Source organism: Providencia sp. SP181 (assembly GCF_050446505.1).
Classification (GTDB): Bacteria; Pseudomonadota; Gammaproteobacteria; order Enterobacterales; family Enterobacteriaceae; genus Providencia; species Providencia vermicola.
In genome coordinates, this window is the sequence record NZ_JBBPXM010000001.1 from 173,014 (window position 1) to 230,684 (window position 57,671).

A 57,671-nucleotide genomic window follows, 5' to 3' on the forward strand; every position below is an offset into this window, starting at 1 on the left:
ATCTAAATTAGCATAAAGAATAGCGCAATAATTCTATAGCGGTCACTATAAAATTATACATTTACACTTTATTCAATTTTCCATGGAAAGCACATGACAACAATTAATCTTTCTTCGCACAATGGTAACTGGCTTTCACTCTTATCTGCAACTTTTGCCTGCTTCATTATTGTGACTGGTGAATTTTTAGCCATTAGTGTGCTAAATGACATCGCTCACGATTTTCAAATTTCAACAGGAACAGCGGGCCTTACAGTCACCGTAACGTCAATTGCAGGGATGGTTTCCGCACTATTCGTCCCAATTTATGCAAAAAATATTGATAGACGCCAAGTATTACTCTTTTTAGTTGCACTGATGATATTCGCCAATGCAATTACTGCGTTTGCATCCAGTTTTGGGTTAGTTCTACTAGGCCGATTTGCACTAGGAATCGCATTAGGTGGTTTCTGGGGGGTTGCTGCTGGCCTTGTGATCCGTTTGGCTCCTAAAAATATGGCGATTACCACTTCTGTAACTATCTTCTTTTCTGCGGTGACATTAGTGACCGTCATTGGAGTTCCTTTAGGGGCGTTGTTATCTGACAACTACGGTTGGAGAATGCCATACATCGCGCTAGTTATTGCGGGTATTGCAGCGCTATTGATGCAATATTTTTCGTTACCTTCATTGAAGCCTTCTTCATCCATGCAGTGGAATGAATTATTACTCATGCCATCACACCCTATTGCACGTAAAGGGTTGATCATATTCACGTTGATTTTCTTAGCGCATTTTTCGGCTTATAACTATTTTACCGTATTTTTCAAACAAACCGCGGGATTTGCTGAAGGGCAAATCTCTGCATTATTGCTATTTTTTGGCCTTGCCAGTGTCGTAGGCAACATTTTAGCGGGTTACGTGGGGAAATATAACGTTCGCTATAATTTTGCCATCAGCGCATTACTGTTAGCTTTAGCATTTTTAGCATTATCTGCCTTAGATTTTAATTGGGCAACGAGCGTAATATTCGTATTTTCATGGGGTGTAGCGGCGGGTATGGTTCCTGCCACGATTAATATGTGGATGCATGTCCATGTGCCTGAGCTAACAGAAAAAGGTTCCGCCTTAATTACTTTTATGTTTTTAATTTTAATTACGATCGGTAGTTTAGTTGGGGGCTATGTGATGGATCACTTCAATGGTGGCGTTCTCATGGCCAGTATGTTAACGATTGCGACGCTTGCTTTCTTATTGGTCTTTACCTTTGCACGCGGTTTAACCAATTGCGCTCGCTTTTGCACCAATAAATGATTAAAAAATGGGGTTACTGGCATAGGCCAATAACCCCACAATATTTATTTAATTATTCAGTGATTACAACGCACGTAAGATAGCATCAACGCTGTCTTTCGCATCACCAAACAACATTTGCGTATTTTCTTTAAAGAATAATGGATTCTGCACACCTGCATATCCCGTATTCATAGAACGTTTAAATACAATCACATTATTCGCTTTCCAAACTTCCAAAACTGGCATTCCAGCGATTGGACTATTTGGATCCTCTTGCGCCGCAGGGTTAACCGTATCATTCGCCCCAATAACTAATACCGTATCAGTGTCAGAGAAATCATCATTAATTTCATCCATTTCTAATACAATATCATAAGGGACTTTTGCTTCAGCCAATAACACGTTCATATGGCCTGGTAAACGCCCAGCAACTGGGTGAATACCAAAACGGACATTGATACCGCGTTCGCGCAGTTTGGTTGTAATATCTGCTACAGGATACTGTGCTTGAGCTACTGCCATACCGTAGCCTGGTGTGATGATCACTGAAGTTGAGTTTTTCAACATTTCAGCGACTTCTTCGGCGGTACTTTCACGGTACTCACCCATTTCTTCTTCAGTACCTGTTGAAGAGCCATCTGTACCAAAGCCCCCCGCTATCACACTGAAAAATGAACGGTTCATCGCCTTACACATAATGTAAGACAGGATAGCACCCGATGAGCCCACTAATGCCCCTGTCACAATCAGCAAGTCATTACTTAACATGAAGCCTGCCGCTGCCGCTGCCCAACCTGAATAGGAGTTCAGCATTGAAACGACTACTGGCATGTCTGCACCACCAATAGAGGCCACTAAGTGCCAACCAAAGGCTAATGCAATCACCGTCATGATTAACATTAAGAACACTTGCAAGCCAACGCTTTGCGTCTTAACGAAAATCACTAATAAAATAAATGAAACCACCAGCGCAGCTAAGTTGAGTTTATGACGGTTTGGCAACATCATTGGTTTAGATGACATTTTGCCTGATAACTTACCGTAAGCCACCACTGAACCCGTAAAGGTCACCGCACCAATGAAGATACCGAGGAAAACTTCAGTTAAATGAATATTTTCCATCACAGCATCAGCATGGCCTTCACTTGCGATAAAGCTGTTAAAACCAACGAGCACTGCCGCTAAACCGACGAAGCTATGCAAAATAGCAACCAGCTCTGGCATTTCGGTCATTTCAACTTTTTTTGCTAAACGGATACCAATAACGGCCCCAATAACCATCGCAATGATCATCCAGCCTACATTGGCACTGTGTGGCCCCAAAATGGTCGCGATAAGTGCAATCGCCATACCAATCACGCCATAAGTATTCCCTCGTTGAGAACTTTCATGGCGTGATAGCCCCGCTAGACTAAAAATAAATAGGATAGCAGCAACAATGTACGCCGCTGTCACAATTCCACTCGACAACATAAGTTACCCCTTACCCTTTACGAAACATTTTTAACATACGCTGAGTTACAGTGAACCCACCGAAAATATTGATACTTGCGATCAATATGGCAATAAAGGATAAGAAGCTTACCCAGCCGCCACTGCCAATTTGCAGTAACGCACCAACAACAATGATCCCTGAAATTGCATTGGTCACTGACATCAGTGGTGTATGCAACGCATGTGTCACGTTCCACACCACGTAATAACCTACGACACACGCAAGCGCGAATACGGTAAAGTGTGATAAAAATTCTTTTGGTGCAGAATTTGCAAACCAACCAAAAAGAATAATCGCTAACGCCATCAAACCATATTTCAGCGTTGGCGACATTTTCTTCTCAGGTGCTTTAACTTTCTCCACTGCTTTCGGTTTCGCCTGCGGCTGTGCAGATACCTGAATTGGTGGTGCAGGCCACGTAATTTCACCTTGTTTGATGACAGTCACACCGCGAATAACCAGATCGTCGAAATCAATATTAATTTCGCCGTCTTTCTCTTTACACAACAATTTCATCAGGTTAACAAGATTAGTACCGTATAACTGTGAAGATTGTGTTGGTAAGCGACTTGGTAAATCGGTATAGCCAATAATTTTGACGCCGTTGTCAGTAACAACCAGCTTATCCGCTTGTGTTAATTCACAGTTGCCACCAGTTTGAGCAGCTAAATCCACGATAACACTGCCTGGCTTCATCGACTCGACCATTTCTTTGGTGATCAATTTTGGTGCTGGTTTACCTGGAATCAATGCGGTGGTCACAATGATATCAACATCTTTTGCTTGAGCAGCAAACAGTTTCATCTCCGCCTTAATAAAGGCTTCAGACATGACTTTTGCATAACCGTCGCCGCTACCCGCTTCTTCCTTGAAATCGAGTTCAAGGAATTCAGCGCCCATGCTTTGAACTTGCTCTTTCACTTCTGGACGAGTGTCGAATGCACGCACTATTGCACCAAGACTACCCGCAGCACCAATGGCCGCAAGCCCTGCAACCCCTGCACCGATGATCATGACTTTCGCTGGCGGTACTTTACCTGCGGCAGTAATTTGCCCTGTAAAGAAACGACCAAATTCATGAGCCGCTTCTACAATGGCACGATACCCTGCGATATTGGCCATTGAACTTAATGCATCTAATGATTGGGCACGAGATATACGAGGTACAGCATCCATTGCCATCACGTTGATATTACGTGCTTTTAAAGCATCCATTAGCTCAGCATTCTGTGCTGGCCAGATGAAACTCACCAGTGTCACCCCTTCTTTTAACAACGGGATTTCATCTTCAAATGGTGCGTTGACTTTAAAAACAATATCCGCGGCAAAAGCGGTGTCACGATCGACAATCTCAGCCCCAGCTTGCTCATAGGCGGTATCATCAAAACTCGCTAAATGACCAGCGTTGTGTTCTACACAAACAGAAAAGCCCAACTTAAGAAGTTGAGTGACTGTTGACGGTGTAGCAGCAACACGCGCTTCATTGGCAAGTCGTTCACTTGGTATACCAATACGCATAATGTTCCCTTTTTAAAGCCTAATGTAATGTTGTTTATAGGTGTTTGCTAAAATAATGACCATTAGCACAGAGAAAAGTCTTATTTTGTGCATAAACAGATTTTAAATGTCCTAATAACCTACTGAAAATATGCTTCTTGATCCATAATTGATCGCGATTCTTAGACAGTAAATGGAATTCACAGTGAAAATCTTAGTTTTAGGTCAATAAAATACTGGATACTTTAAAAAATCTGGTAAATTTGACTAGTCAATAATTATTTATTTCTTATAAAAAGAAAATCATGAGACAACAGGTTCAGTTACGTGTAATAATCACGTACATGTGATACAACTAAGATTCAGCACGTTTATAATAAATTGCGCAAGGCGGAAGGATTTTGTATGAAGCTGAAAACTACGGTCATCGCAGCCGCGGTGCTATCATTAACTAGTATAACTGCTACTCAGGCGGCTGTTGAGTTGACGCCAAAACAGGCTACTGAATTAAAACCTTATGAGCGTATAACAGTCACCGGGCGCTTTAATGCTATCTATGAAGCATCCGATGCCGTCTCCCGTAGGGCTGATAAAATGGGGGCGTATGCCTTTTACATTCAAAGCCTTGACGATATAGGCGATAGCGGCAACATGCGTGTTGTTGCTGATGTCTATGCCAAAGATGCACCAAGTGTCGATGAACCAAAACGCCGAGTATTCGGTGGTGTTGAAGAAATGTCGAAAACCGATGCAGCACAGTACGAACCATTCGATACTGTCACTGTAAGTGGTTTTTACCCTTCTCAACCCGATTTATATGAAGCCATCGCGAAACAAGCTCTCAAAAAGAATGCGGCTTCATTTTATGTCGTTCGTAATATCGCAATGAATGATGGTGGTAATACATTAGCAACAGCTTATATCTATAAGAAAGACGCGCCAAAACGCCAAGTTCTTAATGAGGAAGCTGTTGTTCCAGCCGATTCAGATGCAGGGCGAGCTCTGTTAGCTGAAGGTGGAGAAGCTGCGAAAAAAGTGCGTATCCCAGGGGTTGCTTCATCAGAAGAACCAACAACTGCTGTTGGTCGTTTCTTTGAAACATCAAGTAGCCAACCAGGGCGTACTAGCGTAACGTTACCAAGTGGTTATGTAATTGAAGAAGTTAATAAAACAGCTGCTGCGCAGATGGTTCCATTTGACTCAATTACATTCTCTGGTTACTACACCAATACTCCTGAAGTACGTTATCAAATTGCGAAACGTGCTGAAGCTAAAGGTGCTAAATATTTCCATATTACAAGAGAATGGCAATCTAATGGCGGAAGCGTAACCATTAGCGCCGACCTATTTAAATAATAAATAGTGTACTCTTCTAAAAACCAGCCTAAATCACTAGGCTGGTTTTTTTTCGCCCATAATTACAGCTCAGCCCCTCTCTTTATCTCATTTCTTACCGTGCTTTTTCAGAATTAACGAAAAAGTGAATAAATCACCTGATAAAATGCATATTTTCCCATTGCATATCGGCCATTTCATTCGTAGAATCCACCACTCAAATTATGGCAGTCAATCTCTCTAGATTATTGTACGCTGTTAGTTAAACTCATTACTGTAATGGCGTTTTAACGTCATTTTAACTTTTGATTGTTGAACATTCAGGATTTACTTTGAAAAATACATTAAGCCTTACTGCATTAACCGCCCTTGTTCTTAGCTCAATGGTTGGTGCGGGTGTATTTAGTCTTCCTCAGAATATGGCTGAAGTGGCGAGCCCACTGGCATTAATCATTGGTTGGTCTATTACAGGCGTTGGTATCTTATTTCTCGCATTTGCCCTTTTATTACTATCGCGCATTCGTCCTGATCTTGATGGTGGCATTTTTACCTATGCAAAAGTCGGCTTTGGTGAACTTGTTGGGTTCTGTTCCGCGTGGGGATATTGGCTTTGTGCCGTTGTGGCCAATGTCTCTTACTTGGTTATCGTTTTTGCTGCGATCAGCTTTTTCACCGACACCCCTGATAACATCATTTTTGGTGATGGGAATACATGGCAGGCATTGATTGGTGAATCTATCTTGCTGTGGTTTGTTCATTATTTAGTCCTACGAGGCGTACAAACCGCTGCAGGTATTAATAAATTAGCCACCATGGCAAAACTCGTTCCCCTCGGGCTATTTATCGTTTTAGCATTTTTTGCGTTTAAACTCGACATTTTTAGTGCCGATTTTAGTGGGATTGAGCTAAAAATGCCTGTTTGGGAACAAGTTAAAGACACCATGTTAATTACCCTTTGGGTGTTTATTGGTATCGAAGGCGCTGTTGTGGTTTCCGCTCGAGCGAGAAACCGCCGTGATGTTGGTTTAGCAACGATATTCGCCGTTAGCTCTGCACTCATCATTTATATACTTGTTACATTATTATCACTCGGTATAATGCCTCGCGCTGAACTGGCAGAGATTAAAAACCCATCAATGGCCACTTTAATGGTTAATTTGATTGGTTCAAGTGGCGATATCATTATCGCTGCAGGTCTCATCATTTCAGTTTGTGGCGCTTACCTTAGCTGGACTATTATGGCTGCTGAGGTACCTTATATTGCAGCACAATATCAATCTTTCCCTAAAGTCTTCAATCGGCTAAATAAAAATGATGCCCCTTCTTCATCTTTATGGCTAACGAATGGCGCGGTACAGCTTTCTTTGGTCTTAATTTGGCTCAGTGGCAGTAATTACAATACATTACTGACAATTGCCTCAGAAATGATTTTAGTACCGTATTTTCTAGTCGGTGCATTCTTAATGAAAGTCGCATTTGAAAGGCACAGCAAAGCATTATTAATGGTTGGGTTCGTTGCAAGTGTTTACGGCCTATGGTTATTATATGCCTCTGGGTTAATCAATCTTATGCTATCCGTTGTGTTATATGCTCCAGGAATCTTGGTGTTTTTCTATGCACGTCAACAACAGTCTTGTAAGGCTCCATTAAAAGCCATTGAAACCACTATGGCGTTCGCTATCATGGGTGCATCCCTTCCTGCCCTTTATTACTTAGTGGCTTGATGGCTATCAAGGAGGGTCTCTGCCCTCCTTTCCTTCATTCAATACAACTCCCCGTATTATATCGAGTTTTCTATTCGCTCAGCCTATCCTTACTTTATTATGCACTGTTTCCTATTTTACGATTAGTGACCTAAAACTGTTGTACTTACGCAATTGTATATAAATTTTATCAAAAAATAGTATGTTGTAACTAAAATATCAGTAATATGCGATTAGACATAAAAAACCGCTTTAGACTATAAGCCCAAAGCGGTTTTATTCATCCAAGTTAAAAAATACGTTAGAGTTTTTGTGACAAACTTTCCATCGTTTGAATGATACGTTTGTCTGAAATTGGATATGGCGTTCCTAATTGTTGAGCAAATAGGCTTATACGTAATTCTTCAATCATCCAGCGAATTTCCTGCACCTCTGGTATATTTTTTTGAATAGGTGAAAGTTTCGTTAGCCATTGTTGCCACATATTTTGCACATGCTCAATTTTGCTCATTTGTGCGCGATCACGATTCGGGTCAATAGCCAGTTTTTCAAGGCGACGTTCAATGCCATTTAAATAACGTAGCACATCAGGTAAACGCTTCCAGCCATGTGCGGTCACAAACCCTTTAAAGACTAGGTTCCCCATTTGCGCTTTTAAATCAGAAAGTGCTAGTGCCATAGAAAAATCTACCCGCCCTTTCAAACGTTTATTAATGGCAAACACCGCGCTTAGAATTTGTTCAACTTGCTTCGCAATATTGACCACAACGTCATTGAGTTCTGCACGAGCAAACTCTTTAAGCTTCTCAAATTGCGCTTCATCCCATACAGCACCACCAAAGTTGGAGATCAGTTGATCAACCCCACAAGCAATACAATCGTCAATAAGGTCTAATACCTTACCATAAGGGTTAAAATACAAACCTAATTTAGATTTATTGGGTAATTTTTCATGGAGATATTTAATTGGAGAAGGAATATTAAGCAATAATAATCGACGAACACCACTCCACATGGCTTGTTGCTGCTCAAATTCCGTTTCAAACACCCGAATACCGACACTGTTTTTTTCATCAACCAACGCTGGGTAGGCTTTCACTGAATAACCGCCCCTCTTTTGCTCATAGCGTTGTGGTAGTTCGCCAAAACTCCAGATATGTAATCCTGACTGCTCAATACCATCATCAACAACTTCAGAAAGCGTTTCTTGTACTTTTTCTTTTAAACTGCTTTTTAGAACATCAAGGTCTTGCCCCTCTGCGATGGTTTTATTTTTTTCACCAATCACGCGGTAAGTCATTTTTAAGTGCGCAGGAAGTTGGTCAAGCTGCCAAGCATCACGATCAACCGTAACGCCAGTCATCCGTCGTAGCTCTTTTTCTAGCTTATCTAATACATTTCCTTCTGGCTCTGCTACTCGCTCAAGAAACGCTGATGCATAATTAGGAGCAGGAACAAAATTTCGTCTGATAGGCTTAGGCAATGATTTGATTAATGCGACAATCAGTTCGTGACGCAATCCTGGCACCTGCCAGTCAAACCCACTATTTTGCACCTGATTTAAAATTGCTAACGGAATATATACCGTCACGCCATCCGCATCTGTTCCAGGTTCAAACTGATAACTTAAGCGGAATTTTAAATCACCTTGATGCCAATAATTGGGGTAATCAAGCGCGGAGACATTGCCTGCATCTTCCTTGATTAACATGCTCTTTTCAAAATTCAGCAAATCAGCTTGCTGTTTTGACGCTGTTTTCCACCAATTATCAAAATGACGAGATGAAATCACATCGTTTGGAATACGTTGGTCATAAAAGGCAAATAGGGTTTCATCATCAACAAGGATGTCGCGGCGGCGAGATTTATGTTCTAAATCTTCAACTTCTGACAGCAATTTCAGGTTTTCTTTAAAGAACGCATGACGTGTTAACCAATCCCCTTCAACCAAGGCATGACGGATAAACAATTCACGACAAAGCAGCGGGTCAATATTGCCATAATTCACTTGCCGTGATGCCACAATTGGCAAACCATATAATGTCACTTTTTCAGATGCCATCACTGCGCCTTCTGATTTTGACCAATGTGGTTCACTATAGTTATGCTTAGTCAGGTGCACCGCTAGAGGCTCAACCCACTCAACATCAATAGCGGCGGCAATACGCCCCCATAATTTTGATGTTTCAACCAACTCTGCAACCATGGCCCACTTAGGCGGTTTTTTGAACAAACCAGAGCCTGGGAAAATAGTAAAGCGCGCATTCCTTGCTCCAGTAAACTCATGTTTATCTGCATCTTTTTGCCCAATATGAGAAAGCAGGCCCGATAATAATGAAACATGGATCCCTCGAAAATCCGCTTCAACACTATTAATTGCAAAGCCTTGCTCTTTCACTACTTGACGTAACTGGGTATAAAGATCTTGCCATTCACGAATGCGTAAATAATTTAGAAAATCTTGGCGGCACATTTTGCGAAATTGCGCATTCGAAAGCTGGGTTTGTTGCTCTTTGAGGTAATCCCAAAGGTTTAAAAACGCCATAAAATCCGATTGCTTATCATGGAAGCGACGGTGTTTTTCATCAGAAGCTTGCTGCTTATCTAATGGGCGTTCTCTTGGGTCTTGAATCGATAGCGCCGATACAATAACCATCGTCTCACGTACTGCACCGTGTTTTCGCGCCTCAATCACCATCCGCGCCAATCGAGGATCAACGGGCAATTGCGCGAGTTGTCGGCCTATATCCGTAAGTTGATAGCCTTTATCCACTTGTTTATGCGGTTTAATACCACCGAGCTCTTCGAGTAACTTCACACCATCTTGAATATTGCGCTTATCTGGTGCTTCAACAAATGGAAATGCAGCAATATCCCCTAGCCCAATAGAGGTCATTTGCAAAATAACGGAAGCTAAATTAGTTCTTAGAATTTCAGGATCGGTAAATTCAGGGCGAGAAAGAAAGTCTTCCTCTGAATATAATCGAATACAAATACCATCGGAAACCCGTCCACAACGCCCTTTACGCTGGTTGGCTGATGCTTGTGAAATGGCTTCAACGGGTAAGCGTTGGACTTTAGTTCGATAGCTATAACGGCTAATTCGAGCATAACCCGTATCAATAACATACTTGATACCTGGAACTGTGAGTGATGTTTCCGCAACGTTAGTCGCTAAAATTATGCGTCTGCCACCATGAGGATGAAAAATTCGGTTCTGCTCGCTATTAGATAACCTTGCAAATAAAGGTAAAATTTCCGTATGACGCAATGACAATTTGGATAGTGCATCTGCGGTATCACGAATTTCCCGCTCTCCACTCATAAAAATTAAAATGTCGCCATTACCTTCAACAGATAATTCATTTACTGCATCAATGATCCCATCAATCTGGTCACGTTCGTTATCGTTATCATCCCCAATTATAGGGCGATAACGCACCTCAACCGGATAAGTACGCCCTGAAACCTCGACAATTGGAGCATGGTTAAAGTGTTTAGAAAAACGTTCAGGATCAATGGTTGCGGAAGTAATGATAACTTTTAAATCAGGCCGCTTTGGTAATAATTGGCGTAAATAGCCTAGAATAAAATCAATATTTAAACTTCTTTCATGGGCCTCATCAATGATGATGGTATCGTATTGCAGGAGCAATTTATCATTTTGTAATTCCGCCAGCAAAATACCGTCTGTCATTAATTTGACCTGAGTTGTTTCACTCACTTGGTCACTAAAACGTACCTTATAACCCACATTAGTACCAAGCTCGCACTCTAATTCATGAGCAAGACGGGTCGCAACCGAACGGGCCGCCAACCGTCTTGGTTGAGTATGACCAATAAAACCTTGGAGACCGCGGCCAAGCTCGAGGCAAATTTTCGGGATCTGTGTTGTTTTCCCTGATCCTGTTTCACCTGCAATAATCACCACTTGGTGCTTCTTAATTGCATCCAAGATAACGTCTTTCTTTTGACTAACAGGAAGATTATCTGGATAGACAATTTTAGGTGGGTTCAGTTTTTTTATCGCAACTTTTTGTTTTGCTAATTCAATATCTGCTTTAATCACATCGAGTACCGCATTACGTGATTTTTCATCACGGATTTTTGCAATACCTTGAATTCTTTTTTTCAGTAACCACTGATCACGCAGTGAAGTTTGTCCTATTTCAGCATTTAATGCCATCAGTATGGATTTCACGCTTTAAACCCTTATTTTTAATCAAGTACAATGCACGACGGCCTTTTACTTCGTCGTATAGCAGCAATATTTCGTTTTATTTTTTAGTTCTTGTTATTACATAAATAATACCATCAGTTTTTTTGAAGAAGGTAGTCTAATTTTCTTTCTATCAATCAGTTAGCTATCACGTATGATTATACGTAAAGCAACATCAATAAATTTAAGGACCATAATGAGTAACGTATTACTATTAAAATCAAGTATTCTGGCAGACAATTCTCAAAGCAATAAAATAGCCGATTACTTTATTCAACAATGGCAAGAAAAGAACCCTGAGGACACTGTGACTGTTCGAGATCTCGTCAATGAGCCAATCCCTGCCATTGATGGTGAAATTTTAGCAGCTTTTGGCCCTAGTGACACGAAAACAGAGCAACAACAAGCACATTTAGACCTGTCTAATTCCTTAATTGAAGAAATAAAAGCACATGATGTCATTGTTATTGCTGCGCCAATGTATAATTTTACGATCCCCTCACACTTAAAGCATTACTTTGATTTTATTGCGAGATCAGGCCATACATTTAAATATACCGAACAAGGCTCTGTCGGTTTACTGGAAAATAAACGGGCATTTGTCTTAACCAGCCGTGGTGGAATATATAAAGATACCCCAGCAGATACCATGGTGCCTTATATGACTTTATTTTTAAATTTTCTGGGTATTAAAGATATTGAATTTGTTTTTGCCGAAGGCACAGCTTTAGGTAATGGTTCAGTCGAAAAAGCCCACCAGCAAGCTCAACAACACATTAATGGCCTTATTGTCTAAATCAATCATCAAAACAACCTAAACTACCTTTGTTATTTTGTTATACTTTGCGCACTTTCTGAGTGCGCATTTTTATTTTTTCTTTAGCCATTGACCATTAATACCTCGCACATATTCCCCAGCGTTCGCCCTTTCGACTAGTTTTTGCCCTGCTATTCGAGCGACTTCATTGGTTTTAAGGTTATTTTTGGACGCAATTTCGCTGTACTTTTTTTCCCGTTCACGATTAATTTGTTCTGCTAATTTAACGGCTTCAACATTCTCAGTTTTTACTACCGCTAAGTAGCCTGATAGCGTTTCACCCAAAACCCCTTTTTCTTTTGCTTCATCCACCGTAAGTGAAAATGCTGAAAATACACTTAATAGTGAACACAGAGTTAATACTTTTATTATTCGGCTCATTTATCGCTGACCTCCCCGAATAAGTCGCTGTTTTCTTTGAGTAACTCTTCAACTTGTCTGTCAGCTTTTATCTGTATTTCGTGCTCTATTTTCACATTCATATTAATATTAATTGGCTTATCTGGTGTCGCAACTTCTACTCGCAAACATGCCACTAAGAAAAAAGCCATAATAATCACTGTACTTACTTTTAATGTACTCACGTTATTCCTTAAACCTTCATAGGTTCTTTTCAAGCCATTCTTCTAAAGAGCTACCAAATCGTAAACTACGCCACAGCTGAAAAATATTTTCTTCATGTTGGTAGTTTAAATGCACCTCCCGTTTTTTCTTTTCTTGAGCGTTAAAGCCTTCAAGGATTGTTTTCATCGTTAGCTGCCCTAGATTAGTGATATTCACATCGGTACGGCTACGTTTTATTTCTAAATACTGTAACCAGCCAATGGCAGACCCCGCAGAAATATTATCTTTTTGAATAGATTCTACAAACTGTGTATCTAACCGTAAGGTTAAAGGACCATTGTTTTCTACCCATCCTTGCTTGACTATCCACTCAGGATTATTCAAATAAAACGGAAGTTCACCATTTACTTTGCCTGAAACGGCAAATTGAGATACTTTTAGTATGGTAAATAATTGACTCAGTTCAATTTGATGTAATCGTATCGTCGATGCATCCGTTTGCGGCCAACGTAATAAGTCCATAGAGACATCACCGCCCAACATTTTAAACCCAACATTTGTGAGTTTCAGTGGTGCTGAATCTGTTGGCGGATAAGTTCCAACTAAGTCGGCTTTAATATCCGTCAGTTCAAAAAGGTTGTTGAGCTTTTTAATTCGCAATTCTACGGGAGATTTTTCCCCAAAAGTCCATGTGCTTTGCTTTAAACGCCATGGTAATACAAAATTTAAGCCAGATAACTCACCATCTTTTAACCAAAGACTTGTATTTTCCACACGCCAATGTCCACCAGCAATAAACCCATCCTCTGGGGTAATTGAAAATGCCGCTTGTGAGAATAACTTACCTTGCTTAAGTTCGAGTCCAAGATCGGCAGGTATTAATGTTTGAAATGCGGTGACAGACTGTTCTGGCCAGCGTGCCTCCCCTCTTAAACGCTCACCATCCCAACGCCCAAAAATAACAATGGGCCCCACATCTTGCGTGCTTAAATCACCTTTTAATTGAAATTCAGCAGGTGACTTTCCTTTAATATCCGCGTTCACTGTTATTTTTGGTAAATAACTTTCGACACCAAACTGCATTCGATTACTGGTTAATTGTAATGCACCATTAAAGCTAGCTTTTGTCCCATCTCTTTGCCACTGCAATGGCTTTGTGAGTTTTAAGCGTGGGGCACTCATCGATAACAAACCATATTTAATTTGATCGAAGCCTGTTGTCAGATTATTTAAGGTAATTAATGAGTCTTGCCAACTACCATTGCCCTTAATATCCCAACGTGCTGCTAATGAAGGTAATTTGGCATTTCCCCAGTAATTCCAAAACCACTTACCATTATCAAGGGTAAATTTATTGGCTTTACCATCAAGGTGAATATCAAAGTCCCCCCAATATTGCTCTTGCACTTTTAATATTGCCTGTAGCCTTCCCGATATTCCTTCTTCGCTTAAAGATGTTCCAGCCAAAGGTAAACGGATCTCTTTTAACATGATCGTTGGCGATGCTCGCCCATAAGCTCTTAATAATGAGCCTGATAGTAAAGAGATTTTAGGTGAGGTTAATTGTCCTGAAATTTTCGCAGGCAGATTAATATCAAGAACCATATCATCATATTTAACTTGCCCATTTAGCTTAAAATCAACATCCGTATTTAATAAATCAAGATGCGTTTCTGGTAGCGTTAATACAATATTCCCCTTACCTTTCTTCGCCTGCGTCAACATATTCAAACGCCCAGAAAAAATCATATCGCCTAATGGTTTTTCCCAATTTTCAATTTGAAAGCTGACACCACCTTCTATGGGTATCCCTGCCTCTTCCCATTGCCATTTTCCTTGTGAAACGGTAACTATTGATGGTGATAATGCCCATGGAAGATTCAGTACCGTTTTTTGCATATCCGTGTCAGTGACAATTAACACTCCATTTTCATCTAGCCATGCTAATTTTGCTTGTAAATGTTTTTCAGGGCTTAATAATTTAAAATTGGCCTCCAACATTCCTTTTTGTGGAAGTTGGCTTGCAATGAGTGGTAATTGAACATCACCTGTTAATGTTATTGTTTGCTGTTGTTCTGGTAAAAATGCCGAGAACTCACTGATCACCAACTGTTTATCTTTAGTAATCAGCGAGGATAATCTTAAATTATCTCCTCTAAAATCAAACTGCAAAGGGATGTTTTTATCTGAACGGCGTAACCAAATACTCCCCTGGTAGTCATCCCATGGTTGGATATTGATATTATTTATGACCATAGAAAAAAGAGGAATTTTGTCAATCAGCTCAGCAATATTTAGCGGTTCTCCAGATGCCATTTCATCCGATTCAAGTGCGCTAATACACTCTGTAGAAACGTTAACATTATCTATATTTAAATGAAGTGGGAAAAAAGAAAGACGAGCATTTTGCAAATCAACAAGTTTGCAATTCTTTGCTGTTAAACTGAGCTCAGCGATCTGTAATTGCCCCTGAGACATTCTTGGATCTAAAAATGATAATTGAAGTGGCTTTGGTAAGTAATGAGAAGCAACAACAGGAAGCCAGCGTGCGACTGTTATCCATAATATAGCTAAGAGAACAGCACTTCCTCCGAAAAACCAGAGTAAAATTTTGCCTGCTCTTTTAAATACCTGCATCAACTTCGTCCTTGTGAGATTAGCTCAGTACCATGATTGTTGAATTTTAATTCAATCTTTACATTAACTCGTTGTCTAAAAAGCATAAACCATATTCATATGTAAACAGATACCTATTTTCTTAATTTCTAGGTGATTTACAAACTTAATTGTCTTATTCTGAGTTTATCTTTTGTAGGTACACTATTTTATCTACTATTTTTATTGGTTCCTAAAAATTGGAGTCTCTTCGATGAAAATTGTTTCTTATAGTACCAAACAGTATGATCGCAAGCACATGGAGCAAGTTAATCAAGGCTCAGAATTTAATTTTAGTATTGAATACTTTGATTTTCCATTAACTGTTCAAACCGCCAAAAATGCTGTGGGGGCTGACGCAGTGTGTATTTTTGTTAATGATGAAGCCAATCGTGCTGTTTTAGAAGAGCTTGCAGCTTTAAATATTCACATTTTAGCTTTACGCTGCGCTGGGTTTAATAATGTTGATCTTGAAGCTGCAAAAGAGCTTGGAATTCACGTTGTTCGTGTTCCAGCTTATTCGCCAGAAGCGGTTGCAGAACATGCGGTTGGAATGATGCTGTGCCTAAACCGCCGGATCCACCGTGCTTACCAACGAACCCGTGATGCGAACTTTTCGCTTGAGGGTTTAACTGGCTTTAACATGCATAATCGTACCGCAGGGATCATCGGAACGGGCAAAATTGGGCAAGCGACTTTACGTATTTTAAAAGGTTTTGGCATGCGCTTACTTGCACACGATCCCTACCCTAACCAAGCAGTTTTAGACTTAGGTGCAGAGTATGTTGATTTAGATACTTTATATAAACAATCAGACGTTATCTCTCTTCATTGCCCTTTAACACCTGAAAACCATCATTTACTCGATGAAAGCGCTTTCAGTAAGATGAAAAAAGGGGTCATGATCATCAACACAAGTCGAGGAGCCTTAGTTGACTCTGTCGCCGCAATTAATGCATTGAAATCACAAAAAATCGGTTCACTTGGCATGGATGTCTATGAAAATGAACGTGATTTGTTTTTTGAAGATAAATCTAATGATGTGATTCAAGATGACGTTTTCCGCCGCCTTTCATCTTGTCACAATGTATTATTTACAGGCCATCAAGCATTTTTAACTGAAGAGGCTTTAACCAGTATTAGTCAAACAACTCTTAGCAATATTGATCAGGTTAGCCATGGCAAAGCCTGCCCGAATATTGTTAATGCTTAATTGGACGTTGGATTGATGAAACGTTTAATTCCACTGACCTTATTGGGTTTATTATTAGCGGCTTGCCAAACACATCAAGTCGATGCGAAGAACGACGATAAATCGATTCGAGATGCTTTAGTTCACCATCGCTATGTTTTAACTGAAGTTGACGGTAAACCCATTAAAGCAAAACAAACTGTTCCTTACATCGCTTTTGGAGAAAAGATGTTTGTTTCTGCCTCAATGTGTAATGATTTTAATGGATTAGGCTATATTAATAACGCTAATATCACCGTTAAAAACCTGGCCAAGACGGAACTTGAATGTGTTGATGAAGATTTGTCTAAATGGGATACCATGTTAAAACGCATGCTTATAGAAGGTGCGACTATTAATTTAAAAAATAATCAACTCGTCTTAATTCAAGGACATTACAAATTAGTGTATTCCTTGCGTGATTACGTCAATTAGTCTCATATTCTAAATACAAAACCGTACTCATTAATGTGATTTCAAATGGGTACGGCTTTTATAGACCTATATCTATTCAAAACTACTTAGCCTTATCGAACAACAAGTCCACTTTCGTGATATGTGACATTTTATCCATATAATTACGGATATTGCTACTGAAGGCTAAGCCAGCAACAATACTTAGGCTACGTAACGTAGGAAAGATATAAAAATCGTTTATATCAATAGTCTCGCCGCGGTTTTCTAGCCAGACATCTAATAATGACATTTGAGGTGCGAGTTCGACGAGTAAAGTATGTGTTTCTTTTCGAAATTCAGCCAAGTCACCATAGGATTTTGACGTTCTCTCTTTATATGCAGCTCTAGCTTCATTTGTGCTTATTTCTGGGAAATCCGTTTCGACAAAACGGGGAGTCACTAATTTAGAGACGACACCAGATACGGCTTTAGACCAAGTTTCAATTTGTGGTGATAAAACCCCCGTAGCGTATTTTTTTTCACTTAGCTGGTCAATATAATGCACAATGTCTAGGCTTTCTGGTAAATAGCTCCCGTCATCTTTTTCTAAGATCGGTAGCATTTTTTTACCGATCATTCGGATGGGTGTCTCATGATCGTTATCCAACAGAACGATTTGCTCTACTGCAATATTTTTTAAGCCCAAAATCATTCTTGCTCTAACGCAAAATGGGCAGTGGTCATAGATATACAGTTTCATTTTTCACCTCACGGATAGTGATAAGCGCCAGTAGAACCTTAGTAATAGTATATGTTAGTGCACATATTTTGGGATTAATTTTTGTTTTTAGACACTTTAGTGTTTGGTGCACAAAATCCCAATCTAAAAAATAGCATTATGGCAGAATACCTATTTTGAAAATAAGAAATCAATCCCCTATGCCTATAAACAATATTGCTATTATCCTGTTTGATCGATTTGAAACCCTTGATGTGATGGGGCCTGTTGAAGTATTTGGTCGGCTCGACCATTGCCAAATTGATTTTATTTCACCAACAGGAATGCCAATGACAAGCTCTCAAGGTGTAACTGTTAATACGCACATGATTTCAACTCCATCCTATCGGCACATATTGATCCCTGGAGGGCAAGGCTCCCGCCCTCTTTCTATGGATGAAGATTATATCCAGTGGGTAAAAACACAGTTTGAATTTGCAGATACTGCCATTTCGGTTTGTACAGGTTCTGCCATACTGGCAAAAACCTCACTGTTAAATGGAGTAAAAGCAACAACGAACAAACTTGCTTATGAATGGGTAACCAGTCTAAATCATCTTGTTAAATGGCAACCGCTTGCACGTTGGGTTCATGATGGTAAGTTTTATACATCTTCTGGTATCAGTGCAGGTATTGATATGTCTCTACAAATCGTCAGTGATTTTTATGGTGTTGAAATAGCTAAAAGCATTGCATTAAGAATGGAATATATATGGAATCAAGATCCGAGTAACGACCCTTTTGCAAAAAACATCATATAAGATGTTTTTTAGTTTTTATACTCTACCTTATCGAACATTTATTACATTATGTTATTTATCAATGAGTATAATCAATATTTAATTATCTAGATTAGATATTAAGGATCAGAATATTAACAATGAATTATCCATACATTAACTCATTTAAAAAATTGAATACTTAATTTTAATAAAACCTTAATACATTGATTTTAATCAATGATTTAAAATTCACGCTGAATTAGATTGTTGAAATAATATTATAATGATAACTTGATAACACCAGTGCCATTAATTTTATTGGTTATATTAACAATTAAAAGTGAACTTTTTCTTTTAATATCGTAAATATCCCACACTAAAAACAATGACTTTAATTATTTTATTATAAACAGAGATTTTTATCATAATTATGAGCATTAAAACTTTCAAATCGCTTTAATTTTTAATATACTATTCCCGTAATAGTTGACTAAAAATATCAAATAATAACCCTTCACAAAAATCGAGGATGTCATATGGACATTCATAGTATTATCGGTATAAAAATAAAAAACCGGAGAAAAGAACTTGGTCTTTCTGGCGCTGATTTAGCTAATAAATTAAATTTAAGTCAGCAACAAATATCTCGATATGAGAATGGTATAAATAAAATACCTATTAACCATTTAGTTGATATCGCTGAGGTTTTGGATTGCCCAATCGAATGGTTTTTTCATGGTTATACAACTAGTTCAAAATCAAATAAAAACAAGCTCTCTAATGAAACTAGCCAAGAATTAAAATATACAGCAGAAAGTGTCATTGCTCCAATCAAAAACCGTCCCTAAAAAATTTTTATTAAGATGGTCATTAATTATAAAAATAACATGGATGCATCAGCACCATGTTATTTTTATAGTTTGAGTTAAATAAAATGCCAGTCGTTATAATAACAACTGGCATTTTATAATAATTTAAACTCAATACATATTAATTAGTTTCTTGAATATTCCTCAAAAAACCTATTCAATTAATCATAAGTGATATTAAATACCATTTTTGAATTTACTTCACCAGCTGAAGTTGAACTGCCATATTGGTAATATCGAGCCTTGTAATTTAAATCAAGATACTTTGTTTGTCGATCTGCTAAGACTCCAACTCTATACTTGTCATTAAATATAAGTGGTTTATTTGTATTACGTTCTAAAACCTGTACCCCGACGCCAGCAGCTCCATTTGATGACTTAATTTGATTAATCAAAACACCTTGTCGGTTATTCATCTTGTCTGGTACATCACCATTAAAAGTCATATTCACATTTGCAAAGCCAGAATAGCTAACACCACCACTACAGATCAATCTAATATCAAAGTTTTTCTCACCTGCAGTTGTACCTACACCATTGAGCTGAGAACGTTTAATTGGATCCAAATAAACATTTTTTTCATTCCCCCCCTCTACTTGGCAAGAAGGAGAAACTATTGTAATTGCTTCAGCATCTAACTTCGTTACTAAAAATGGATTGTTATTTGGAATATACCCATAAGAGGTATAGTAGCCACTCGCAATAACACCAGATCCTGTAACAGGAGCCGTTTTCACTAAAGTTAAAATAAACTTCGACCCAGCTAAGTAGTAGTTACTCGATGTTGGTGCATAAAATGTATCTGGGTATGTCATCCTTATCGCACCTTCACGGTGAAATTTCATACCAATTCCAGGAACATTTGTCTGATAAATTTTATTCCCTACAGGAACAAGACTCGACATAGTAACTAATGCTGAGATCGGTGTATTTCGAGTACAGTATGCATAAATAGCACTTGAGTTTTCCCTCATATCCCACGTTTGTTCAGCGATTGTATCCCCAACATTTAAATTAGGATCTACCACGACCCGTCCCATCTGCATATTAAGTTCATATGTACGAGTCGAAGTACGATTACAATATGCAGAAGCATAAGTTGCAGTAAGAAGCAATCCAATTCCGATATACAAACGATATTGTTTCGTTATTGACATAAACTTTCCTTGCTGTTTCCAGCTTCTAAAGAGAACGAGCACTGGCCATTGTCCCATTTAATGAATGCTTCTTTCGCGGTTTCACTGCTAATAAACACAGTTCCTCCTTGCCCAACAATACCGATTGACTCGCCATTTTTATCAGTCACATTCGCGCCGAACGGTAATGATTTATTGCCAGGTCTTACGACATTAAATGCAATATTTTTTTCTACTTTAGTACCAAACTTAATTTTAACTACGCTGCCTTCATAAGGCACAACTTGGCTTGTTGTATTTTCGAAAACAATATCTTCTGGGCTGCCCTTAGGGTCGATTTCTACATTGTTAATACGATAAGCTCTTACATAAGGTGCGATAGCGTAACCATTACTATCTACACGAGTTCCTGGCGCCCCCATAATGGATGCACCTTCAGCACCTTTTGCTTCAATTAACGCTAATGTTGTTGAACTATTAGGCGTCAATGTCACTCCCCCCGAGTGCACAACCATAGAACCATTAGCACCCAATCCAAATTGGCGGTATCCCTGGCCTTGGCTATAGTTAGCGTTGGTATTTACGAGTGAGGTACGGTATCCCGTATTCAAACCAATATTTTTCTCACCACCATTTGCAACCGAAGTGTTTATACCATAAGTCCAGTTATTCTCTTTATCGAATGCACCACTCGCACCAATTTGAGTTGAACCAAATTTTTCGTTATTGAATACTGTATTTGACGTCAATGTTGCACTCTGGCTTTCGCCAAAATACAGGGGATAACTCAGATTTAAACTTATACGGTCGTCTTTTTTATTATTATTAGTATTATCTGCATATACTCTCATCAGCGCGATACCATATGAGAGACGGTTATAATTATTGTTATAACTCAGTTGATATTGCTCTTCAGTTCCTGATTTATCCCAATAATTAGAGATACGGCCAGTAAAATAAATCCCACCGTACCCTTCTGGTAAGTTTTGGTTTATTGTATAGCTAAAGCCGTTCTTTTCGCGGCCTAGCGTATTTTCTACGCCACGCTTATCATTATCTATTGCATACAATGCATTATTAATATTGTAATAATCTTTTGTTGAATATCGATAAGCAGCTAATACTAGGTTAGTATCTGTCTGTGTGAATAAACGACTAAATGTTAAACGATAGCTTTGCCCATTCTCGGTTCTATATTTAAATGCAGTTCTTGATTGTGTTAAGTCAACTGCAACTGCACCAAATCCAGTATTGATACCTGTACCAACTAAATAAGCCTGGTAGTCATCAAATGCTGTCACACCGCCATAAAGTGTAAATGTATTATTCAAACCATGCTGAATAGTTCCCTGCATAATAAAGGGACGATTTCTTAATCCATCAGCATCTGCTTTACCACTAGCAACTTGATATCGAGTGAAACCTGGGCGTAATAATTGCGCTAACGATGAATATGGCACACTGAAAGTCGTTTCATTACCATCAGCTTCTTTTACTGTTACAACCAAATCATTCCCATAACCTGATGGATAAACATCCGTTAAGCTAAAAGGACCTGGAGAGACGGTTGTTTGGTAAATAATAGAGCCATTTTGCCTGACAGTGACCAAAGCATTACTTTGTGCTATACCTCTAATTTCAGGCGCATATGTTGACATCCCGTCAGGGTACATGTTGTCATCTGTCGCCAACTTTGCACCACGTAAGCTGATACTATCGAATAGATCGCCATCTGTATAAAATTGCCCAGCAGTCGCTTTTGATTTTAATCCTGCAATAGGTTTTTGTAAGTAAGTTTGATTGCTATTCCAATTCGTACCATCATGGCGCTGCCAGTTAAGGTTGCCAATATGCTTGAACAACCAACCATCAAAGCTTAACCCAGCATTTAATCCAAGGTAAGCGCTGGCGTTATCAGTTCCTTGAGAACCACTAGTATGATTATCATAATAGTTAGCCATATAGCTTACATTCAATGCAGGGATCCCTGTTTCCCAAAACTGAGGAGAAACATATCCACGGGAAATTCGCTGCTCATAAATTTGTGGAACAGAAATATCTAAACGTAGTGTCGATGCGTGGAAAATATCCACAACATCTTTTTCATTATTCCAATCTTTTAATGGTAAGCAACTGTCACTATCTTGGTTAAGTGTTGGGTTCAATTTTTCAGTATTAATACCAAAGTCAGAAAGCATTGCTGGCGTGTAGCACACCGCTAATCGACCATCTTTCTGCTCTTCAAAATTGAGATCATAGCGCCCCTTCCAGTTGTTATTTGTGTAAACATCAACTGAATATTTTCCAGGGCTAATTCCTGAAGAATTGAATCGCGCCAGATCAACGTCTTCTTTACTACCTATAATAAAACCACTATTAAACTCATAGGTTGTATCTTCTTCACTCCATGCATAAAATGTAGGTACCATACATGCAGTGACAAAGCAGGTCACAGAGAGCGTATTGCTATATTTATTTATTAACTCTCGCTGTTTCATCATATATTCCTATTTAACGGTAGTTTTCACCGCAATATCTGATCCATAATCATTAATATTATTAATTACGATGTTACTTCCTGAACTTACGACTTTTTTTAATTCTACCGTTGTTTGACTTTTGGGCTCTAATAAAACAGTTTTTTCATTTAAGCCAGACTTACCATCTGTTGAAATCTTTGTAACCGTAATATAGTAAGGAGTCGGATTATCGATAATAATATTCTTACCACTTGATTTGATGACAAGTTGTTCTGGCGCTAATTCACGACTACCGAGTCCTGTGGGGCGATAAAAGAATTTAAACCGAGAGCGGATCGCTAATTGCAATACATTCTGATTATCACCTTCCTTACCTTTAGCCACTGGTGGAATGTCTAAAATATTTAACCACCATAAACTTTCTCTATCCTGAGGAATACTTCCTTTATCCATTAATTTGATTCGTAATGTTTGGCCACCTTTAGCCTCTACACGTGAAATTGGCGGTGTAATTTGAAAAGGTGTTTTTATCGTGTCTGGCGTTTCTGATGCATCACCGGTATCAAGCCAAGCTTGTGCAATCGCAGGACGATCCGCTGTGTTGTTTAATTGCACGGTAATTTCTTTTTCATTTCCAGGGTAAATAAACCGTGTGCCATTGACGATAATATTATTAGCAAATGAATGCATACTGAAAATGAAGCAGAATATAAAAACTATTGCTTTCATTTAAACCTCAAAATAAAAGCGGCAGTATAGCTACCGCTTATTAAAGTAATATTTACTTAATATTCAAATAATGTCATAGGAATAACACTAATAAATAAATAATTAACTTACTGATCTCTTATTGGTAAGTGATTTCATAAGTAGCATAGCTTTTAACTTCACCTGTCGTTACCGTTTTAGGTGTAGAAGTTGCATAACCAACGTAATATTGGAAACGAGCACCATTCTCAACTTTTGTCACATCACCAGTAACTTTTTTCTGTGTTGGGTTACCAGGGATAATTTTACCTGTTAAGTCAGCGCTATCATCAACAGATAGTGCTAATTGGATGTTAGAAGCACCTGTGCTTTCAGTATTTGCTAAGTAACCTTCTGATTTCCCAGATGCACCTTGCAGTAAGTTACCACCAGTCCAGTTAACATTTAATAATGTTTTATCAATTGCTGCATCATTCGCTTTATCTTGCACATCGGCAGCAACACAATTAGTTACATCAATAACAAATGGCTTAGCTTTCAGTAAAACGTCTGCACCACCGTCACGAACCTCTGCTAATGAAACTGGCGCTAAGTAAACGCTAGCATCGCTACCTTGGCCGTCAACAGAAACAGTACAAGAAACATCAGTCACTTTACCGTGAAAGTTAACTTGGCCACCGCCAACGTTTGTACCAGCAGCGTTAGCTGTTGATAAACCGATAATTGTTGTTGCAACTGCAGTCAGTAATACTTTCTTCATTTTCATTTCCTAATATGAGATTTTTATTCTTACACTTATAAGAACTCATTAAGTTTTTGTTTTATTTAGTGGTAAAAATGAAAACAAAAATCCTATCGTACAATAAATATACGAATATTAAGGCTTATGTTTCATTTTGAAACCTTCTGCATTAATACAAATAAATATGTTTCTTAATTAGTCCTATTTTCAATTAATAATCATATGCTCTATATGATCTCGAAAAGAGGATACATAATAACTTAAATTTTATTAAATCGTTTTTATCATTGCATATCAAATCATTTGATAGATGATATCTATTGAAAATGATCTATTGATTGAGGTATCTGATGTGTTGTTTTCGCTGATTTACACGTAAAAAGTTCAATTTTTAGATAAAAAAGTGATTTATAATAATTTTCTAGAGTTTAAATATTTAAATTTAAACTTAAATGGTTTTTTATAAAACACGTTTTTCTGACTTATAGTGAAAAAAAAGACATTTTACTTACATTTGGATACTTTTTATCGCAAAATATCATCCAGACACATCATATTTAGAATAGTAAACAGAACATTAAATATAAATTATTTTAATGTATTTTTATGAGGATAATGATTAAATTCTCAAAGATTAAAAAAATGATAATAGCGAATTATTATGCTTAACCCCAAGAAAACACCCAAAACGAGTATTTAGGGTTAATCATATCAGTAATTAGATTTATACAGAATAACATTTAATATATATGAATTAAGAAATCATTTGAATCTGATTTAATCCAAATAGAAATATATAAATGGAAGGCTAAAAAAAAATAGATGGAAAAATAATAATAAAATCGCAATAAAATGCTTTATTCATTCAACAGCACAAACAAGTAATACATCTTAATGAGAGTATCAATAATAGAAACAATGTAAAAAAAAATTATCATTGTTTTTGATATAGAATAAAAAAAGCCATTAGTTAGTATAAAAAACAAACTGTTCTATATCAATTTTCGCATTTCATAACCATATGAAAACCATCATGATTTCTTAAAACGAACACCTCCCCAAAAAAAGATATTAACCTTCATTTTTAGCATTAAGAATATTCTTAATTTACACATATAGTGTGTAAGAGTGTGATCAACCACCTTAAACACATCAAAAAAAGACCAGTAAATAAACAATATCCTATCTTAAATTGCATCATATCGTTTTTATACATATTCGATTCGTGCAATAAGACCTATTTTTACCCCTATTACATAACATAAAGTAGCTAACTCTATTTTAGTATCGTTTTTTGAACATAATGAGACAATGCCCCATAAAAATATTTTACATCAACAATTTACGATAGTTCGATCATGTTCAACATTAAAAGCCATATGAAACGATAAAAATGTTGCCATCGAAGCACTTAAGATGCTCTACAAAATTTATACTAGACTCATGATAACTATCGAATAGATAACGACACTACTATTATCGGCCAATAACAGTAAAAGGTGAGTGAAAAATGATTTATTTTTGATTAAGGAAAAGCAAAAACCAAAACAGATTTTTGCTTTAGGAGAAAGGCTAGATAATTTATTGTTGATCTCTGCGGTATAAGGCCCACTCTTCTATCTTCTCACCTGAAGGTAATGTACAAATACCCACTTGCCCTTCCCCAGTATCAATAATTTCAGATGTTCCACCAATTTTCCCACAATAAACTGAAGCTGGATTAGCCATTCCAATAGGCTTTGTCATATTCGCTTCTTTTGCGGTACACCCCACAACTAAAACTAAGGCTGAAAAGACCAGGTATTTTTTCATACACATCCTTATTTAGGTTAAGTTAAGTCAATTCATCTCACGACGAAAAACAACATCCCAATACTCCTTCAATGAGCCTTCTTAAAATGACCCATAAGAACATTACCAGGCTATATATTTACGGCCCTAGCCCAAGCGCTATAAACAACTTATGTTATGAATAAACTCCTAAACTAAATTATTTCTTCTTACGATTATCAAAAATAACAATTAAAATCCCTAAGCAAGCAACAACAAGACTCCCAATAATGTAATTTTGCCTATCAAATGCGAGGCCTGCATCTTTTATATTCTCACCATAGACGATAGGTATACTTACATCCATATTATATGATAGAAAAGCAGTAATGAGCCCAATAATCGTTAAAACGACACCAAACGTTTTCATTCTGTTCCCCTTAGATTACATTAATTTAGGATATGTTAACTAACAACCTAAATAAAAGCAAAGCTTATACTTACCATTACACTTTATATTTTAACAAAAAATGCGCAGCGTATTAACAACACCACAAACTATTTTCGACGAGATTTGATAACTAAAATTATATTAAAAAATTAGTCTAACTATTTAAAGGCAATCATGAGTGATTAGCTAAAAAGCATAATTAATCATTAATGCATGATGACTAAACCTTTCTAATAAAGGAAACTGTGATGTAGAAAAAAGGATATCCAATAATGTAATTAGATCAAGTCCAGGTAAGGATGCTTCCATTTTAATACCTATAATTAGAGAATAAAAAACTACGCCTTTATATTAATGTTATGGTGCCATTACTGGAATTTCATTCATACAACGTTGTTGCCAAATTTTTTGAAAATCAGCTTCAGGGATCATCTCACCTTCAAAATCAAATAAAGGAAAAGATAAAATATTCTTTTTATTTTTATCTTTTGCGACTTGAATAATAAATTTTTCATACTGGTAAGGTGCTTCATCTTTAAAGGTGAATACTTCACCACACACATTCCCTATTATATTATGAGGGGAGCCTGCAGCTGCTGCATACAGTTTCACATTTCTAAACTCTGTCGCTTGTGGTTGATACATAAAGTTTGCCACCATCAATTTAGCCTGAGCCGTTACATCCAATTGAGGATTAAGGTTTAATGAGACACCAAGTACAAACGCAAATAGTATCAATATTAAAAAACAGAGTATGCGAAAGAAGGTTGTAATCATAAATAAAAACCATTTACGGTGAACATAATTAAAATTCACCTCCTATCAGGAACAATAAGAACAATAAGAACAATATAAGTTAGCTAGTTATAAAAAATCGTGGATATTTAACAATACCCCCCACTAGTAACGTTCAAAAACACCGTAGTCTGGTCTTTCCCCTCGCATAACGGCGCGTTGTTGTTCGTGAACTGCTTCTCTATCTATGCGCTTTTGCTCCGATGTACGCAAATCTTTATGCGGCTTTGGCCATGTAGACTTATTAGGTTCAAAAGTTGGATTCGAAGAACATCCTGAGATGATGCATAAACAAAGCAGTGAATATATAGATTTCATGTTATTTCATAATTTCATCGAAAATAAGCAAGAAATCTAGCAAATTTGACGAATAATAACAATTAATTAAGTACTTTTAACTATATAAATTTAAAATTAAATGTAAATTTATACAACATTGTAATAGATGTAAAAATTTGTTAGCTTATTCACTTGTGTATTTAACTTAAAGTAAATTAAGTAGATACACTAACATCAAACAACAGGAGTAAACTCCATGATAACGAAGTACACTCTATTTATCGGGTTTTGGTCAATTCTAGCACTGAGTGTTGGAATCATTTATTCCCATATTTAATACACCAGCAAAAACAGGTTTATTTATCTGAACGTTCTAACAAACTGCGTGCCTGTTATCCGATAGAAAAAAGGCACGCAGTTCTCTTTCCGTCCCTATTTGTACAATGACTATAAAACCAATAGTGATAATTTAAAAACTAAGAAAGGCTCTATCGTCTCAACTGCAATAAGAGCCGCTTTTCCCAAAATAGCAACCACATTAGACCTTCTATTTAGCCCAACTATCATTGAATATATTTAAAGAAAACCATAAAAAGGTATTCATCAAAGATAGTCCTATCTCTCTCTACATATTTAAATTCCTATCATTAAATTATAAAGCAAGAAACAGAGATTGCTATCGTCTCACCTAAGTTATGGTTTATACACATAAACTAAGGAGCATCATGATGTTATTAAAAAACAAAGTTGCAATTATTACGGGAGCATCTTCTGGCATAGGTAAATCGACAGCCCTTCTATTTGCTAAACATGGAGCATCTGTCTGTTTAACTGCAAGACGCGAAGAAAACCTCCGCAAGATTGTAAGTGAAATACAAGGATATAGCGGTAAGGTCATTTATCATGTGGGTGATATCTGTGTAGAAGAGACGCATAGTGCCATCATCGATAAAACACTTAATGAATTTGGTAAGCTTGATATTGCAATAAATAATGCAGGCTCTGTTGGTACTTTAAAACCTTTAGCGGACTTTACGTTAGAAGAATGGTTTAAAGTACAAAATGCAAATATTACCGCTGCATTTATGGGGGCGAAAAGCCAAATTCCTGCCATGATTAAAACAGGTGGTGGATCACTTGTCTTTACATCTAGCTTTGTAGGAACTAGCTCAGCTTTACCTTATATGACGGCCTATGGCGTAGCGAAAACTGCTTTAATTGCCTTGGCTAAAGGGATCACTGCGGATTATGCCACACAAAATATTCGAGCAAATGCTCTATTACCTGGCGGTGTAAATACAGATATGGCTGGCGATCAACAGCAAAGAGATTGGGCTGCTAATTTACATGCTATGAAAAGATTGGCTGAGCCTGAAGAAATCGCTTCAGCCGCATTATTTTTAGCCAGTTCAATGTCAAGCTTTGTGACAGGAACTGCGCTGTTTGTAGATGGCGGCAATTCTGCCATCAAGTAAAAAGCAATACTAACTTTCAACGAAAAATCGGAGTCGTTAACCCCTACCTTTTGGTCTATTCATGATGTGGTCTTCCCAATCAACCACATCAATTTCCCTAACGGCAATATGCCGCACAGACACACCTTCATTATGCATTGCAGCTTTGGAACCTGTTTTTAACGGGTGCCAAGCAGGTAAGCTTTTTCCTTCAAGCAATAAACGATAAGCACAAGTCGTTGGTAACCACTCAAAAGTTTCTAAATTATAACGGTTGAGCTTGATGCAATCCGCCTCGTACTCAAAGCGATTTTCATAATGCTTGCACTGGCAGGTTTTCAAATTTAATTGGTTGCAAGCCACATTGGTGAAATAGATTTCATCAGTATCTTCATCCATTAATTTATGTAAGCAACATTGCCCACATCCATCACACAAAGATTCCCATTCATCATCTGTCATTTCATCTAGTGTCTTAACCTGCCAGAACTGCGACATAATACTTATCAATCCTATACTTAAATAACTCGAGTTGTCAGCGAGTGGTCATTAATCGATAGCTTTAACATATCACCAGAGGCCAATGGACCGACACCTTCTGGGGTCCCCGTCAAAATGACATCCCCTGCACGTAATGTGAAGAAGCGGGACATATAGCTAATAAGAGGTAAAATCGGCGTGATCATATCACGCGTTGAGCCTTCTTGGCGAATTTCCCCATTAATTTCCAGTGATAACTGAACATTCTGCAATTCACTTGGATTATTGACTGGAATAAACCCTGAAATTGGGCAAGAACCATCGAACGCTTTACTTTTTTCCCACGGCTGACCCGCTTTCTTAAATTTTGCCTGTAAATCACGCAATGTTAAGTCCAGTGCAACGGCATAACCTGCAATTGCACGAGAAACACGGTCTTCGTCCGCATTTTTTAATGGCATGCCAATCAAAATTGCCATTTCGACTTCATGGTGAACTGCACCCAAATCCTTTGGAATAACAATCGATTGAGTGATATCACAAAGTGCAGTTTCAGGTTTGATAAAGATAACCGGCTCCTCGGGTACAGCTGAGCCCATCTCTTTGATATGCTTGGCATAGTTACTACCTACACAAACAACTTTGTTTGCTGGAAAATCAAGTAAAGCACCTTGCCAGTCACGATGTTGATACATAAGGGTAACTCCTATTATCGTTATTGTATTTTTTGAGCGATGCCATCGGCCATCAAGCTAACACTCAATGCAAAATAGTATGAGCGATTCCAATGCATGATGGTGCGAAAGTTCTCTGTCACTAAAAATGTTCTACCTTCAGGATCATCCGGAATAACAACCCATGTTTTTACATCCGGCGATAGTTGTGCAAATGCAGGTAACTTAACCCCTAATTGCTGCCAATCACTGACAGTTTTGCCTTGTTCTGCTTTAACGCCTTCTAAAGCTCGGCCAAAGTCCGCTGGTAAACTGACTTGGTAACCCCATGGTAATTGGGATTGCCAACCTTCTGTTGATAAATAATTGGCGATTGAGGCGAAAACATCCGCTTTATTATTCCAAATATCCATCTTTCCATCGCCATCACCATCTGCCGCATAAGACAAATAGGATGTTGGCATAAACTGACTCTGACCCATCGCACCAGCCCATGAGCCTTTTAATTGCTGGTCTTCAGGGATATACCCCTTATCCATTATCTCTAGTGCTGCCAGCAATTGCTTGCTAAAAAGCGCTTCACGGCGCCCCTCGAAAGATAACGTGGCGAGCGCTGAAATGACGTCTTCTTTTCCTTGTGAGCGCCCAAAGCCACTTTCAAGCCCCCAAAGGGAAACAATAAATTGCGGTGGAACGCCATATTTTTGGCTAATTGAATCAAGCAGCGCTTTGTTTTCAATATACTTATCATACCCCGCATTGATACGTGATTGCGGAAGGACATTTTTCAGGTAGCTTGCTAATGTGACCGTTGCTCTTTTTTCTGGCTGCCCTTTATCCGCTTTTACCACTCGTTCGATAAAATGAATATTTGCAAAACCACGTTCGATCGTGGCGGGTTTGATCCCTTGAGCAATAGCATGTTCTTTCAATAATTCCACATAAGCAGGAAATTGCGAAGGTTCACGCTGCTCAATAGGAAACGCTTTATCTAGTGCAGCAACTTCTTGGATAATCGCCGCACTTTGTTCCGCAGTAATCGGTTGAGTCGCAACCGTTCCATGTTGTTTCGCTGAGCAACTTGCTAAAAGCAAACCAGCGACTAATGTATATAATAACGTTGGTTTCATTTGTATCCTCCAGAGCACACAAAGCTTTTCAGGTTTTTCTTAAATTACTTTAAATATTAAGCTCTTTATGTTCTGAAAGCAGATCCTCCACTGGAGGCGGAAATTGTAAGTAATAACCAACTTCTTGTAAGTCAGCCTTAACTCGTGATAAATCAGCATTAGCAAGCTTTTCGCGCTTGTCTAACGCAATCACCATAGCAAATTGAGGTGTTCCAAATTGGGCTAATAACTCTTCAGGAACGCGTGAAAAATCATCTTTCTTTTCAACATAAAGATAGGTTTGTTCACGCTTAGGGCTTCTATAAATTGCACAAATCATTATATTTAACTCTTTTTCTTAGTTCATTAGCTTGCTTGAAGAATGTAGTAACTATAACATGCTATTGTTTTACAGAATATCTTCACCCGAGGATTGTTTCGGAAATTTTAATTTGCTGAGTCTAGATAGATGCCACAATCGCCAATAGAACTTAAAGGCAGCAGTTTTACTCTTTCAGTTATTCACTTATACAGTGAAGAGCCTAAACTCATCAAAAAAGCGCTGCAAGAAAAAGTAAGTCAGGCTCCTGATTTCTTTAAAAATGCCCCTGTTGTCATCAATATTGCGGAATTAACTGCACATGCAGATTTATACAGCATACATAAATCTGTGGTTTCTGCGGGGTTACGTATTGTTGGAGTTAGTGGGTGTACAGACCCTTTATTGCGCCAAAAAGCCAATGAAGCAGGCTTACCAATATTAAGTGAAGGTAAAAGCCAGAAACCTGTTGAAATTCAGGCTGAGGCAAGTGTTGCCGCGGTACAAAATGAGCCCGTTTATCGTAAGACTAGAATTATCAATACCCCTGTTCGTTCTGGGCAACGTATTTACGCACCAAATAGTGATCTTATCGTCACAAGTAATGTAAGTGCAGGTGCAGAACTGTTAGCAGATGGTAATATTCATATATATGGTGTGATGCGCGGTCGTGCCTTAGCAGGTGCTTCTGGTGATATTGAAAGTCAGATTTATTGTACGCATTTGCAAGCAGAGTTAGTCTCTATTGCAGGTGAATATTGGCTGAGCGATCAAATCCCTGCTGAATTTCTCGCCAAAGCAGCTAAACTTCGTTTAGTTGATAACAAACTTAACATCGAATATTTAAATTAGACCTTATTTACAAGGAATTATTCATGGCACGCATAATTGTAGTGACTTCTGGTAAAGGTGGTGTTGGTAAAACCACTTCAAGCGCGGCCATAGCAACTGGCCTAGCACAAAAAGGGAAAAAAACTGTCGTAATCGATTTCGATATCGGTCTACGTAACCTTGACCTCATCATGGGGTGTGAACGTCGAGTTGTCTATGACTTCGTCAACGTTATCCAAGGTGATGCAACGCTAAATCAAGCCTTAATTAAAGACAAACGTACCGAAAATCTGTTTATTTTACCTGCCTCACAAACGCGTGATAAAGACGCATTAACCCGTGAAGGCGTGGAAAAGATCCTTGATGAGCTCGGTGATAATCTTGGTTTTGATTTTATTGTCTGCGATTCACCTGCAGGTATTGAAAGTGGTGCATTAATGGCGCTGTATTTTGCTGACGAAGCCATTATTACGACCAACCCAGAAGTGTCTTCAGTTCGTGACTCAGACCGCATTTTAGGTATTTTAGCCTCTAAATCACGTCGTGCAGAAAAAGGCCAAGACCCAATAAAAGAACACCTTCTACTGACCCGTTATAACCCAGGGCGGGTGACCCGCGGTGATATGTTAAGTATGGAAGATGTGCTGGAAATCCTTTGCATTCCATTGATTGGGGTTATTCCAGAAGATCAATCTGTTTTGCGCTCATCTAACCAAGGTGAACCTGTTATTTTAGATAAAGAGTCTGAAGCAGGCCAAGCTTACGATGACTGTGTCGCGCGTATTTTAGGTGAAGATCGCCCTATCCGTTTCATTGAAGAAGAGAAAAAAGGCTTCTTAAAACGCCTATTTGGGGGGTAAATAATGGCTTTATTGGATTTCTTTCTGTCGAGAAAAAAGACGACAGCGAATATCGCAAAAGAGCGATTACAAATCATCGTTGCGGAACGCCGCCGTGGTGATAGCGAACCCGCATACCTTGCTGATATGAAACGCGATATTTTGCAAGTTATCTGCAAGTATGTCCAAGTTGATCCTGAGATGTTATCAGTACAATTTGAACAAAAAGACGATGATATTTCTGTTCTTGAGTTAAACGTCACGCTACCAGAAGGTGACGAAATTAAAACGACTACAACAGAAAAATAATTCGCAAAGAAGCCGCTATGTTGTATGGCGGCTTGCTTTTTATTACCAATAGTTTATTACCAATATATAACAATAGGCTCAGGCTCACCTTTGCCACAAATATTAGTCATCTTTTCAGGTTGAAAACCACCACGGTTCGGCAATTTATAGCTTGAATTTAATTGCTAATGTAACCTGTTTTTTAAAGCCTTCTGGCGGTATACCAACAGAACTGCTCTTCGCTACTGCCGTTAACGCTGCTTGGTCGAGTTGAGTATGCATAGAGGATTTAGCAATACTTACCTTGGTTATCTCCCCCAATGGCGTTAGCGTAAAACTCACCTCTACCGTTCCTTGAATATTGGTATTTCTCGCTTTTCTGGGATAACGTTTATGGCGCTCTATTTCACGGCGTAATTTATCAATATAAGATTGGTGACTCGCGCTTATACTATCCCCAACCGCCCTCGTATTTTGCGCCCCCTGTTCGCCTGCGGCATCGGAGACCGTGTTATTTTGCCCTGCCTGTTGCTCTTGTTTTACATCATCGTTTTTTTCACTTTTTTGTTGCTGTTCTTTTTGCTGCTTAATAACCTTTTTATTTGGTTGTTTTTCATCTTTTTTCTCGATGTTTTTTTTCTGAGTTGCTGAAACTTTATTTTCATCACTGTGCGTGCTTTTTTTATTCGCAACTTTAATTACGGCATTTTCATTTTGTTGTGGTTCTGAGAGCAATCCACCTGTTAGCTCATTATGTAATGTGACATCATTTATTTGCTTTTCAATTACATTTTGCGTCATTGCAAAAGAGATTATCTCCGCTTTTATTGGCGTATAAATTTGTGCGAAACGTGTTTTCTCTGCACTTAAACAATAAAAAACAATACCAAAATGAAATAATAGCGAAACCATAACCGCAAGTTTAAAATTAAAACGTAAAGTAATCATTTTAATATCCCTAATAGCCCCTTCGTTAATGCCACAACATAACTACATCAACGAAGGGGAATCCCTTTTAGAAGCGACTAGTTACATTGAAGCGTATCGTTCTACCGGGTGCAGGCATCATACTGCGGGTTAATGGGTCAATGTAATATTCATCAAATAAATTTGTGGCTAATAATTCAAGGGATAGGTCTTTATTAAACTGGTAATTCACATAAGCATCCGCGGTAAAAACCGCATTCCAACTCATCGGGCTATTATTTAATGGTGCATATGAGTATGGATATTTATCTATCATTTCCGCTTCATCCTCATTTTTTGCTTTGCTGTGATATCGCATACGGCTACCCACTTCTAAACGTTCATCTAAGAAGCGTAAACCTAGGTTGGCATGGATGCTATATTTAGGTTGCAATTGAGTACGCAAATAGCCGCCGGGGAACCCTGCTGTTGTACACTCTGGGCCACCAAATTTGTTATAGGGGTCCATAACCATCAGCGAGACTTCATCGCAAACTTCATTTTTTAAGCGGTAATCTACCCCTAAGTCACCAAATACCCAGCCATTATCATAACGCGCTAATAATTCCAGACCGGCCGTGTTATGTTTATCAACCTGCGTAAAGACTAACCTGTAGTTCCTATCAAATGCATTTGTGACAACCGTGTTATAGTAATTTATGCGTAAGTCGGCATGGTTTTCTGCCGCAACGAGATCTTGGAAATTACGCACATACCCTAGTTCTATCGTATGGCTGCGTTCTGGCAAATAAACCGGTGGCGTGTAATTCGGCTCTCTTCCTCCCGAAAAACCAATCGTGTCTTCAAATATACTTGGCATCCTAACGGTTTCTAAATAACGCCCAAATATTCGGTCGTTCTCTGTTAGGTAAATAGTTGCTCCTAACGCAGGCGCCCAAGCCGATTCTTCATTTCTTTTTGGCACTTTAAATTTTTGTTTATCTGCAACCATCACTTCATTATTTATACTACTTATTACCGCTACTTTTTTTGCTATTAACCCTGTTACGGGGTCTATAGCCTCTTCTTTTAAATCAATTTCGCCATTATAGAATGGATTGTTTTTACGTATAAACCTATTATTTTCATCTACTTTCCATTCCGCTAAATGGTTCTTCTCTACAATTCTATATTCTTGCTTTTTTCCATCAGGAGTTACTATTTTCCCCATTATTATAGTAGAGGGAGGCATTGACAGTGCTTTTTCAACTAACCTAGTCTGAGCATGTGAATTATTTTTTAAATCATTAAACGTTCGCCCTTTATCATCGACATATTTTTGTATTAGATGATATTCTGCTGAAGTTAATATACGAGACAGGCTATATTTTTTAGCTATTATATGGCTATAAGGTGCATAATTTACATCTTTGGCCGCGATGCGCCTCTCTTTTAATAAATCTCTTGACCAGTAACTAATATATTGAGCCCCCGCATTCAGGCTTAACCAATCAGTAGGCTGCCAATCAAACCGAATAGTACCATTATATTCCCGACGCTTACCTTCCCTAGGGATAGCACGGAACATATTACCCTTTGGGCTAGAATCCGAATTAAAAATATCTTCACGGCTACCAATGGTTTCATCAATTAAGCTTCCCATTAAAGTCAATTTAAATTCAGGTGTAATTTGAAATTTATTGGATAATGAAACACCATAGCGATCGTTAAGTTGGTTTAATTTAATCCCATCAACTAAGGTGCCATTGATAGCAGGATTTTTAGCCACATTTTTATCTCGACCAAATTCATAATTCCAATCCCTTTCCATTGGTTCCCTAGGCTGGCCACCTGCGGTATTTGTGTTTAAATTAGTTTTTGTCAACCAATAACCTAATCGGAAATCAACCCAACCAATGGACTCGGGTTTGAACGAATAATTGGCGTAAAAAGTATTTAACGCCAAGTTAGCTAAAGGCCATTGCGGAATTTTCCCTTCTAAATCATGATAACGAATTTGCGATGGCATGATTTCGCCATAATGGCTTGACGTATGCATATAACCAAGGGAGAGGTCTTGTGCATAAGGTAGCATCAAATTTAATTTAGCCAGCCATGTCGACATTTCATTTGATGTATTCGCCACCTCTGTATTTGGCCCGTAAATCCTAGCGACAAAGGGTATATATGGGTCTATCGCCTTATTTGTGTTATTAGGGTCATAGGTAATAATATCATCATAAAATTTATCCGCCCCACGGCGCCCAGCAAAATAGTTACCTTGGTTGCGGTAGCTGTACGCCAACATCAAATCAAACTTTTCTTGCCGTGTCCCAATGGCAATGCGCGCTGCGTTATCTTGCAGATTAAAGAAATTGGCATTACCTTTACTACGAGCATCAACAAGCATTTCGTGATCTTGAAAATAAATTCCACGAAACTTCTGCATGTCTAGCGTACTCAATAGTCGCTTATCATCGCGATAGTCTATACCGTGGTTTAAATGATTAACCCTCGGTTTTGTGGAGTTACTCGATGTTTCTAATTTAATATCAAAACCAAACTTCTCATATTTATCCACAACATCATCAATGCCTAGGGTCGTTATCGCCACCCCACCACCTGTAGAGGTACGCACATCGCGGTCTAGCGTTGCGCTTTTCATGACCTTAATGCTGCTAATCATATTTGGATCGATATAATTACGGTTATTCGCCCCGTTGTAGCCACGCCACACAGTGATAGCCTGTTCTGTGCCATCGACAGTTACCGGGACGCGCCCTTGCCCCTGTACCCCTCGTACATTGGGGTCTATTGCCCCGCTATTACGGGCATCACCGCTGTACACCCCTACCGCATGGTTTATGGTATCTGCAGGGTTGGTGCCTTTATAGCGTTCGATTTCTTCTTTACTGATGTAAATATTCGATTCGTCTTTATCATATTGGTCATCCGCCCCTTTTCTATCACGCTCTTTGATAGTGGTCGCTTTATCATTTACCACAATAGAGCCGATGTTTTCGCTTTGTTGTGCATAGACTAGGTGTGTAATACTACCAATAGATAACCCTGTCGCGATATTAATGGCTATCACAGTTTTTATTTTCATTATTTGTTCCGGTGAAAATTAAAATTTCTTGGTGAAATTGACACCGACTTCACTTTGCTTAAAAGAATAAATAATATCCGCCTTACTTTTATTCACTTGGCTATTGAAATAAACTGAAGGCGTAAAACTTAATACTTTGTTATTATCAAAGGTAATTTGGGTATTTAAATATCCATTGTGGTCTTTTCTTTTTACATTTAAAAATGCATCAAACTGTTTGAAATTTGTTTGCTTGTAACCTAGCACAACAAGTAAATCACACAATTCAGTGACTTTTAAAAAACCAACTCTGACCCCATATTGTGAATAGCTATCACTATTGCGTTGTTTTTCCCTATTGGCGCCATGAATGCCCCCAAAAGCGATTAGCCGAGGGTTGATTAAATAGGTACCAACAATTGAATAAACCCATTTATCACCATCATTGAAACTATACTCGTGAGGGTAAGTTTTATTTTTATAATCGATATCACCTAAAAAGCTCACCTGGTGATTTAGCGTATACTCTGTCGCTATTTTCCCCCCTAGGCTTAAATTATAATATTGGTTATCATGCCACTTCACCTCAACTGTAGGCTGTATACGGACTTTGGCGTTAGCGTCCTCATATTGATAACCCCCGCTAACAAATATATTCATTTTTCTAACCGTGACTGTTTTCATCGGTTCTACCCCAACGGCGCCCAATGATAATAGCCCTGAATGGTTACCCACGAGAGGAAAACGCTTTGCTGATTTAATATAATAATGCCATTTTCCACCAGCGATAGATTGATTGGTACTATTCATACATTTACCATGAAAACAGTGTATTTCTCGGCTGTTTGATGCTTCATTTAAATTAAAATCATAACTCGAACCAAATTTAATAGTGCCTTGCCAATGATTTTTATTTTTTAAATTTATTATTTGACGATTAATATAACCCGCGAGTTTTCCTGATATTTTATCCCCGTATTTATTTTGTACGCCTTGGTATAAAGATAGTGCCGACTCATAATGTTTAACATAAAGCAATGCTCGTGCGAGCTTTAATTCAACTAGCAACATATTAGGTTTCCGAGCCAAGATTTCATTATATAGCTTAATAGCATCACTATATTTTTTCTTTGAAATTGCCTTTTCAGAATAAATATACTTTACTAGTTCTTTGTCATGTTTTTGATGACTAATATAACCATTGATAATAGCATCTATTTTTTCGAATTCGTGTTTATGAACCAGATCATAAAGAATAAAACCAAGTTCGTCGATGCTTTTTTTGCTATTTTTCACATTATTTATTCCTAATTTATATTCTTTATTATTATAACTATTTAAAATATCAATAAGTTCCTCTTTCAATTTTGGCTCTGCAAATGCAGTAAGTTGAAAAATGAGCAACAATAAAATAATACATATTGAAAATATTTTTTTATTAAAAGCTAACATAAAGAAATCACCATTTTTTCGATAAAATAAAAAGTAGACAAAATTACTTTTGCCTACTTTTTTTTATCCAATTATCTTTTCAGTAATTATTAGTCTTTCTGGCCACCAAATGCCGTATCTAATTCACGATTGTTGTCATAAGAAAGAATACCGGCCACTTGTTCTGCATTATCACCAAAGAATTGTCCCATGCTGTTACCATGATGTGTTTCATTGGCAATGGCAGTACCGCTAAATTTACCATCTTCTTCAATGGCCCCCATCATGGAGTGGTTATTCGTTCCTTCTAATGCACCTGTATATGACTTATCCGCAAAATTAGCATTAAACCAACCTGTCTGTTTTGCTTCACCCGCAAACTGGTTAACACCTGCTATGGTATAAGTCGCTTGGCCACTGGTTGGGACTTCTGTTGTTGCATTCGCACCAGAGAAATAAACTGTGTGCATTGCATCATCCGCTAAACCAGTTTGTGACCAGTCACCAAAATATACCTCGGCATCTGCAACCTGACTAAATTGGAATTTGCCCATTCCGCCATGTGGGCTACCGCCGCTTTCCAAAATATAAACGTTATCTGGCTTTTGCGTTACTAAGTTTTTTAAGCCTGAAAATGAAATTGTTTTGCCTTCTCTCATAAAGCGAGAACCGATACCCGGTGCGCCAATACTGCCAGCATGAGGCCCCATAGTTGATTGAGTTTTCCCGACAATAATATTTGTTTCATTAAATTCGTAACTTAAGCTTTGCTTTGATTCTGTTTCAGCCATAACACCAACAGAAAATACAGAGAAAGATACAGCGGCGGTAATTAATGATAATTTCTTCATTTGTGAATCCTTTTTCAACTGAAGTGTGAATTAAATAACACGGTTAAAAAACACATTAAATAAAAGATTATTCTTTCCTTTAATATTCAAGATTCAGTATATGAAAATGATTTTCATTTACAAATGCGGGGATATAATTCAAAATTATATTATTAGGCCATAAAGCAAAATAATCTTTTTATTTTTAGTGGGTTAATCAATAGCCCTACAACGCGTAACTTTATTTGTTGAGGCTTAAATAAAGTGTTAATTGAATTTTTAAGAGTAATTACAATTATTAGATGAAAATGGAATGATTATATTTATGAGTAAATGCGGTGGTGTTTTTACAAGCTCATTGAGGAATAATAAACATAAAAATAAAGTTGAGTAAAATAGACTTGGTTATTCTAATGATTAGGTACAAGAAGCGCCCTTCTTGTACCTTGATACGCTATACGCTTGCTAGTAATTTAGCTATGGGCTCTGCCAGTAATCGACCGCGCCAGCCTGTCAATAATTCAGGTGGCGTGGAGGAAGATTTAATTCCCCAATGAATAGATAGTAGCTGATTTATTTGTCGCCTCGATGCTAATAGCTCTGCATTAAACTTTTCATTTTCAGCGATATCTTTAACCACTGCTTTAATTTCTTTAAAGACATTTTTATATTGGCTTTGTTCGGTAATATTCGCCACTGGTGCTGGGTATAGGCTTGGATCAAGCTTCTTAGCTTGCTCAACTATGCTTAGCAAACGCTTACCGTGACAACGAATCTCTTGTCCCGTCAAACCAAGGCTATCTAGCTCGCCAAGAGTGGTTGGTAGGAAACGTGCAACTTTCCACAGATGTTCTTCTTTTACGACAAAATTAATCGCCATATCCCGTGCTTTAGCTTGGTTCAAACGCCAATCGGCAAGTAATTGCAAGCATGCCAGTTGCTCATCACGTAACTGGCACGCATTGTGAATGTTTAAGTAGGCTCTTTCGGGTTTCAGCAGTTTTTGGCGACGGGCAACCACACGCTGGCATTCGTCTTTAGCATCTTCTAAATACCCTGACTCCGTGACCTTCTGCATAAGAATTTCAGCTAATGGCAGTAAATACAGCACATCCGCGGTTGCATAGTCACATTGTTTCTCACTTAGCGGCCGCGCTAACCAATCTGTCCGTGATTCACTTTTGTCCAGCTCAACGCCAAGATGTTCTGCGACCAATGAAGCAAACCCACATGAAATTGGATAGCCCAGAAAAGCTGCAACCACTTGGGTATCAATCATCGGTTCGGGTACGCAGTCAAAATCATGCATAAACACTTCAAGGTCTTCACTCCCTGCGTGCAAGAATTTAAGCTGATTTGGATCCGTTAACAGCGCTTTAAAAGGGCTGAAATCAGATATTGAGAGTGGGTCAATCAATGAAACTTGCTTCCCATCATACAACTGTAGCAAACCTAATTGAGGATAATATGTTCTTGTACGAACAAACTCGGTATCCAATGCAAGCCAGGGTGCATCACTGGCGTCTTGGCATATTTGGGCTAGTTCGCTATCTGTGGTCACTAAACGATAATTCAAAACAAGTTTCTCTTTTTCTATTTTCATTACAGAGACGCCGGTATAAACCGGCGTCATCTATTCGTTATGTTTATACATTCTAAATCACTTTTAAGCAGGTGACTTATTTCTTTTCAATTTTTCTTCATCGCGCAAATCTTTACGGAGAATTTTCCCAACGTTTGATTTAGGCAATTCATCACGAAACTCAAATATTTTAGGGACTTTATACGCCGTTAATGAACGACGGCAAAATGTTTTTAGTTCATCCCCCGTCAAATTCGCATTTTTCGTGACAACGAAAACTTTCACTGCTTCCCCTGTGCTTTCACTTGGTACGCCAATCGCCGCACATTCAATGACGTCAGGGTGAGTTGCAATAACATCTTCAATTTCATTTGGATAAACATTAAAACCCGACACGATGATCATATCTTTTTTACGATCAACAATGCGGATATAACCTTCACTATCCATTTCTGCGATGTCGCCCGTGGCTATCCAGCCATCAATTATCGCCTCAGCGGTAGAGTCAGGACGATTCCAATAACCTTTCATCACCTGAGGGCCTTTTACCCACATTTCGCCAGGCTCACCCAGCGGAACCTCTTGACCTTCATCATTAAGAAATTTCACATCCGTTGATGGAACAGGTAAGCCAATACTACCACTATATGCCGTGAGATTATATGGATTCCCCGTAACTAGCGGAGAACATTCTGTTAAGCCATAACCTTCAAGAAGATGTTTACCTGTCAGCTTTTGCCATTTTTCAGCCACAGCCTTTTGCACTGGCATTCCACCGCCGACCGATAATCTTAAGCGCGAGAAGTCCAACTTTTGAAACTCTTCATTATGGATCCAAGCATTAAAGAGTGTATTAACCCCAGTAATTGATGTGATGGGATAACGACCAAGCTGTTTGACTGTATCAGGTACGTCCCGCGGATTGGTGATTAATAAATTAACTCCACCCACATTGATGAAAAGCAAGCAATTTACTGTAAGAGCAAAAACATGGTACAGCGGTAATGCAGTCACCACGAATTCCGCACCAAATTTCAATACAGGACCATACGCCGCTCTTGCTTGTTCTAGATTTGCTAACATATTGCGATGAGTTAGCATCGCCCCTTTAGCCACCCCTGTAGTTCCCCCAGTATATTGCAAGAAGGCTAAATCACTGCCTGCAATATTGGGTTTAATATATTGCATCCGATAACCGTAATGCATAGCACGACGGAACGAGATGGCATCGGGTAAATTGTATTTTGGTACTAAGCGTTTTACGTATTTAACGACAAAATCCACAATCGTCGCTTTCGGCCGTGAAAGTTGATCCCCCATACGGGTTAAAATCACGTGTTTAACTTTGGTGTTATAAACGATCTTTTCAAGAGTAGAGGCGAAGTTCGAGACAATCACAATCGCAGTTGTGCCGCTATCATTAAGCTGGTGTTCTAACTCCCTAGGGGTATAGAGTGGATTAACATTCACAACAACCATACCCGCACGCAATATTCCAAATAAAGCAATTGGGTATTGTAATAAGTTAGGCATCATTAAGGCAACGCGGTCACCCTTTTTAAGACCAAGCCCATTTTGTAAGTAGGCAGCAAAAGCGCGGCTTCTTTCTTCTAATTTCCGATACGTCATCACTGCCCCCATATTAATGAATGCAGGCTGATCGGCATATTGGGAAACTGCGTTTTCCAGTAACTCTGCTAAAGAAGCGAAGCGATCAGGATTGATTTCTTCCGGCACATCAGCAGGGTAATTTTTTAGCCAGATTTTTTCCAAAATGTTGCTCCTAAATTTAGTGAAGTTATTATACCCAACATCTCTTTTAACAAATTATTAACTCATTGTACCAGTTTGAAAAACAGACAATGTCAAGGTTGAGAGGTCTATCACTAAATAAATTTTGTTCCTTCAAGAAAAAACAAGGCGACATACGCCGCCCTGCTTTCTTAAATTTCGTTAATCAGATGTAAATCTGCATAAGTTATGCCTAATTATACACTGATATTGGCAAATTTTGGAGGTGTGTTCAGAAAATTCTGCAATCAATTCAGCTTGTAAGCGCAGAATTATAGGTGAATAAGGAATAAAATATTATTTGAATCACTTTTTACGTATTTATATCTAATGCTAATCGATAGATAACACCAAACAAATAATAAACGAAAGGGATCATGCATTATGTTGTCGGCTCAGTCACTTGACCTACAACGATATCATCCGCTGCCGCCACTAAATTTACCTGACCTGTATTTCTCACTAATGCTCTAACCCAATACCCTTGGCGCTTCAATTCACAAACAAGGTACTGGCCTAAGTACCCTGTTGCGCCAGCAACGAAGACTTTTTGCATTTTCTCTCCCGCGGACACATAGATCTTTCTCCCACAGATAAAGTGCATTATTGAAGAGAAAACCTGAAATGCCAACAATAACAACTATATTTATCACATCGTTATTATTATTTTTCCTGAAGGGGGAATTAAGCTGGCATATTGTACCCCTATGCCAGCTTTGGGAATAACTTAGTTATTCAGTGAGATAAGTATGGACTTGTGCGGGGCCACCTGGGTAGCCGTAACCATAACCCCATGGGTGGTTATAGTAGTACGGATCGCCATAATAACCATAACCCCATGGGCCTGATGGCGGGATCATCACACTTTGCGCGACATTCCAGCGTTGAAAACCTGTAACATCAAGGGTGACATATTTATAAGGAACTTGCCCAACTTTCCCTTGCTGCTCTCCCGTCACTTTCCCAACAACAGTGACATAGCGGTTCGTAAAGTCACTTGGCTCACGAAAACCGTTAATATAGGCATAGATACGCCCAACTGACGGCGCATTGAGTTCTGGTGCTGCATCGTATTTGCTCAGTGCCATCACCGCAATTTCTAAACGTGTCCGTGTAGGCTCATTCGCTACTGCGAGGACTTTACCGCCAAAGCGTGCTTCCTGACCAATATACATTTCAGGGGCATTTTGAATGGATGTTAAGCTATCAGCGGGGTTTTGAACTGACCCTTGGATTGATGCAGGTATAGAAACGCACCCAGTTAGTGTTAATACACTGGCAACAAAAAGGCCTTTCAGTACATTACGGCAGTTCAATTCAATGTTCATAGACTACCTCCGATTAGCAACAGTATAAATTCAGGTCATACGGTTTAAAATAGTCTGTAGCAAAGAAGACACGATATGTTAAATTGGATAGATATAAATAGGATACTTATTAATCATAACCTATCTTTATGAATGATTCGATGTGTTTTTTATGCATTAAAAAAGGCTATCTGTTAAAAAATAGCCTATTATTTTGATCATGTCGTTGTTAGACTCATTCACGACCTGGCAGTTTTTTCCACGTCACTTCATTACGCAAATAGGTCGGTTCCACATTTTCAACCGCAATAGTTTTACCTTGAAGCCATAATTGTGCTGCAATCGGTAACATGTCTTGAGCATCAGGCAATGTTATTTGGCTGTTCTTAATGGGTTCATCACCACTGAGTAAGGATGGATATGCTTCCCAGCCTGTGCCTGCATAACTCCATTGCCCTGAAATACCTGCAAACTTACGTTTAAAATCATCAGGTAATAAGACAGCTTCCGTTTCTTCGCCTTGCCAAACACCTTCAGCAGTACGTGAATATTGCGCGCAATAGATTTCAGACATACGGGCATCTATCGCCACCAGCACGTTTGATTGACGGGTTGTGCGGAATACACCTTGCGCCAACGCCATCAATGATGACACGCCAATCATTGGTAAATCAGCCCCTAATGCTAAGCCTTGAGCGATACCTACCCCAATACGTACTCCAGTAAAACTTCCTGGCCCGCGACCAAAAGCTAACGCATCCAGTTGATTAAGGGTGACTCCCGCTTCAGTTAACACTTCTTCTACCATTGGTAAAACTTTTTGTGTGTGTTCACGAGGCGAAATAGCAAAACGTGAGATAATATCGTCACCACATAATAGTGCGACGGAACAGGCTTCAGTTGCTGTATCGACAGCAAGAATACGACTCGACATGCCTAAACTCCGGCAAATTAACAGATTTCAATTGAAAGATGCGGCTTATAGTAGCATAAACCGCCGATAGGATCGCAGAAAAACACAGTTATTTCTCGGCTGCTAGCGCGCTTTTTTCTGCTAGAAAATTTATCGCTTTGGTTAGACTGCGTGTTCGTGGCGAAGGCGGTAAGCTACGCAAAAACACTTCACCATAAGGGCGCGTTACTAAGCGATTATCACAAATCACTATCACACCGTAGTCACTGGTATCACGAATTAAACGCCCCACCCCTTGTTTTAACGTGATCACCGCATCTGGTAACTGCACATCCGCAAACGGATCACCACCTCTTAGCTCACAATCCTCAATACGAGCTCTTAAAAGTGGGTCATCAGGCGCAGTAAAAGGCAGTTTATCGATAATCACACAGGTTAACTCATCGCCGCGCACATCGACACCTTCCCAGAAGCTACTCGTTGCGACTAAGACTGCATTGCCTGCCGCAATAAACTGTGCAAGTAGTTTGTTTTTACTGCTCTCGCCTTGCACCATAACGGGCAAAGTCAACGAGGCTTTAAATTCCTCAGCCAGCTCTCGCATCATTAAGTGAGACGTACAGAGGAAAAAACAGCGCCCCTGATTTTTCTCGATAAGTGGCCGCAACATTGTTGCTAGTTTCTGTGCAATTCCCCGTTGATTTGGTTCAGGTAAAAAACGCGGGACACACAACATCGTTTGGCTTTCGTAATCAAAGGGGCTGGCTAACAACAACGTTTTCGCTTTAGTGAGCCCTAAACGGTCAGTAAAGTGGCTCAATTTTTCATTCACAGACAGCGTGGCAGAGGTAAATACCCAGCTCGCTGGCGTACCCGCTATCATTTCGCTGAATTTATCTGCAACGGTAAGTGGCGTTAACGCCAATAAAAAGTGACGCCCATAACTTTCAAACCAATAACTGTAACCTGGAATTGTGACATCTTTTAATCGATTCAAACGATTACGATAAACGGTAACACGTTCAAAGATAGAGTCTAAACTTTGGGAACGTCCTAGCGAGGTTTTGATTACTTCATAGCAAAGTTCCAAGGAATCATCGAGTAGTGTTAGAGCTCGTTGGACTTCATTTAACTTTAACAAATCACGCAGATTTCCACGGAAACTGTTTTCCCCCAGATTTAAACGAAAATCTAAAGTACTCTGTGTAAGCCTATCGGCACTTTTTTGCAGTTGAACCTGGTCTTTTAGTTCCGTGCGATAGGCCATTATCATATCGCGAGCAAGGTCGAGTAATTGGCGGCTACTCAGCTGCTGGCCAAAATATTGACTAGCAATATCAGGAATTTGGTGGGCTTCGTCGAAAATCATTACTTCAGCTTCTGGGATCAACTCGCCAAAACCTGTGTCTTTAACAACGCGATCAGCCATAAACAGGTGATGGTTAACGACCACAACATCCGCCTCTAAGGCTTTACGACGCGCTTTTAACACAAAGCATTCTTGATAACGCGGGCAGTCACTGCCAAGGCAGTTATCATTGGTGCTAGTCACTAAAGGCCATACAGGGCTGTCTTCTGCAATGTCATGGCAAGTACTGGTATCACCTAGCTCAGATTCGATAGACCAACTGCGTAATCGCACAACGGCTGATAGAATTTCAGGTTCTAAACTCCCGCCACCTAATGATTGCTGGTCTAATCGTTCTAAACACAAGTAGTTCGAGCGCCCTTTAAGTAAAGCCGTACGCCCAGTGTAATTCATGGCATTAATAATGGTTGGCAGGTCACGATGATAAAGTTGGTCTTGCAGTGCTTTTGAGCCCGTAGAAACAATCACTTTTTTGCCACTTCTTAGCGCAGGCACTAAATACGCGTACGTTTTCCCTGTTCCAGTCCCTGCTTCTGCAACTAAAACCTGTTGTTGTTCAATAGCTTCAGTGACTGCATTAGACATTGTCACTTGTGCAGCGCGAGGTTGAAAGCCTGAAATTGTTTTAGCCAAAAAGCCGTCAGAGGAAAAGTCGTCGCGCACTACAGAAACCTATTCATTAGCAAAAATAAGACGCTCACTTTACCATGAGTTATGGCTCTGTGCTGTTCTAATTGTAGTTTCAGTGATCAAGCGATTTTCATCCCGCTCGCAAGCTGTTATTCTTGAACAGAATAAATAATAAGGAATAATTATGACTATTAAACGTATTGACCCCGATAATCGTTGGTCGGAAGCTGTTATTCACAATAATGTGATTTATTACACCAGTGTTCCCGAAAATTTGGATGCCGATATTATCGCTCAAACCGCTAACACACTTGCCGCGATTGATGTGATGTTAGAGCGTGTCGGCTCTGATAAAAGTAAAATTCTAGATGCCACTATTTTCCTAGCGGATAAAGCCGATTTTGCGGGTATGAACCAAGCATGGGACGCATGGGTTGTTGCAGGTAGCGCCCCCGTTCGTTGCACTGTTCAAGCTCTGTTGATGAAACCCGAGTACAAGGTTGAAATCAAAGTTGTTGCGGCAATTGACTAAGTCAATTTCTTCATAGAAAAAAGGGCTACCATTTTTGGTTAGCCCTTTTTTGTTAGATCCGCCGTGCGAACAGCGATACATTTACACACATTCATGCGCTAAATAGTTTGTGGTGTCGCTAAGCGGCAATCGCGCTAATCCCAAGGAGCATACAATAGTATGTGACTTGGGTTAGCAAGTGCAGCCAACAATGCTACAACACAAAATATGACGCGCATTAAGACATCTTAATCAACACCATTCCTAACAACAGTAACACTATTCCACCCCAGCCTTTATAATTCAGGCGTTGATTAAACAGTATCCACCCTGCTGCTACTGTCGCGATGATCCCGAAAGCTCCCCAGAGCGCATAAGCGATGGATAGCTCGATACCTTTTACTGCTTGTGCAAGAGAGCTAAATGCCCCAAGTACGGCCAACAGCGAGAGTATCCCTAGCCAATATCGTTTAAAGCCATTCGACATTTTTAACAAGATATTCGCTATAATTTCCAATATCACCGCTAAGATCAAAAACGCTGCATGCCACCATTCAAAATGACTGGCCATATTACGCCTCCGACTTAGCTTCGCGTCCAACTAAGGCACTTGATTTAGCTGCGTTGACCGCATGTTGAGTGGCCTGTTTTACTTTTTGAGCCGATCCACGAACTGTCGCTTTTTTGGTTCCTGATTTAATCAGGCCAATACCAGTGATCAATAATACCAACCCACCTATTTTCATAGGTGATAATGTTTCACCAAACCACATAACACTAAAAGTGGTAATGAACAAAATACCGATACCTTCCCAAAGAGCGTAGGCAACACCTAATGCAACTTTTTTCACTGCGATGGCGAGAAGAATGTAAGAAGTGGCTATCATCACGTACATGACCACCATGCCAGTGAAATCGCCGCTCACACTGGCGTGCTTCATTGATAAGGTACCAATAACTTCAGTTACGATAGCTAATATTAAAAATATCCAATAAATCATTATAATATCTCTCTATGTACAGCCGCGTCATAGCCTGTTTTTTGTACAGATCATGCAAACAAAAAGCGTTAACGCAGTTGTTGAAAATTCAAATAAAAACAATACGATGCTGAATTTATTCAGCGAAATGAATAATCGAGAGAGACGCTATAATGCACCACACCAGTAGTGTTCACTGGAAAGGATAGCTGAAAGGAAAAGCCTGTGTGTCGTTCTTTTTTGGGACTTGCTGATCTTGCCGCTAGTTGAGCTAAGCATGATATCTTATTCTTTTCATCAGGCGGACATCCACCCAATTTACTCCGAACCCTCATGTTGATAGTTGATTACACACTATTTTTAGCATGCCATTTTTATTAAGTCAATGAATATAAACACATTTTGTATTGAATAAAAATATGCATAATTATTCATTAATATGCTAATTAACCCTTGAATTAATGACTAGCAGGCGAATAACCAAGCGTTTGTGGTAAATTTCCCATCGAAATTTTTTGATGAAAAATTATAATTTCACCACTTTTTCTTCTCTCATTACTACATCACCGTGCTATTTGATCTTTAACATTGACAACCTAGTTGAACAAGCTTCTTATAGTAGCTATATGATTGACATACATCTAAGAGAGCGTCATGAGCACCTTTAGTCTTACCTCTAACAGTTTTCAAAATGCCGTGGATTCAACACCATTACCTTATGATGTTGTATCAATTCAATCACAAGTGATTTATGGCAGTGTCGGTAACAGCATCGCCGTCCCTGCACTGACAAAACAAGGGTTGCGCGTCGCGGCGGTTCCAACTGTTGTTCTTAGCAATACCCCTCATTATGCCACTTGTTATGGCGGCGAATTACCCGGTGAATGGTTTCGTGGCTATTTAAACGGCTTTGTTGAACGCGGCAGTTTAGATTCCGTTAGAGCCATTTTAACAGGCTACCTGGGCTCACCTGAGAAAGCACAAGACTTAGCTAACTGGCTAGCTCGCGTTCGTGAAACGTTCCCAAACCTGCCAGTTATTGTTGACCCTGTGATGGGCGATGAGGATAGCGGGTTTTATATTCCCCCTGAAATTGCCGAAGTTTATCGTGATCACGTTATCCCTTTAGCGACAGGGATTATTCCAAATAAATTCGAACTCATGACCTTAAGTGGCAAACACATTGATACCTTGGATGATGCAATAGCCGCTGCACGTAGTTTATTGCAAGGGAACACACAATGGGTAATCATCACCAGTGCTTTCCAACCCGATGAAGATAATATTGAGGTCGTTTGTGTCACCAAAGGGGATGTCGCAGTGATCCGCCACAAACGTTACCCTGTCACACCAAAAGGGACGGGTGATTTGTTTGGTGCAGAACTTACAGCGCAGCTATTAGCTGGGTTATCCGTTCCTGACGCCGCAAAAATGGCCTGCTTACGCATAGAACAAGCGATTATCCACATGGCTGCTACTGGCCGCAGTGAACTCGTGTTGTAATGATCGAGTAGGCCTCATCTGAGGCCTATTGGTTTCATCACCCGACACTTTGTAAGCGCTCCCATAACGTTTGTTGTTGGTAATTTGCCCTGAATATCCCTTTTTCGACTAATTTAGGGACCACCTGTTCGAGAAATAACGTTAATGATTGTTCTGAACCACATGGCAAAGCGATAAAACCATCGCAAGCTTGTTTGTCTGTCCACCTCTCAATTTCATCAACTAAATCACTCACCGTACCAATCACCCGCCAATGTGAAGAGCCATTGACCTCTGGAGCGGATAACAGCATTTGGATCGTAGGTTGGTGCTGGCAAATATAACGCCTTAATAACTGAGCATGCGTTTGGCTATATGGCGCTTCGGTAGCTTCAGGTAGCATTTCGGGCGTGATCACGGTGTCAATTGGTAGCTGGCTTAGGTCTAAATTAATTAATGATTCTATATAACGGAATTTAGTTCGTGAGTCCGCATTGGCGTGAGTTTGTTCAAACAAACGATAAGCTTCTTCCCGACTGTCGGCTAAATAAAAACTCAAACCTGGTAATACCTTAACCGCATTAGGTTCCCGCCCTGCACTTACAACACGGCGCTGAATGTCCTGATAAAATTCTATTGCACAGTCAATATCCGGTGTGGCGGCAAAAATACCATCCGCAACAGCAGCGGCAAAATCACGCCCTGCAGGTGATGCTCCCGCTTGAAAATAGGGAATAGGCTGCGAATAAGCAGGAATATTCAGTGGGCCTTCCACATTAAAATAGCGCCCTTGGTGGTTAATTTGTTGGATAGATGAACCGCTGTAGCGACTTTCACTGGATTGATATTGATCTGGTTGGCTATTGGGATGGCTTGCCCATAGAGCTTCAACAACAGCCGTAAATTCTTTGGCAATTTCATAGCGCTCCTCTGAATCCGGTAACGTTTTCAAGCCAAAATTTTGCTGACCTTTGAGCGCAGTGACAATATTCCAACCTACTCGACCATTAGTTATCCAGTTTAGAGACTGTAACTGTCTCGCAGCAATATAAGGTGGGTAAAATAAGGCCGAAATCGTGGAAACAAAACCAATGTGATTTGTTGCATGCGCAATTGATGCTATCAATAAAGATGGGTCTATGCCGCCAAAAGCTGGGGCTTGGTTTCCTTTATCGATATTCAAAAACTGGGCATCTGGTCGAAATAAAAAATCCAGTTTTGCCGCCTCTGTGCGTTTGGATAGCGCAATATAATAACTGGGGTTCAGAATAGCTTCTCGTTGGTTAGGATCTTGTTTGGCACTTTGGGTACTTACCCAAGTTGGTGACAGTGATAGGCCAATACAAATCGTTTTTTGTGTTCTCACTCGCATTTTCCCTTAATGATCACTTCAATACTTGTTGTTAATGATATTGGTTATGATTATCATTAACAACAATATTTAATCTATTAATAACAGCCTGTTTTGTTTGGAAAACTGCCATGTTGAAAACATTTGTCTGCGCTATCACACTATTCTCTACCCTGAGTGTTTCAAGCATCGTTTCGGCAACCGCCCTTGTCGGCGCTGATAGCCAGTCATGGCCTAGAACCTTTACCAGTGTGGATGGTTCTATGGTCGAAATAAAAAGTAAACCAACGCGTATTTTATCCGCCTCTGTTTCAATCACTGGTACATTGCTCGCCATTGATGCGCCAGTGATAGCTAGCTCCACCACGGCAAACGGGCAATTTTTTGCACAATGGGACGCTATTGCAAAACAAAAAGGCGTTGAAAAGTTATGGTCTGCTGGCAGTGTGGACTTGGAAATGGCCTATGCTGTCGCACCTGATTTAATTGTCGTGTCCATAAATGGCGGTGATACTGTTTACCCACAAGTTTCACAATTTCAACAAATTGCACCAACGATTGTATTAGATTATGGCAAACAAGGTTGGGAGAGTCTGGCCCTGCAATTAGGGCAAGCTACAGGGCAAGAAAAAGCCGCCACCGACCTCTTAGAGGGTTTCGATAAATTTATCGAAGAAAGTAAAAGCCAATTACAGCTTCCTGATGGCGAAGCAAATATTATTGCCTATTTTGGCCCCGGAACAGTTAACCCCGTTTCGCTAAAAACTAGTCCTCACGCCATCTTACTGCAGCAACTTGGGTTTAGCATTGAAAGTGCGCCTTCTGAATGGCAGCCGAAAGATAAACCTGTCTCTGACTTTGTTTGGGCACAATATGAGCACCTGACCCAACTGAATGCGCCAACCACTTTTTTATTACGTGGAACCGATAAAGAAGCGCAAAACTTTATGGCAGACCCGATCCTCGCCAATCTCAATGCAGTCAAAAATAAACAAGTTTATGGCCTAGGTGCAAATTCATTCCGTGTTGATTATTACAGTGCGCAAGAAATAATTAATGACATTGTTGCACGTTTTAAAAAGCATGAGTCCTGATATGCCATTAACGCGAACTTCCCTAAAATGGCCAGTGGTTATTTGCTGCTTATTATTAGTCACTTTTGCCATTATTAGCCTTGGTGTTGGTAGCCGTTCTGTTGCTATTTCAAAGACTTGGCAAGCTTTCACTCAGTTTGATAACACAAGTAGTGAACACTTGTTAGTTCGCTACCTGCGTTTTCCTAGAACCTTACTTGCGATTGTCATTGGTATTGCTCTTGGTGCCGCGGGGACACTAATGCAAGCAATAACACGTAACCCTTTAGCTGATCCAGGCCTGTTTGGCATTAACGCAGGGGCAATGGTTGCTATCGTTCTGGTTATCGCATTCACAGGTATCACCGATGTGACAATTTATATGTGGTTCGGTCTACTGGGTGCGGGTATCGCAGGCGTAATTGTGTATCTTTTAGCCGGAGTCCGCCAAGGCTTGAACCCAATTCGGATGGTGTTGTCCGGTGTTGCTCTCTCGATTGTTTTGCTCGCTATCACGCACATGGTGACCGTAAATAGTGATGAACAGGTATTTGACCAATTTCGCCACTGGGTTGTCGGTTCATTGCAAGGTCGGGGTTTTGATGTCCTTTTTCCGATCAGCGGTCTGGTTTTGATAGGTTGTGCGATTGCCTTATCCCTGACGAGAGCATTGGATGTGGTCATTTTAGGTAATGACCTAAGCCATTCTCTTGGCGCAAACCAAAACCGAGTCTGGCTTCTTTCTGCCGTAGCCATCGTATTACTCGCAGGGAGCGCAACGGCTGCCGTTGGGCCAATTAGTTTTTTGGGACTGACTGCGCCTCACTTTGCTCGCTCTCTGGTTGGTAGTGACTACCGACGTATATTGCCAATGTCAATGTTACTCGGTGCGACCATTCTGCTCATTGCCGATTGTACTGGCCGAATCATTGGCACACCTGGGGAAATCAGTGCTGGTATCATGATCTCTTTAATTGGCGGGCCTTTCTTTATTTATCTGGTTAGACGCTGGCGGATTATTACGCTATGAAAAACAAAAATAACTTCAAAACCCTGCATTTTCGCCGCTATTCTTGGGTAATTTCCACCAGAGACACGGTGATATGTGGTTTATTACTGTTGATCATAACTATGCTTTCGTTTTGGGCTGTCACAACAGGCAAATTCTCTATTGCGTTACCAAACCTGATTAATATTTTAATGGGTGAAGAACAGGGCACCATCCAACAAAAAATCGTCATGGATATTCGCTTACCTAGGTTATTAACCGCTATCGGCGTCGGTGCTGCACTTGGGGTTTCCGGGGCGATATTTCAATCTATATCACGTAATGTTTTAGGTTCACCCGACGTTATTGGCTTCACAACAGGGGCTGCAACGGGCGCATTGTTACAAATTATCATTTTCAATGGCAGCGTCCCTGCCATTGCCTTTTCAACTATCTTTGGCGGATTAACCACTGCTTTAGTCGTCTATGTTTTATCCCTAAAACAGGGAAAGATGTCAGGCTATACACTGATCCTAACCGGTATTGGTGTCGGGGCAACATTGCATGCTTTTAATGCGTTATTATTAGTGAAAGGCAATATTGATAATGCCACGATTGCGAATCTGTGGCTTGCTGGCTCGTTAAATGCACGCACATGGCTACATGTTTACCCTGTTTTTATCGGCCTATTGATTTTGTTACCTTTCATTATGGTACACGCAAAATCACTCACATTAATGGAAATGGGTGATGATATGGCACAGCAACTTGGTGTCAATGTCGCACGGGTAAGATGGATGATGATTTTCAGTGCTGTCCTGCTCGCCTCATTAGCTACGGCCTGTGCAGGTCCAATTGCCTTTGTTGCCTTAGCTGCCCCTCAACTTATTGTCCGTTTAAGCCACTCAGGCCAACTGCCTATTATCGGTTCTGCCTTGATGGGCGCTGTGCTGCTAATTTGTGCAGATACCCTTTCTCAGCAACTCCCTTTTGGTTTAACCCTACCCGTTGGATTAATGACTGGGATCATTGGAGGGTTATATTTGCTTTGGTTACTAACACGCAGCTCACATCTTTAAATATTAATGATTATTATTATGTTTATGTAATGATAATCATTATATATAATAAAACTAACAATAATAAGCTACGTAATTTTATTTCTATTTCAATGGGCTATTAGGAATGGTAATAGTTCATTTTTCGTCACTGGCAAGTAGTGAATGCATCTCATCAATCGTCTTATTACATGCTCATAGCATGAAGGAAAAGATTAATGTCTGATGTTCCAGCTATTAATATAAAAAGAAAATCAATAACAACGATGGTACAAGCTGCTTTATTTAGTACCCTTTGGGTCGCTATTCCACAAGCGTATGCAGCTGATACCGAATCGACTTCGCAAAGCAATAAAAAGCGTGAAAACCACAGTGACGTATTAATTGTGACAGGGGAAAAACTGAATAAATCAATATATGACACTGGTTCCAGTGTCACTGTGTATGATTTTAAACAAATTGAAGCTATCCCCAATGCCGATGTCAATACGCTGTTGCAGATGACACCCAATATCGTTGATACCGGAAACAGCAATGCCTTACCCGCTATTCGAGGCGTGGACGGCTCAGGCCCTGCACAGGGTGCAATTGCCTTCCTTGCCGGCACGCGGCCACGAGTTAATTTTTCTGTCGATGGCCGTTCCTTTACTTACAATGAATTTGGATATGGTGCACAGTCTTTATGGGATGTTGACAGCGTTGAAATTTTCCGTGACCCACAAAGCTACGTACAAGGGCGAAATGCCATTGCAGGGGCTATTTTAGTCAAAACTTTAGACCCGACATTTTATTGGGAAGGTGCAGTAAAAGGGGGCCTCGGCCAACAAGGTTTTCAACAAACTGCCGCCATGGTTTCTGGGCCGTTAATTGATGATAAACTCGCTTTTCGTTTTACGGTAGAAAAGCAAGAGCGTGAAAGCTTTACCAAAATGGATAGCTACTCTCCCGTCGGTAATCCACGTGATATTGAGTCAACCACCGTTCGTAGCAAATTATTATACGAACCCCTCGATATGCCTGAATTTAAAAGTAAATTAACATTCTCACATATGGATAGCCGTTCGCCACAAAATGAAGCTAATATGGCGAAAAATTTAGCACCAGAAGCCCCTTCTCGTTTCCGACCTGTTATCGAGCGCAAAACCACCAGCGGTATTTGGAATACCTCATGGGAAGCCAATGAAAATTTAACGTGGGAAAATACGCTAATCTATACGGGGTTCACTACCCACCGTCGAACAAAAGCACCAACACCGCGTGCAGACATTGATGCCAAAGAATTTGAATTAGAACCAATGCTGCGATTTAAAACCGATAACGACATTCTCAATGGGATCGTCGGTGTGCGCTATTTCCATGGTAAACAAGATGAGTTTGTCGATTTATTTGGTGGCAGTTACTTTGATGATAAAACAGAAACTGCTTCCGCTTATGGGTCTGTCACCTATGCAGTAGTTCCCGAAGTTGATATTACTTTATCAGGGCGATTTGAACGAGAGCAGCATACTCGTAAAGGTGGAAGCCCCGCGGTATATATCGACTTCGATGAAACCTATAACACCTTCTTACCCAAAGCCGATTTTGCATGGAAGCCCGCTCAAAACCAGACGGTTGGGTTCGCAATTGGACGAGGTTATAACGGGGGTGGTGCAGGGGTAACCCTTGGAAAACCAATCGTCACCTATACATATTCCCCTGAATACGTGTGGAACTATAGTTTGTATGGTCGTAATAGCTTATTGGATAACAAGCTATCAATCATGACCAACCTGTTCTACAACGATTACAAGGATATGCAATTACCCTTTTATTTAGGGCCCAATTCGACCACGATTCGTAATGCAAAGAAAGTCGAAACCTATGGTGCTGAATTTAGCGTTGCCTATCAGCCCGTTGAATCATTAGAACTCAATACCGGACTCGGTTTATTGCGAACCAATATTAAAGACTTTGGTAATAGTGGAATCGAAGGTAAAGAACTCGCCCGCGCCCCTAATTACACTGCAAATGTAGGTGCAAAATACCAATTAACTCCATCCATTGATATCAGTGGTAATGTGCAGTTCTCTGGTGATTACTTCTCGCAAGCTAATAACAATGAAACATCCAAAATAGACTCATTTTGGGTTGCAAACCTGCAATTAGGCTATGACTTTAAGTGGGGACGTGCGACGGTATTTGCCCAAAACCTGTTTGACTCGGATAAACGTATTTTGATCCCAGATAACAACATTGAAACCGCGATTTATCAACGCCCTAGAATGTTAGGTGCAACAATGGAACTGCGTTTCTAAAATTACTTTTAACGTCAACAAATAGAGGTGTAGGTAAAACGCACCTCTTATTTTAATAGCACAATGAAATTATATGAATAATAATAGTCGGTTACAAACCCATGCATTAACGCTCGGTTATCATGACGTCCCTATTTGCCATGATATATCATTAATAATCCCTGATAACCAAGTGA

The 57,671-nt window shown here is 39.5% G+C and carries 51 protein-coding genes (1 of these 51 running past the window's edge); 19 read left to right on the forward strand and 32 right to left on the reverse strand.

Translation table 11 applies throughout. The features are described 5' to 3' along the window. The first annotated feature begins 93 nt into the window (after positions 1–93). Complete coding sequence (locus tag AABS66_RS00785; protein ID WP_206084230.1) at positions 94–1,293, forward strand: MFS transporter; 1,200 nt, start codon at positions 94–96, stop codon at positions 1,291–1,293. A gap of 63 nt (positions 1,294–1,356) precedes the next feature. Here the strand turns inward: AABS66_RS00785 and pntB are convergent, their stop codons facing one another. Both pntB and pntA read right to left on the reverse strand, forming a co-directional pair. Further along, positions 1,357–2,745, reverse strand: coding sequence for a Re/Si-specific NAD(P)(+) transhydrogenase subunit beta (gene pntB, locus AABS66_RS00790; RefSeq protein WP_225819499.1), 1,389 nt, complete (start codon positions 2,743–2,745; stop codon positions 1,357–1,359). A gap of 13 nt (positions 2,746–2,758) precedes the next feature. Continuing rightward, positions 2,759–4,288: a Re/Si-specific NAD(P)(+) transhydrogenase subunit alpha gene (pntA, locus tag AABS66_RS00795; RefSeq protein ID WP_430224436.1), complete on the reverse strand. Its 1,530-nt coding sequence runs from the start codon at positions 4,286–4,288 to the stop codon at positions 2,759–2,761. Positions 4,289–4,672: 384 nt separating this feature from the next. On the opposite strand from pntA, the gene ydgH reads away from it, so the two are divergent. Both ydgH and AABS66_RS00805 read left to right on the forward strand, forming a co-directional pair. Continuing rightward, positions 4,673–5,623: a DUF1471 family protein YdgH gene (gene ydgH, locus AABS66_RS00800; protein WP_206084228.1), complete on the forward strand. Its 951-nt coding sequence runs from the start codon at positions 4,673–4,675 to the stop codon at positions 5,621–5,623. Positions 5,624–5,934: 311 nt separating this feature from the next. Continuing rightward, positions 5,935–7,326, forward strand: a complete 1,392-nt coding sequence (locus AABS66_RS00805; RefSeq protein WP_272573639.1) for an amino acid permease — start codon at positions 5,935–5,937, stop codon at positions 7,324–7,326. Positions 7,327–7,606: 280 nt separating this feature from the next. Here AABS66_RS00805 and hrpA read toward each other — a convergent pair whose 3' ends face one another. Then, complete coding sequence (hrpA, locus tag AABS66_RS00810; protein WP_430224565.1) at positions 7,607–11,491, reverse strand: ATP-dependent RNA helicase HrpA; 3,885 nt, start codon at positions 11,489–11,491, stop codon at positions 7,607–7,609. A 229-nt stretch (positions 11,492–11,720) separates the two neighbouring features. Here hrpA and AABS66_RS00815 point away from each other — a divergent pair, with 229 nt between their 5' ends. Then, positions 11,721–12,320: an FMN-dependent NADH-azoreductase gene (locus tag AABS66_RS00815; RefSeq protein WP_206084226.1), complete on the forward strand. Its 600-nt coding sequence runs from the start codon at positions 11,721–11,723 to the stop codon at positions 12,318–12,320. Positions 12,321–12,392: 72 nt separating this feature from the next. Here AABS66_RS00815 and AABS66_RS00820 read toward each other — a convergent pair whose 3' ends face one another. From AABS66_RS00820 to AABS66_RS00830, 3 genes are read right to left on the reverse strand one after another with little or no spacing between them, the layout of a single operon-like run. Continuing rightward, a complete protein-coding gene (locus tag AABS66_RS00820; RefSeq protein ID WP_206084225.1) occupies positions 12,393–12,722 on the reverse strand; it encodes a YdbL family protein in 330 nt (109 codons plus the stop codon). Next, a complete protein-coding gene (locus tag AABS66_RS00825) occupies positions 12,719–12,892 on the reverse strand; it encodes a YnbE family lipoprotein (RefSeq protein ID WP_206084422.1) in 174 nt (57 codons plus the stop codon). The genes AABS66_RS00820 and AABS66_RS00825 overlap by 4 nt, the downstream gene beginning before the upstream one ends. Before the next feature lie 49 nt (positions 12,893–12,941). Then, positions 12,942–15,542, reverse strand: a complete 2,601-nt coding sequence (locus AABS66_RS00830) for a YdbH family protein (protein WP_430224437.1) — start codon at positions 15,540–15,542, stop codon at positions 12,942–12,944. A gap of 232 nt (positions 15,543–15,774) precedes the next feature. On the opposite strand from AABS66_RS00830, the gene AABS66_RS00835 reads away from it, so the two are divergent. Further along, positions 15,775–16,773, forward strand: coding sequence for a 2-hydroxyacid dehydrogenase (locus AABS66_RS00835; protein ID WP_206084223.1), 999 nt, complete (start codon positions 15,775–15,777; stop codon positions 16,771–16,773). Between the two features lie 15 nt (positions 16,774–16,788). Then, positions 16,789–17,226 carry an META domain-containing protein gene (locus tag AABS66_RS00840; RefSeq protein WP_272538460.1) on the forward strand — a complete coding sequence of 146 codons (438 nt, stop codon included), beginning with the start codon at positions 16,789–16,791 and terminating at the stop codon, positions 17,224–17,226. Between the two features lie 82 nt (positions 17,227–17,308). Here AABS66_RS00840 and grxB read toward each other — a convergent pair whose 3' ends face one another. Next, positions 17,309–17,947 (reverse strand): glutaredoxin 2, encoded by a 639-nt coding sequence (grxB, locus tag AABS66_RS00845; RefSeq protein ID WP_206084221.1) that lies wholly within the window; start codon positions 17,945–17,947, stop codon positions 17,309–17,311. A 179-nt stretch (positions 17,948–18,126) separates the two neighbouring features. On the opposite strand from grxB, the gene AABS66_RS00850 reads away from it, so the two are divergent. Then, positions 18,127–18,726: a DJ-1/PfpI family protein gene (locus AABS66_RS00850; RefSeq protein WP_206084220.1), complete on the forward strand. Its 600-nt coding sequence runs from the start codon at positions 18,127–18,129 to the stop codon at positions 18,724–18,726. Between the two features lie 497 nt (positions 18,727–19,223). Beyond that, positions 19,224–19,535, forward strand: coding sequence for a helix-turn-helix domain-containing protein (locus AABS66_RS00855; protein WP_206084219.1), 312 nt, complete (start codon positions 19,224–19,226; stop codon positions 19,533–19,535). Positions 19,536–19,717: 182 nt separating this feature from the next. On the opposite strand, the gene AABS66_RS00860 is transcribed toward AABS66_RS00855, so the two are convergent. The 8 genes from AABS66_RS00860 to AABS66_RS00895 all read right to left on the reverse strand — a co-directional run bounded on the left by AABS66_RS00860 (position 19,718) and on the right by AABS66_RS00895 (position 27,956). Further along, positions 19,718–20,713 carry a fimbrial protein gene (locus AABS66_RS00860; RefSeq protein ID WP_206084218.1) on the reverse strand — a complete coding sequence of 332 codons (996 nt, stop codon included), beginning with the start codon at positions 20,711–20,713 and terminating at the stop codon, positions 19,718–19,720. Beyond that, entirely contained in the window at positions 20,704–23,190 is a 2,487-nt protein-coding gene (locus tag AABS66_RS00865; protein WP_306803666.1) for a fimbria/pilus outer membrane usher protein, read from the reverse strand. The genes AABS66_RS00860 and AABS66_RS00865 overlap by 10 nt, the downstream gene beginning before the upstream one ends. A 9-nt stretch (positions 23,191–23,199) precedes the next feature. Beyond that, the gene (locus AABS66_RS00870; protein ID WP_206084216.1) at positions 23,200–23,901 is read right to left on the reverse strand and encodes a fimbrial biogenesis chaperone; all 702 of its coding nucleotides are present in this window, start codon (positions 23,899–23,901) and stop codon (positions 23,200–23,202) included. Positions 23,902–24,019: 118 nt separating this feature from the next. Next, positions 24,020–24,640: a fimbrial protein gene (locus AABS66_RS00875; RefSeq protein ID WP_206084215.1), complete on the reverse strand. Its 621-nt coding sequence runs from the start codon at positions 24,638–24,640 to the stop codon at positions 24,020–24,022. Positions 24,641–26,203: 1,563 nt separating this feature from the next. After that, positions 26,204–26,434, reverse strand: coding sequence for a putative hemolysin (locus AABS66_RS00880; RefSeq protein ID WP_206084214.1), 231 nt, complete (start codon positions 26,432–26,434; stop codon positions 26,204–26,206). 178 nt (positions 26,435–26,612) lie between these two features. Continuing rightward, positions 26,613–26,822 (reverse strand): hypothetical protein, encoded by a 210-nt coding sequence (locus AABS66_RS00885; protein ID WP_206084213.1) that lies wholly within the window; start codon positions 26,820–26,822, stop codon positions 26,613–26,615. Positions 26,823–27,200: 378 nt separating this feature from the next. Further along, complete coding sequence (locus AABS66_RS00890; protein ID WP_430224438.1) at positions 27,201–27,659, reverse strand: hypothetical protein; 459 nt, start codon at positions 27,657–27,659, stop codon at positions 27,201–27,203. Between the two features lie 84 nt (positions 27,660–27,743). Next, positions 27,744–27,956 carry an AAA family ATPase gene (locus tag AABS66_RS00895; RefSeq protein ID WP_206084211.1) on the reverse strand — a complete coding sequence of 71 codons (213 nt, stop codon included), beginning with the start codon at positions 27,954–27,956 and terminating at the stop codon, positions 27,744–27,746. A 686-nt stretch (positions 27,957–28,642) separates the two neighbouring features. Between AABS66_RS00895 and AABS66_RS00900 the strand changes: the two genes are divergently transcribed. Further along, positions 28,643–29,392: an SDR family oxidoreductase gene (locus tag AABS66_RS00900; RefSeq protein WP_206084210.1), complete on the forward strand. Its 750-nt coding sequence runs from the start codon at positions 28,643–28,645 to the stop codon at positions 29,390–29,392. A gap of 36 nt (positions 29,393–29,428) precedes the next feature. Here the strand turns inward: AABS66_RS00900 and AABS66_RS00905 are convergent, their stop codons facing one another. Genes AABS66_RS00905 through AABS66_RS00920 form a run of 4 tightly spaced genes read right to left on the reverse strand, consistent with a single transcriptional unit; the run spans position 29,429 to position 31,974 of the window. Further along, on the reverse strand, positions 29,429–29,869 hold the full coding sequence (locus AABS66_RS00905; RefSeq protein WP_206084209.1) for a YcgN family cysteine cluster protein: 441 nt from the start codon (positions 29,867–29,869) through the stop codon (positions 29,429–29,431). A 20-nt stretch (positions 29,870–29,889) separates the two neighbouring features. Then, positions 29,890–30,546 (reverse strand): fumarylacetoacetate hydrolase family protein, encoded by a 657-nt coding sequence (locus AABS66_RS00910; protein ID WP_206084208.1) that lies wholly within the window; start codon positions 30,544–30,546, stop codon positions 29,890–29,892. A gap of 20 nt (positions 30,547–30,566) precedes the next feature. Beyond that, positions 30,567–31,655 (reverse strand): lytic murein transglycosylase, encoded by a 1,089-nt coding sequence (locus tag AABS66_RS00915; RefSeq protein ID WP_206084207.1) that lies wholly within the window; start codon positions 31,653–31,655, stop codon positions 30,567–30,569. A gap of 49 nt (positions 31,656–31,704) precedes the next feature. Next, the gene (locus AABS66_RS00920; RefSeq protein ID WP_206084206.1) at positions 31,705–31,974 is read right to left on the reverse strand and encodes a YcgL domain-containing protein; all 270 of its coding nucleotides are present in this window, start codon (positions 31,972–31,974) and stop codon (positions 31,705–31,707) included. 129 nt (positions 31,975–32,103) lie between these two features. Between AABS66_RS00920 and minC the strand changes: the two genes are divergently transcribed. Genes minC through minE form a run of 3 tightly spaced genes read left to right on the forward strand, consistent with a single transcriptional unit; the run spans position 32,104 to position 33,932 of the window. Then, the gene (gene minC / locus AABS66_RS00925) at positions 32,104–32,805 is read left to right on the forward strand and encodes a septum site-determining protein MinC (RefSeq protein WP_206084205.1); all 702 of its coding nucleotides are present in this window, start codon (positions 32,104–32,106) and stop codon (positions 32,803–32,805) included. A gap of 23 nt (positions 32,806–32,828) precedes the next feature. After that, complete coding sequence (gene minD / locus AABS66_RS00930; protein WP_206084204.1) at positions 32,829–33,644, forward strand: septum site-determining protein MinD; 816 nt, start codon at positions 32,829–32,831, stop codon at positions 33,642–33,644. Positions 33,645–33,647: 3 nt separating this feature from the next. Further along, a complete protein-coding gene (gene minE / locus AABS66_RS00935; RefSeq protein WP_206084203.1) occupies positions 33,648–33,932 on the forward strand; it encodes a cell division topological specificity factor MinE in 285 nt (94 codons plus the stop codon). 144 nt (positions 33,933–34,076) lie between these two features. Here minE and AABS66_RS00940 read toward each other — a convergent pair whose 3' ends face one another. The 10 genes from AABS66_RS00940 to AABS66_RS00985 all read right to left on the reverse strand — a co-directional run bounded on the left by AABS66_RS00940 (position 34,077) and on the right by AABS66_RS00985 (position 47,791). Beyond that, positions 34,077–34,859, reverse strand: coding sequence for an energy transducer TonB (locus AABS66_RS00940; RefSeq protein WP_206084202.1), 783 nt, complete (start codon positions 34,857–34,859; stop codon positions 34,077–34,079). 67 nt (positions 34,860–34,926) lie between these two features. Then, the gene (locus tag AABS66_RS00945; RefSeq protein ID WP_430224439.1) at positions 34,927–37,926 is read right to left on the reverse strand and encodes a TonB-dependent receptor domain-containing protein; all 3,000 of its coding nucleotides are present in this window, start codon (positions 37,924–37,926) and stop codon (positions 34,927–34,929) included. A gap of 18 nt (positions 37,927–37,944) precedes the next feature. Further along, positions 37,945–39,357 carry a surface lipoprotein assembly modifier gene (locus AABS66_RS00950; RefSeq protein WP_430224440.1) on the reverse strand — a complete coding sequence of 471 codons (1,413 nt, stop codon included), beginning with the start codon at positions 39,355–39,357 and terminating at the stop codon, positions 37,945–37,947. 89 nt (positions 39,358–39,446) lie between these two features. Next, positions 39,447–40,187 (reverse strand): Slam-dependent surface lipoprotein, encoded by a 741-nt coding sequence (locus AABS66_RS00955; protein ID WP_206084199.1) that lies wholly within the window; start codon positions 40,185–40,187, stop codon positions 39,447–39,449. Positions 40,188–40,620: 433 nt separating this feature from the next. Next, entirely contained in the window at positions 40,621–41,742 is a 1,122-nt protein-coding gene (gene rnd, locus AABS66_RS00960; protein ID WP_349415459.1) for a ribonuclease D, read from the reverse strand. Positions 41,743–41,832: 90 nt separating this feature from the next. Then, positions 41,833–43,521: a long-chain-fatty-acid--CoA ligase FadD gene (fadD, locus tag AABS66_RS00965; RefSeq protein ID WP_206084198.1), complete on the reverse strand. Its 1,689-nt coding sequence runs from the start codon at positions 43,519–43,521 to the stop codon at positions 41,833–41,835. Between the two features lie 400 nt (positions 43,522–43,921). Continuing rightward, complete coding sequence (locus tag AABS66_RS00970; protein ID WP_206084197.1) at positions 43,922–44,095, reverse strand: NAD(P)H-binding protein; 174 nt, start codon at positions 44,093–44,095, stop codon at positions 43,922–43,924. Positions 44,096–44,270: 175 nt separating this feature from the next. Next, positions 44,271–44,867, reverse strand: a complete 597-nt coding sequence (locus AABS66_RS00975; protein ID WP_206084196.1) for a Slp family lipoprotein — start codon at positions 44,865–44,867, stop codon at positions 44,271–44,273. Between the two features lie 214 nt (positions 44,868–45,081). Next, positions 45,082–45,780 carry a tRNA (adenosine(37)-N6)-threonylcarbamoyltransferase complex dimerization subunit type 1 TsaB gene (gene tsaB / locus AABS66_RS00980; RefSeq protein WP_272516289.1) on the reverse strand — a complete coding sequence of 233 codons (699 nt, stop codon included), beginning with the start codon at positions 45,778–45,780 and terminating at the stop codon, positions 45,082–45,084. Between the two features lie 88 nt (positions 45,781–45,868). Further along, positions 45,869–47,791: an ATP-dependent DNA helicase gene (locus AABS66_RS00985; protein WP_206084194.1), complete on the reverse strand. Its 1,923-nt coding sequence runs from the start codon at positions 47,789–47,791 to the stop codon at positions 45,869–45,871. A 151-nt stretch (positions 47,792–47,942) separates the two neighbouring features. On the opposite strand from AABS66_RS00985, the gene AABS66_RS00990 reads away from it, so the two are divergent. Beyond that, positions 47,943–48,290 (forward strand): RidA family protein, encoded by a 348-nt coding sequence (locus AABS66_RS00990; protein WP_206084193.1) that lies wholly within the window; start codon positions 47,943–47,945, stop codon positions 48,288–48,290. Between the two features lie 217 nt (positions 48,291–48,507). Here AABS66_RS00990 and mdtI read toward each other — a convergent pair whose 3' ends face one another. After that, positions 48,508–48,840 carry a multidrug/spermidine efflux SMR transporter subunit MdtI gene (mdtI, locus tag AABS66_RS00995; protein ID WP_206084192.1) on the reverse strand — a complete coding sequence of 111 codons (333 nt, stop codon included), beginning with the start codon at positions 48,838–48,840 and terminating at the stop codon, positions 48,508–48,510. Position 48,841: 1 nt separating this feature from the next. Next, positions 48,842–49,270: a multidrug/spermidine efflux SMR transporter subunit MdtJ gene (gene mdtJ, locus AABS66_RS01000; protein WP_206084191.1), complete on the reverse strand. Its 429-nt coding sequence runs from the start codon at positions 49,268–49,270 to the stop codon at positions 48,842–48,844. Positions 49,271–49,903: 633 nt separating this feature from the next. On the opposite strand from mdtJ, the gene pdxK reads away from it, so the two are divergent. Further along, positions 49,904–50,752: a pyridoxine/pyridoxal/pyridoxamine kinase gene (pdxK, locus tag AABS66_RS01005; protein ID WP_349415173.1), complete on the forward strand. Its 849-nt coding sequence runs from the start codon at positions 49,904–49,906 to the stop codon at positions 50,750–50,752. A gap of 37 nt (positions 50,753–50,789) precedes the next feature. Here the strand turns inward: pdxK and AABS66_RS01010 are convergent, their stop codons facing one another. After that, positions 50,790–52,097 (reverse strand): NtaA/DmoA family FMN-dependent monooxygenase, encoded by a 1,308-nt coding sequence (locus AABS66_RS01010; protein WP_430224441.1) that lies wholly within the window; start codon positions 52,095–52,097, stop codon positions 50,790–50,792. A gap of 116 nt (positions 52,098–52,213) precedes the next feature. Between AABS66_RS01010 and fepB the strand changes: the two genes are divergently transcribed. The 5 genes from fepB to AABS66_RS01035 all read left to right on the forward strand — a co-directional run. Continuing rightward, positions 52,214–53,176, forward strand: a complete 963-nt coding sequence (gene fepB, locus AABS66_RS01015) for a Fe2+-enterobactin ABC transporter substrate-binding protein (RefSeq protein ID WP_272680894.1) — start codon at positions 52,214–52,216, stop codon at positions 53,174–53,176. Continuing rightward, positions 53,139–54,185, forward strand: a complete 1,047-nt coding sequence (locus AABS66_RS01020; RefSeq protein ID WP_430224443.1) for a FecCD family ABC transporter permease — start codon at positions 53,139–53,141, stop codon at positions 54,183–54,185. Before fepB ends, AABS66_RS01020 begins: the two co-directional genes overlap by 38 nt. After that, positions 54,182–55,222: a FecCD family ABC transporter permease gene (locus AABS66_RS01025; RefSeq protein WP_430224444.1), complete on the forward strand. Its 1,041-nt coding sequence runs from the start codon at positions 54,182–54,184 to the stop codon at positions 55,220–55,222. The genes AABS66_RS01020 and AABS66_RS01025 overlap by 4 nt, the downstream gene beginning before the upstream one ends. Positions 55,223–55,419: 197 nt before the next feature. Further along, entirely contained in the window at positions 55,420–57,495 is a 2,076-nt protein-coding gene (locus tag AABS66_RS01030) for a TonB-dependent receptor (RefSeq protein WP_206084187.1), read from the forward strand. Positions 57,496–57,568: 73 nt separating this feature from the next. Then, on the forward strand, positions 57,569–57,671 hold the 5' portion of the coding sequence (locus AABS66_RS01035; protein WP_206084186.1) for an ABC transporter ATP-binding protein. The gene runs 680 nt beyond the window's last position; only the first 103 of its 783 coding nucleotides appear in the window; it begins with the start codon at positions 57,569–57,571; its stop codon lies off the right edge, out of view.

Excerpts from the sequence above, each read along its gene's own strand:
- AABS66_RS00870 (WP_206084216.1), bottom strand. The coding sequence starts at position 23,901 with ATGAAAGCAATAGTTTTTATATTCTGCTTCATTTTCAGTATGCATTCA.
- tsaB (WP_272516289.1), bottom strand. The coding sequence starts at position 45,780 with ATGTCGAGTCGTATTCTTGCTGTCGATACAGCAACTGAAGCCTGTTCC.
- AABS66_RS00815 (WP_206084226.1), top strand. The coding sequence starts at position 11,721 with ATGAGTAACGTATTACTATTAAAATCAAGTATTCTGGCAGACAATTCT.
- AABS66_RS00865 (WP_306803666.1), bottom strand. The coding sequence starts at position 23,190 with ATGAAACAGCGAGAGTTAATAAATAAATATAGCAATACGCTCTCTGTG.
- AABS66_RS00850 (WP_206084220.1), top strand. The coding sequence starts at position 18,127 with ATGCCTATAAACAATATTGCTATTATCCTGTTTGATCGATTTGAAACC.
- AABS66_RS00860 (WP_206084218.1), bottom strand. The coding sequence starts at position 20,713 with ATGTCAATAACGAAACAATATCGTTTGTATATCGGAATTGGATTGCTT.
- AABS66_RS00855 (WP_206084219.1), top strand. The coding sequence starts at position 19,224 with ATGGACATTCATAGTATTATCGGTATAAAAATAAAAAACCGGAGAAAA.
- AABS66_RS00785 (WP_206084230.1), top strand. The coding sequence starts at position 94 with ATGACAACAATTAATCTTTCTTCGCACAATGGTAACTGGCTTTCACTC.
- minC (WP_206084205.1), top strand. The coding sequence starts at position 32,104 with ATGCCACAATCGCCAATAGAACTTAAAGGCAGCAGTTTTACTCTTTCA.
- AABS66_RS00885 (WP_206084213.1), bottom strand. The coding sequence starts at position 26,822 with ATGAAAACGTTTGGTGTCGTTTTAACGATTATTGGGCTCATTACTGCT.
- AABS66_RS00940 (WP_206084202.1), bottom strand. The coding sequence starts at position 34,859 with ATGATTACTTTACGTTTTAATTTTAAACTTGCGGTTATGGTTTCGCTA.
- AABS66_RS00895 (WP_206084211.1), bottom strand. The coding sequence starts at position 27,956 with ATGAAATCTATATATTCACTGCTTTGTTTATGCATCATCTCAGGATGT.
- AABS66_RS00920 (WP_206084206.1), bottom strand. The coding sequence starts at position 31,974 with ATGATTTGTGCAATTTATAGAAGCCCTAAGCGTGAACAAACCTATCTT.
- AABS66_RS00835 (WP_206084223.1), top strand. The coding sequence starts at position 15,775 with ATGAAAATTGTTTCTTATAGTACCAAACAGTATGATCGCAAGCACATG.
- AABS66_RS01020 (WP_430224443.1), top strand. The coding sequence starts at position 53,139 with ATGACATTGTTGCACGTTTTAAAAAGCATGAGTCCTGATATGCCATTA.
- minD (WP_206084204.1), top strand. The coding sequence starts at position 32,829 with ATGGCACGCATAATTGTAGTGACTTCTGGTAAAGGTGGTGTTGGTAAA.
- mdtI (WP_206084192.1), bottom strand. The coding sequence starts at position 48,840 with ATGGCCAGTCATTTTGAATGGTGGCATGCAGCGTTTTTGATCTTAGCG.
- AABS66_RS00950 (WP_430224440.1), bottom strand. The coding sequence starts at position 39,357 with ATGTTAGCTTTTAATAAAAAAATATTTTCAATATGTATTATTTTATTG.
- AABS66_RS01030 (WP_206084187.1), top strand. The coding sequence starts at position 55,420 with ATGTCTGATGTTCCAGCTATTAATATAAAAAGAAAATCAATAACAACG.
- AABS66_RS00945 (WP_430224439.1), bottom strand. The coding sequence starts at position 37,926 with ATGAAAATAAAAACTGTGATAGCCATTAATATCGCGACAGGGTTATCT.
- AABS66_RS00970 (WP_206084197.1), bottom strand. The coding sequence starts at position 44,095 with ATGCAAAAAGTCTTCGTTGCTGGCGCAACAGGGTACTTAGGCCAGTAC.
- AABS66_RS00990 (WP_206084193.1), top strand. The coding sequence starts at position 47,943 with ATGACTATTAAACGTATTGACCCCGATAATCGTTGGTCGGAAGCTGTT.
- mdtJ (WP_206084191.1), bottom strand. The coding sequence starts at position 49,270 with ATGATTTATTGGATATTTTTAATATTAGCTATCGTAACTGAAGTTATT.
- AABS66_RS00875 (WP_206084215.1), bottom strand. The coding sequence starts at position 24,640 with ATGAAGAAAGTATTACTGACTGCAGTTGCAACAACAATTATCGGTTTA.
- AABS66_RS01025 (WP_430224444.1), top strand. The coding sequence starts at position 54,182 with ATGAAAAACAAAAATAACTTCAAAACCCTGCATTTTCGCCGCTATTCT.
- AABS66_RS00955 (WP_206084199.1), bottom strand. The coding sequence starts at position 40,187 with ATGAAGAAATTATCATTAATTACCGCCGCTGTATCTTTCTCTGTATTT.
- minE (WP_206084203.1), top strand. The coding sequence starts at position 33,648 with ATGGCTTTATTGGATTTCTTTCTGTCGAGAAAAAAGACGACAGCGAAT.
- AABS66_RS00915 (WP_206084207.1), bottom strand. The coding sequence starts at position 31,655 with ATGAAACCAACGTTATTATATACATTAGTCGCTGGTTTGCTTTTAGCA.
- AABS66_RS00975 (WP_206084196.1), bottom strand. The coding sequence starts at position 44,867 with ATGAACATTGAATTGAACTGCCGTAATGTACTGAAAGGCCTTTTTGTT.
- AABS66_RS00840 (WP_272538460.1), top strand. The coding sequence starts at position 16,789 with ATGAAACGTTTAATTCCACTGACCTTATTGGGTTTATTATTAGCGGCT.
- pntA (WP_430224436.1), bottom strand. The coding sequence starts at position 4,288 with ATGCGTATTGGTATACCAAGTGAACGACTTGCCAATGAAGCGCGTGTT.
- fepB (WP_272680894.1), top strand. The coding sequence starts at position 52,214 with ATGTTGAAAACATTTGTCTGCGCTATCACACTATTCTCTACCCTGAGT.
- pdxK (WP_349415173.1), top strand. The coding sequence starts at position 49,904 with ATGAGCACCTTTAGTCTTACCTCTAACAGTTTTCAAAATGCCGTGGAT.
- AABS66_RS00830 (WP_430224437.1), bottom strand. The coding sequence starts at position 15,542 with ATGCAGGTATTTAAAAGAGCAGGCAAAATTTTACTCTGGTTTTTCGGA.
- AABS66_RS00900 (WP_206084210.1), top strand. The coding sequence starts at position 28,643 with ATGATGTTATTAAAAAACAAAGTTGCAATTATTACGGGAGCATCTTCT.
- AABS66_RS00820 (WP_206084225.1), bottom strand. The coding sequence starts at position 12,722 with ATGAGCCGAATAATAAAAGTATTAACTCTGTGTTCACTATTAAGTGTA.
- AABS66_RS00910 (WP_206084208.1), bottom strand. The coding sequence starts at position 30,546 with ATGTATCAACATCGTGACTGGCAAGGTGCTTTACTTGATTTTCCAGCA.
- AABS66_RS00825 (WP_206084422.1), bottom strand. The coding sequence starts at position 12,892 with ATGGCTTTTTTCTTAGTGGCATGTTTGCGAGTAGAAGTTGCGACACCA.
- grxB (WP_206084221.1), bottom strand. The coding sequence starts at position 17,947 with ATGAAACTGTATATCTATGACCACTGCCCATTTTGCGTTAGAGCAAGA.
- ydgH (WP_206084228.1), top strand. The coding sequence starts at position 4,673 with ATGAAGCTGAAAACTACGGTCATCGCAGCCGCGGTGCTATCATTAACT.
- AABS66_RS00880 (WP_206084214.1), bottom strand. The coding sequence starts at position 26,434 with ATGAAAAAATACCTGGTCTTTTCAGCCTTAGTTTTAGTTGTGGGGTGT.
- hrpA (WP_430224565.1), bottom strand. The coding sequence starts at position 11,491 with ATGGCATTAAATGCTGAAATAGGACAAACTTCACTGCGTGATCAGTGG.
- AABS66_RS00905 (WP_206084209.1), bottom strand. The coding sequence starts at position 29,869 with ATGTCGCAGTTCTGGCAGGTTAAGACACTAGATGAAATGACAGATGAT.